General features: G+C 38.8%; 52 protein-coding genes, 3 pseudogenes, 1 riboswitch and 1 other annotated feature. Of the genes and pseudogenes, 42 read left to right on the top strand and 13 right to left on the bottom strand.

Annotated features, from left to right (window positions below; translation table 11 throughout):
• From DVW83_RS08620 to DVW83_RS08550, 15 genes are all read left to right on the top strand, one after another.
• On the top strand, positions 1-312 hold a 312-nt coding region (locus DVW83_RS08620), incomplete at its 5' end, for a prealbumin-like fold domain-containing protein (RefSeq protein ID WP_137239298.1).
• Positions 309-1,721: a SpaH/EbpB family LPXTG-anchored major pilin gene (locus DVW83_RS08615; protein WP_104660920.1), complete on the top strand. Its 1,413-nt coding sequence runs from the start codon at positions 309-311 to the stop codon at positions 1,719-1,721. The genes DVW83_RS08620 and DVW83_RS08615, both read left to right, overlap by 4 nt.
• Positions 1,705-3,549 (top strand): SpaA isopeptide-forming pilin-related protein, encoded by a 1,845-nt coding sequence (locus DVW83_RS08610; RefSeq protein WP_137239296.1) that lies wholly within the window; start codon positions 1,705-1,707, stop codon positions 3,547-3,549. The genes DVW83_RS08615 and DVW83_RS08610 overlap by 17 nt, the downstream gene beginning before the upstream one ends.
• Positions 3,550-3,583: 34 nt before the next feature.
• Complete coding sequence (locus DVW83_RS08605; RefSeq protein WP_137239294.1) at positions 3,584-4,408, top strand: class C sortase; 825 nt, start codon at positions 3,584-3,586, stop codon at positions 4,406-4,408.
• A gap of 99 nt (positions 4,409-4,507) precedes the next feature.
• Positions 4,508-5,146, top strand: a complete 639-nt coding sequence (gene trhA / locus DVW83_RS08600) for a PAQR family membrane homeostasis protein TrhA (RefSeq protein ID WP_104660928.1) — start codon at positions 4,508-4,510, stop codon at positions 5,144-5,146.
• 331 nt (positions 5,147-5,477) lie between these two features.
• The gene (gene lysA / locus DVW83_RS08595; RefSeq protein ID WP_104660917.1) at positions 5,478-6,725 is read left to right on the top strand and encodes a diaminopimelate decarboxylase; all 1,248 of its coding nucleotides are present in this window, start codon (positions 5,478-5,480) and stop codon (positions 6,723-6,725) included.
• Positions 6,722-7,525 carry a diaminopimelate epimerase gene (gene dapF, locus DVW83_RS08590; protein WP_104660916.1) on the top strand — a complete coding sequence of 268 codons (804 nt, stop codon included), beginning with the start codon at positions 6,722-6,724 and terminating at the stop codon, positions 7,523-7,525. Before lysA ends, dapF begins: the two co-directional genes overlap by 4 nt.
• A complete protein-coding gene (gene dapA / locus DVW83_RS08585; RefSeq protein WP_104660915.1) occupies positions 7,526-8,404 on the top strand; it encodes a 4-hydroxy-tetrahydrodipicolinate synthase in 879 nt (292 codons plus the stop codon).
• Complete coding sequence (dapB, locus tag DVW83_RS08580) at positions 8,404-9,108, top strand: 4-hydroxy-tetrahydrodipicolinate reductase (protein WP_104660914.1); 705 nt, start codon at positions 8,404-8,406, stop codon at positions 9,106-9,108. The genes dapA and dapB overlap by 1 nt, the downstream gene beginning before the upstream one ends.
• Positions 9,109-9,124: 16 nt before the next feature.
• A complete protein-coding gene (gene dapD / locus DVW83_RS08575) occupies positions 9,125-9,820 on the top strand; it encodes a 2,3,4,5-tetrahydropyridine-2,6-dicarboxylate N-acetyltransferase (protein ID WP_104660913.1) in 696 nt (231 codons plus the stop codon).
• A gap of 14 nt (positions 9,821-9,834) precedes the next feature.
• Positions 9,835-10,836 carry an aspartate-semialdehyde dehydrogenase gene (locus DVW83_RS08570; RefSeq protein ID WP_104660912.1) on the top strand — a complete coding sequence of 334 codons (1,002 nt, stop codon included), beginning with the start codon at positions 9,835-9,837 and terminating at the stop codon, positions 10,834-10,836.
• Positions 10,833-12,182 (top strand): aspartate kinase, encoded by a 1,350-nt coding sequence (locus DVW83_RS08565; protein ID WP_104660911.1) that lies wholly within the window; start codon positions 10,833-10,835, stop codon positions 12,180-12,182. Before DVW83_RS08570 ends, DVW83_RS08565 begins: the two co-directional genes overlap by 4 nt.
• Positions 12,142-13,242 carry a M20 metallopeptidase family protein gene (locus DVW83_RS08560; RefSeq protein WP_104660910.1) on the top strand — a complete coding sequence of 367 codons (1,101 nt, stop codon included), beginning with the start codon at positions 12,142-12,144 and terminating at the stop codon, positions 13,240-13,242. Before DVW83_RS08565 ends, DVW83_RS08560 begins: the two co-directional genes overlap by 41 nt.
• A 27-nt stretch (positions 13,243-13,269) precedes the next feature.
• On the top strand, positions 13,270-14,433 hold the full coding sequence (locus DVW83_RS08555) for a pyridoxal phosphate-dependent aminotransferase (RefSeq protein WP_005879035.1): 1,164 nt from the start codon (positions 13,270-13,272) through the stop codon (positions 14,431-14,433).
• Between the two features lie 381 nt (positions 14,434-14,814).
• On the top strand, positions 14,815-16,194 hold the full coding sequence (locus tag DVW83_RS08550) for an FAD-dependent oxidoreductase (RefSeq protein WP_104660409.1): 1,380 nt from the start codon (positions 14,815-14,817) through the stop codon (positions 16,192-16,194).
• Between the two features lie 226 nt (positions 16,195-16,420).
• On the opposite strand, the gene DVW83_RS08545 is transcribed toward DVW83_RS08550, so the two are convergent.
• The 3 genes and pseudogenes from DVW83_RS08545 to DVW83_RS08535 form a co-directional block, all read right to left on the bottom strand.
• Positions 16,421-16,675, bottom strand: coding sequence for a hypothetical protein (locus tag DVW83_RS08545; RefSeq protein WP_224785126.1), 255 nt, complete (start codon positions 16,673-16,675; stop codon positions 16,421-16,423).
• 61 nt (positions 16,676-16,736) lie between these two features.
• Positions 16,737-17,236: pseudogene (locus tag DVW83_RS08540) on the bottom strand (hypothetical protein).
• Positions 17,199-18,589: pseudogene (locus tag DVW83_RS08535) on the bottom strand (Y-family DNA polymerase). The pseudogenes DVW83_RS08540 and DVW83_RS08535 overlap by 38 nt, the downstream one beginning before the upstream one ends.
• 395 nt (positions 18,590-18,984) lie before the next feature.
• Between DVW83_RS08535 and DVW83_RS15235 the strand changes: the two are divergent.
• The 9 genes from DVW83_RS15235 (at position 18,985) to DVW83_RS08495 (ending at position 27,331) form a co-directional block, all read left to right on the top strand.
• On the top strand, positions 18,985-19,161 hold the full coding sequence (locus DVW83_RS15235; protein ID WP_167592163.1) for a hypothetical protein: 177 nt from the start codon (positions 18,985-18,987) through the stop codon (positions 19,159-19,161).
• A 529-nt stretch (positions 19,162-19,690) separates the two neighbouring features.
• Positions 19,691-20,710, top strand: a complete 1,020-nt coding sequence (aroF, locus tag DVW83_RS08530; protein WP_104660411.1) for a 3-deoxy-7-phosphoheptulonate synthase — start codon at positions 19,691-19,693, stop codon at positions 20,708-20,710.
• 16 nt (positions 20,711-20,726) lie between these two features.
• Entirely contained in the window at positions 20,727-21,791 is a 1,065-nt protein-coding gene (gene aroB, locus DVW83_RS08525; protein WP_104660412.1) for a 3-dehydroquinate synthase, read from the top strand.
• Positions 21,792-22,958, top strand: a complete 1,167-nt coding sequence (gene aroC / locus DVW83_RS08520) for a chorismate synthase (protein ID WP_104660413.1) — start codon at positions 21,792-21,794, stop codon at positions 22,956-22,958.
• 11 nt (positions 22,959-22,969) lie between these two features.
• Positions 22,970-24,046 carry a prephenate dehydrogenase gene (locus DVW83_RS08515; RefSeq protein WP_104660414.1) on the top strand — a complete coding sequence of 359 codons (1,077 nt, stop codon included), beginning with the start codon at positions 22,970-22,972 and terminating at the stop codon, positions 24,044-24,046.
• A 4-nt stretch (positions 24,047-24,050) separates the two neighbouring features.
• Complete coding sequence (gene aroA / locus DVW83_RS08510; protein ID WP_104660415.1) at positions 24,051-25,337, top strand: 3-phosphoshikimate 1-carboxyvinyltransferase; 1,287 nt, start codon at positions 24,051-24,053, stop codon at positions 25,335-25,337.
• A complete protein-coding gene (locus tag DVW83_RS08505) occupies positions 25,334-25,834 on the top strand; it encodes a shikimate kinase (RefSeq protein ID WP_104660416.1) in 501 nt (166 codons plus the stop codon). The genes aroA and DVW83_RS08505 overlap by 4 nt, the downstream gene beginning before the upstream one ends.
• A 2-nt stretch (positions 25,835-25,836) precedes the next feature.
• Positions 25,837-26,694: a prephenate dehydratase gene (gene pheA, locus DVW83_RS08500; RefSeq protein WP_174784272.1), complete on the top strand. Its 858-nt coding sequence runs from the start codon at positions 25,837-25,839 to the stop codon at positions 26,692-26,694.
• A 124-nt stretch (positions 26,695-26,818) separates the two neighbouring features.
• A complete protein-coding gene (locus DVW83_RS08495) occupies positions 26,819-27,331 on the top strand; it encodes a type 1 glutamine amidotransferase domain-containing protein (RefSeq protein WP_104660418.1) in 513 nt (170 codons plus the stop codon).
• 293 nt (positions 27,332-27,624) lie between these two features.
• On the opposite strand, the gene DVW83_RS08490 is transcribed toward DVW83_RS08495, so the two are convergent.
• Together DVW83_RS08490 and DVW83_RS08485 are read right to left on the bottom strand one after the other, a co-directional pair.
• A complete protein-coding gene (locus DVW83_RS08490) occupies positions 27,625-28,296 on the bottom strand; it encodes a ClpXP adapter SpxH family protein (protein ID WP_104660419.1) in 672 nt (223 codons plus the stop codon).
• 117 nt (positions 28,297-28,413) lie between these two features.
• Positions 28,414-28,989 (bottom strand): CYTH domain-containing protein, encoded by a 576-nt coding sequence (locus DVW83_RS08485; RefSeq protein WP_104660420.1) that lies wholly within the window; start codon positions 28,987-28,989, stop codon positions 28,414-28,416.
• Positions 28,990-29,119: 130 nt separating this feature from the next.
• On the opposite strand from DVW83_RS08485, the gene DVW83_RS08480 reads away from it, so the two are divergent.
• Genes DVW83_RS08480 through mgtE form a run of 4 tightly spaced genes read left to right on the top strand, consistent with a single transcriptional unit; the run spans position 29,120 to position 32,879 of the window.
• A complete protein-coding gene (locus DVW83_RS08480) occupies positions 29,120-29,824 on the top strand; it encodes a GTP pyrophosphokinase (RefSeq protein WP_005879011.1) in 705 nt (234 codons plus the stop codon).
• The gene (locus DVW83_RS08475; protein WP_005879010.1) at positions 29,802-30,599 is read left to right on the top strand and encodes an NAD kinase; all 798 of its coding nucleotides are present in this window, start codon (positions 29,802-29,804) and stop codon (positions 30,597-30,599) included. The genes DVW83_RS08480 and DVW83_RS08475 overlap by 23 nt, the downstream gene beginning before the upstream one ends.
• A gap of 1 nt (position 30,600) precedes the next feature.
• On the top strand, positions 30,601-31,500 hold the full coding sequence (locus DVW83_RS08470; protein ID WP_104660422.1) for an RluA family pseudouridine synthase: 900 nt from the start codon (positions 30,601-30,603) through the stop codon (positions 31,498-31,500).
• A gap of 17 nt (positions 31,501-31,517) precedes the next feature.
• A complete protein-coding gene (mgtE, locus tag DVW83_RS08465; RefSeq protein ID WP_104660423.1) occupies positions 31,518-32,879 on the top strand; it encodes a magnesium transporter in 1,362 nt (453 codons plus the stop codon).
• A gap of 128 nt (positions 32,880-33,007) precedes the next feature.
• On the opposite strand, the gene DVW83_RS08460 is transcribed toward mgtE, so the two are convergent.
• The gene (locus tag DVW83_RS08460; RefSeq protein WP_104660424.1) at positions 33,008-33,646 is read right to left on the bottom strand and encodes a copper homeostasis protein CutC; all 639 of its coding nucleotides are present in this window, start codon (positions 33,644-33,646) and stop codon (positions 33,008-33,010) included.
• Positions 33,647-33,781: 135 nt separating this feature from the next.
• Between DVW83_RS08460 and DVW83_RS08455 the strand changes: the two genes are divergently transcribed.
• The 4 genes from DVW83_RS08455 to recD2 all read left to right on the top strand — a co-directional run bounded on the left by DVW83_RS08455 (position 33,782) and on the right by recD2 (position 38,763).
• The gene (locus DVW83_RS08455) at positions 33,782-34,639 is read left to right on the top strand and encodes a methyltransferase domain-containing protein (protein ID WP_104660425.1); all 858 of its coding nucleotides are present in this window, start codon (positions 33,782-33,784) and stop codon (positions 34,637-34,639) included.
• A gap of 223 nt (positions 34,640-34,862) precedes the next feature.
• Positions 34,863-35,366, top strand: coding sequence for a tRNA (uridine(34)/cytosine(34)/5-carboxymethylaminomethyluridine(34)-2'-O)-methyltransferase TrmL (gene trmL, locus DVW83_RS08450; RefSeq protein WP_104660426.1), 504 nt, complete (start codon positions 34,863-34,865; stop codon positions 35,364-35,366).
• 149 nt (positions 35,367-35,515) lie between these two features.
• Positions 35,516-36,172 carry a histidine phosphatase family protein gene (locus tag DVW83_RS08445; protein ID WP_104660427.1) on the top strand — a complete coding sequence of 219 codons (657 nt, stop codon included), beginning with the start codon at positions 35,516-35,518 and terminating at the stop codon, positions 36,170-36,172.
• Between the two features lie 17 nt (positions 36,173-36,189).
• Entirely contained in the window at positions 36,190-38,763 is a 2,574-nt protein-coding gene (gene recD2 / locus DVW83_RS08440; RefSeq protein WP_104660428.1) for an SF1B family DNA helicase RecD2, read from the top strand.
• A 68-nt stretch (positions 38,764-38,831) separates the two neighbouring features.
• On the opposite strand, the pseudogene DVW83_RS08435 reads toward recD2, so the two are convergent.
• Positions 38,832-39,028: pseudogene (locus tag DVW83_RS08435) on the bottom strand (ISL3 family transposase); the annotation flags it as partial.
• Between the two features lie 197 nt (positions 39,029-39,225).
• Positions 39,226-40,203: a diacylglycerol/lipid kinase family protein gene (locus tag DVW83_RS08430; protein ID WP_104660429.1), complete on the bottom strand. Its 978-nt coding sequence runs from the start codon at positions 40,201-40,203 to the stop codon at positions 39,226-39,228.
• Positions 40,204-40,775: 572 nt separating this feature from the next.
• Positions 40,776-40,822, top strand: a riboswitch (PreQ1 riboswitch).
• Between the two features lie 14 nt (positions 40,823-40,836).
• Between DVW83_RS08430 and DVW83_RS08425 the strand changes: the two genes are divergently transcribed.
• Positions 40,837-41,340 carry a QueT transporter family protein gene (locus tag DVW83_RS08425; RefSeq protein ID WP_104660430.1) on the top strand — a complete coding sequence of 168 codons (504 nt, stop codon included), beginning with the start codon at positions 40,837-40,839 and terminating at the stop codon, positions 41,338-41,340.
• A 104-nt stretch (positions 41,341-41,444) separates the two neighbouring features.
• On the opposite strand, the gene cbpA is transcribed toward DVW83_RS08425, so the two are convergent.
• Positions 41,445-42,086 (bottom strand): cyclic di-AMP binding protein CbpA, encoded by a 642-nt coding sequence (gene cbpA, locus DVW83_RS08420; RefSeq protein ID WP_104660431.1) that lies wholly within the window; start codon positions 42,084-42,086, stop codon positions 41,445-41,447.
• A 159-nt stretch (positions 42,087-42,245) separates the two neighbouring features.
• Between cbpA and rpmG the strand changes: the two genes are divergently transcribed.
• The 5 genes from rpmG to DVW83_RS08395 all read left to right on the top strand — a co-directional run bounded on the left by rpmG (position 42,246) and on the right by DVW83_RS08395 (position 45,772).
• A complete protein-coding gene (gene rpmG, locus DVW83_RS08415) occupies positions 42,246-42,398 on the top strand; it encodes a 50S ribosomal protein L33 (RefSeq protein ID WP_005878997.1) in 153 nt (50 codons plus the stop codon).
• 18 nt (positions 42,399-42,416) lie between these two features.
• Positions 42,417-42,587, top strand: a complete 171-nt coding sequence (secE, locus tag DVW83_RS08410; protein WP_005878996.1) for a preprotein translocase subunit SecE — start codon at positions 42,417-42,419, stop codon at positions 42,585-42,587.
• A 100-nt stretch (positions 42,588-42,687) separates the two neighbouring features.
• A complete protein-coding gene (nusG, locus tag DVW83_RS08405) occupies positions 42,688-43,233 on the top strand; it encodes a transcription termination/antitermination protein NusG (protein WP_005878994.1) in 546 nt (181 codons plus the stop codon).
• 116 nt (positions 43,234-43,349) lie between these two features.
• Positions 43,350-44,231 (top strand): alpha/beta fold hydrolase, encoded by an 882-nt coding sequence (locus DVW83_RS08400; protein ID WP_104660432.1) that lies wholly within the window; start codon positions 43,350-43,352, stop codon positions 44,229-44,231.
• Positions 44,232-44,671: 440 nt separating this feature from the next.
• A complete protein-coding gene (locus DVW83_RS08395; RefSeq protein WP_104660032.1) occupies positions 44,672-45,772 on the top strand; it encodes a lactate oxidase in 1,101 nt (366 codons plus the stop codon).
• Positions 45,773-46,016: 244 nt separating this feature from the next.
• Here the strand turns inward: DVW83_RS08395 and sdaAA are convergent, their stop codons facing one another.
• Positions 46,017-46,880 (bottom strand): L-serine ammonia-lyase, iron-sulfur-dependent, subunit alpha, encoded by an 864-nt coding sequence (gene sdaAA, locus DVW83_RS08390; protein ID WP_104660031.1) that lies wholly within the window; start codon positions 46,878-46,880, stop codon positions 46,017-46,019.
• A gap of 13 nt (positions 46,881-46,893) precedes the next feature.
• Positions 46,894-47,562: an L-serine ammonia-lyase, iron-sulfur-dependent subunit beta gene (gene sdaAB / locus DVW83_RS08385; protein WP_104660030.1), complete on the bottom strand. Its 669-nt coding sequence runs from the start codon at positions 47,560-47,562 to the stop codon at positions 46,894-46,896.
• Positions 47,563-47,876: 314 nt separating this feature from the next.
• Here sdaAB and rplK point away from each other — a divergent pair, with 314 nt between their 5' ends.
• The 4 genes from rplK to rplL all read left to right on the top strand — a co-directional run bounded on the left by rplK (position 47,877) and on the right by rplL (position 50,317).
• The gene (rplK, locus tag DVW83_RS08380; protein ID WP_104660029.1) at positions 47,877-48,299 is read left to right on the top strand and encodes a 50S ribosomal protein L11; all 423 of its coding nucleotides are present in this window, start codon (positions 47,877-47,879) and stop codon (positions 48,297-48,299) included.
• A 103-nt stretch (positions 48,300-48,402) separates the two neighbouring features.
• The gene (gene rplA / locus DVW83_RS08375; protein WP_005878981.1) at positions 48,403-49,092 is read left to right on the top strand and encodes a 50S ribosomal protein L1; all 690 of its coding nucleotides are present in this window, start codon (positions 48,403-48,405) and stop codon (positions 49,090-49,092) included.
• Positions 49,093-49,170: 78 nt separating this feature from the next.
• Positions 49,171-49,297, top strand: a sequence feature (ribosomal protein L10 leader region).
• Between the two features lie 95 nt (positions 49,298-49,392).
• Positions 49,393-49,896 (top strand): 50S ribosomal protein L10, encoded by a 504-nt coding sequence (gene rplJ / locus DVW83_RS08370; RefSeq protein WP_005878979.1) that lies wholly within the window; start codon positions 49,393-49,395, stop codon positions 49,894-49,896.
• Between the two features lie 52 nt (positions 49,897-49,948).
• A complete protein-coding gene (gene rplL / locus DVW83_RS08365) occupies positions 49,949-50,317 on the top strand; it encodes a 50S ribosomal protein L7/L12 (RefSeq protein WP_081134063.1) in 369 nt (122 codons plus the stop codon).
• Between the two features lie 89 nt (positions 50,318-50,406).
• Here the strand turns inward: rplL and DVW83_RS08360 are convergent, their stop codons facing one another.
• Both DVW83_RS08360 and DVW83_RS08355 read right to left on the bottom strand, forming a co-directional pair.
• Entirely contained in the window at positions 50,407-51,552 is a 1,146-nt protein-coding gene (locus tag DVW83_RS08360) for a site-specific integrase (protein WP_137239290.1), read from the bottom strand.
• A gap of 12 nt (positions 51,553-51,564) precedes the next feature.
• Positions 51,565-51,879, bottom strand: coding sequence for a hypothetical protein (locus DVW83_RS08355; protein WP_137239288.1), 315 nt, complete (start codon positions 51,877-51,879; stop codon positions 51,565-51,567).
• Positions 51,880-52,098: the final 219 nt, after the last annotated feature.

Raw genomic sequence — 52,098 nt, 5'->3', positions numbered from 1 at the left:
CTACAGCCAGGTACGTATACCTTGACAGAAACATACACGCCAGAAGGCTATCAAGGACTGAAACAGAGTGTGACAGTGGTGATCCAAGAAGATGGTACAGTCACGATCAATGGTACCGTAGTGGAGGATGTCTTGGTTGATGGTGATGACAATAATCAAATCAGCTTGGATGTCACGAACAAAGCGAAAGTGCCATTACCTGAGACAGGAGGAAGCGGAAGAATCGGTGTTTATCTAGCAGGAGCCATTGCTCTTGGGATTTCAGGTGTTTATCTCTTCATGAGAAATCACGGAAAGGACGTGATGAAATGAAAAAACTAAAATGGCTCATTCTTTGCTTGGTTCCTTTTTGCTTCTTGAGTTTTTCAAAAGAAAGTATTGCACAAAGTGAAGCAGATACAGTGCAGATCATTTTGCATAAATTACTGTTTGAACATGAGAAAATGCCAGATGAGCAATTTAATACAGGTCAAGAACAAACGTTTTTACAAGATTATCGAGGATTAAATGATGTAACTTTTACGGTTTATGATGTGACAGAAAGCTTTTATCAACTCCGTAAAGAAGGAGTCAGTATAGAAGAAGCACAAAATGAAATTGCTAACCAAGGCGCTGCAGCTGGTAGACAGATCGAAGAACAAGTAACGAAAAAAGTGGGTAATGAAGACGGAATCGCTCATTTTTGGCTACCAAAAAAAGATAGCCAGAAACGAGATAGTGTCTATCTATTTACAGAAACAAAAACACCGACAATCGTGCAGGAAAAAGCGGCAAATCTAGTGGTGGTCTTGCCACTCAAAGATAAGGATGACCAGGAATTGTCGACTATCCACTTATATCCTAAAAACGAGCTTCAGGAAAACACTACGTTCTTAGAAAAAAAAGTAGCAGGAAAGAAAAAAAGTTTCTCCATTGGAGAACTTGTCACTTATAGTGTCACAACGCGCATTCCCAATGCTCAGAGTTACCAGTTGAAAGATCGCTCAGATAAAAACTTGATCTTATTGCCACAGACAATAGTGGCTCAGATAGATGGTACGACACTTGTCGAGGGGGCTTCGTTCAAAAAACAAGCTAATGGATTCGATATGACGTTGACTAGTGACCTACTGAAACAATCAGCAGGAAAGCAGTTGACCCTCACTTACCAAATGAGGATCGGTATAGATGCTTCGCCAGACAAGATGTTAGAAAATACACTAACGATGGAGACGGAGAGTCAAAAGCACTATCGTACGGCAGGCGTACGAACGGGTGGAAAACGCTTCTGCAAAGTGGACAGTCAGGATAAGACCCCATTACCCGGAGCAGTTTTTCGAATAAAAAATAGCGAGGGGAAATATCTGCATCAGACGAGCCAAGGAATAGTTTGGCGTACAGATAGAAAAAATGCTTATTTGTTGACGTCGGGACAAGATGGTCATTTTTCTATTCTCGGGCTAAAAGATGGTAGCTATTCGTTAGAAGAAATCAAAGCACCCGCCGGCTATATAAAAAGTAAAAACGAGATTACTTTTATGGTCAAAGAAAATTCTTTCCAAGTTGATGACCAATTAGTGGAACCACTTGAAATTATCAACAAAGAAGAAAATCAATCGTCTATCCTTCCAAAAACCAATGACCAATCTTACATTGGATTAATAATCATTGGGATAGGGCTTGTTGGAATAGGTGTATGGCAATTAAAGAAAAGAGGCGTAAAAAATGAAAAAAACAAGTAAATTGTATTATGCTTATTTGTTGATTTGTTTACTTGTGCCCATTTGCTTTTTAGGAAGTGGAAATCATGCAGTTTCAGCAGATACTGGTTCAGCACAAGTGATCATCCATAAGAAAAAAATGCTTTCAACATCAGGAACATTACAAAATACAGGGAAAGTCATGTCAGAATTTGATCAATACCAAGGGTTATCCATGGTGGAATTCAAGATTTATGATGTAACAAATGAATTCTATCAAAAGAGACAGCAAGGAGCCACTGTCGATGAAGCAAAACAGGCAGTTCAATCTTTGATATCAGGCAATCCAATCGCTCAAGGGACAACAGATAGCGAAGGAAATCTGACATTGAACCTGCCAAAAATGCAAGACGGAAAAGATGCTGTATATGTCATCAAAGAAGAACAAAAAGATGGCATCACGCCAGCTGCTAACATGGTCATAGCTTTTCCGATGTATGAGATGATCAAACAAGAAGATGGTTCGTATGAATACGGAACAGAAGAATTAGACACCATCCATCTTTATCCTAAAAATACGGTCACATCGGAAGGAACGTTGATCGTAAAAAAAATCGGTTCTGCGGAAAAAGAAGCTTTAGATGGTGCAGAATTTATTCTTTCGAAAACAGAAGGAGGAATAGTCAAGTATATCCATAGCGTGAAAGATGGATTATATACGTGGACAACCGATCAGACAGCCGCTAAACATTTTGTGACAGGTCATATGTATGATATCGGCGACAAAGATTTTTCTGAAGAGAAAACTGATAATGGACAGTTAATAGTGAATCATTTAGAAGTGGGCGCTTATGTTTTAGAAGAAGTCAAAGCACCTGATAATGCGACAATCATCGAGGAGCAAAGAAAGACATCATTTGAGATTACCTCAGAAAAGACACAGGTAGAAAAAACAATCACGAATGATACATCGAAAGTGGAAAAAACGACTCCGAAATTAAAAGGTCAAGATGTAACGATCGGCGAGCATGTTCACTATGAGATTTCTGTTAATATCCCACAAGGAATCGCAGATAAAGAAGGAGAAAACAACAAGTATACAAAGTTTCACTTGATTGATACTCATGATCCTGCTTTATCTCTTAGTGAGACACTTGGTTATACGCTTTATGATGGGGACAAAGTAATCGATCCAGTAAACTATACCGTTACATTGCAAGAAAATGGTTTTACTGTTGCTATTGCTCCAGCTTATATTCCGTTATTGACTCCTGGAAATACGTTGAGATTCGTATACTTCATGCATTTGAATGAATTGGCAGACCCAACAAAAGGATACAAGAATCAAGCGAAGGTAGAAAATGGTTACACCGAGGACAAAGCGCCGCCAACTACTGAGATCGTGACAGGCGGAAAACGATTCGTCAAAGTTGATGGAGATGTATCCACAAATCAGCCGTTAGCAGGGGCTCAGTTTGTCGTACGAGATAAAAATGTAGATGCATCAGATTATTTGGTCATCGACTCACAAACAAATGCAGTAAGTTGGACGAGTGAAAAAAATCAAGCAACCGTATTTGTTGCTGGAGAAGATGGAATCATCGATATCACTGGCTTGAAATATGGCACGTATTTTTTAGAAGAAACGCAAGCACCTAAGGATTATGTCTTGTTACATGATCGTATCTCCTTTGGCGTAGACGAATATTCATATCAACGTGCAGGCCAGTTGGTAGAACCTGAAAAAGTACCGAATAAGCACAAAGGGCTTCTTCCTTCTACAGGTGGAAAAGGTATTTACCTTTCCATCACAATCGGTCTAGGATTATCACTTATTGCCGTTGGTTATTTTTTGAAAAAAAAAGCGTAATTCTTGATGAGAATTCTAATTTAGGTGAAAATAAATGAGTAGGATACATCGCTATTTAGATATTTTTATGGTCTTAGTATTTGCCATAGGAATCCTATTTTTGGTCTATCCTTTTATTAGTGATACGATCAATGATTATTTAGATCAACAGATCATTGCAAATTATCAAAAACAAGCTGAACGCAAAAATAAAGAAGTGCTAAAAACGATTCGGGAAAAATATGTAGAAGATAATCAAAAAATTGCAGAAAAAAACAGCTTGTCTGGAGGCGATCCCTTCGATACAGAAGCCACAGAAAAGCAGACAAAAACGTATCTCGAAAAGCATACCGTTGGTGTTTTGACGATTCCCAAAATCCATGTTCGTTTACCGATCTTTGACCAAACAACTTCTTTATTATTAGAAAAAGGAGCCACTTTACTCGAAGGAACTTCTTACCCGGTTGGCGGAGAAAGCACCCATGCGGTGCTTTCTAGCCATCGTGGGTTGCCAAAAGCAAAATTATTTACGGATCTAGATCAGTTAGGGATGAATGATCTATTTTTTATCGATAGTTATGGAAAAAGATTGGTTTATGAGGTGGATAAAATCAAAATCATAGAGCCAACTGAAACCGATGAATTATTGATTGAAGAGGGACAAGATCTGGTCACATTGGTCACCTGTACTCCTTATATGGTCAACAGTCATCGTTTATTGGTACGTGGACATAGAATAGACTATGAAAAAAATAAATCGGAAAAAATAATCAATCAGTTAACGAAACAAAAAAAGCATCAATTTTATCTAGTTATCGTTTTGTTCACATTAGGGATTATTGGAATAGGGAGCGTTCTTATTTTCTACGGTAAACGTTAAGATTTGATATAGTTTTTGAAACTAGGTGTAAAATTTTTGGAAACGGTGTATAATGGAATTACTGAATAGAGGACTGGTTTGATGGGAGGAAATAAAGAAATGGAAATAGAATTTAGTCGTAAGTATCATATCGTGAATGAAGTGCTCAACGCAGTCACTCATGGGATCGCTGCATTGATGAGTCTTGTCTGTTTTGATCTTTTGATGGATCGGGCACATACTACCCTTGATTATGTTGCATTTATCATTTACGGTAGTTCGCTTTTCTTGCTCTTTTTTTCGTCTACACTTTTTCATAGTTTGATTTTTACAAAAGCAAAAAAAGTATTTCAAGTCTTTGATCACTGTTCGATCTACTTATTGATTGCTGGAACCTACACGCCATTTTGCCTGTTGATCGTGCAAGGCCTCTCAGGTGTCTTACTTCTTAGTATCGTCTGGGCAACGGCAGTGATCGGGATCATCTATAAATGTTTGACACTCACAAAAGCTAGTCAAGTATCTAAACTATCCACGATTATTTATAATGTGATGGGATGGGGGATCGTGATCGTTCTCCCTAAATTGTACCAATCGATCAATTTAACTGGATTATTACTTTTAGTAGCTGGTGGATTAGCTTATTCGATCGGTTCCGTTTTTTATAGCATGAAAAGTAAAAAATTCACACATGTCATTTGGCATTTATTCGTTATGTTGGGCGCATCGTTGATGTTTTTAGCGTTATATTTTGGTTAAAAATCTCTTGAATACTCAGTGAAATACCATAAACGGTTGAATGAAAAATGAAGAATAGAATGAAAGAACTCAAAAAAATAATTGAGTTCTTTTTTTTGTATAAAAATGTAAAATCAAATGAGCATATACATTGTTTTCTCTTGATTTTTTCTATAGCTTTGTAAATATACAAAAAAACGAATGATTGATGATTTTTCCTGAAAATATTTCAGAATATACTAGACAATTCAGAAAATTTTGTTTAATATTATTCAAATAAAAATTAAATCTTGATCAAAGTTAATTCCAATTTGATGAGAAAAAAATCATTTTTGAAAAGAGGTAATCTTGCATGTCAGAATTAATGATCGGTGAAATTCCTGTAAGTCAATTAGTGGCAAAATATCAGACCCCCCTTTATGTGTATGATGAGAAAAAATTGGAAGATACAATAAAGGCGTTTAAGCAAGGGTTTCAATCAGATCATTTTAAGACCAAGATATTATATGCGTCAAAGGCATTCCAAACAGTTGAGATGTTAAAACTGATTGAAAAATATGATTTAGGCCTAGATGTAGTCAGCGGCGGTGAAATCTATACGGCATTACGAGCGGAGTTTCCAGTAGAAGAGATTTATTTTCATGGGAATAATAAAACACCAGATGAATTGCGTTTTGCTATAGAAAATGGACTCAATCATTTCATTGCGGATAATGAAATGGAAGTGAAGTTATTAGATACTTTAAGCCAAGAATACAACAAAAAAATCCATGTCATGATCCGGCTAAATGTTGGGATAGAAGCCCACACCCATGAATACATTGTGACTGCCCATATCGATTCAAAATTTGGTATGCTTTATGAAAGTGAAGCTTGCCAAAAGGCATTGAACATCATTCAAGACAGTGAACAGCTTCTCTTGGAAGGGTTCCATGCACATATCGGTTCTCAAATTTTTGAAATGTCTGCATGGTTAGCTGAAATTGATAAACTGGTTAGTTATTTACAGGATTTTGATGACGTCCTTTCATTGAATCTTGGTGGTGGATTTGGCATTCGTTATACAGAAAATGATGCACCATTACCGATCGAAAAATCAGTACAGGAGTTAGTCAGTTATACAGAAGAGGCGCTGAAAAAACAAGGACAAACCATTCAACAACTGATGATCGAGCCAGGAAGAAGTATTGTGGGTGAGGCAGGGACGACGTTATATACTGTTGGATTTATCAAAGAAACACCGCATAAAAAATACTATTTTGTCGATGGCGGGATGACAGACAATATCCGCCCAGCACTTTATCAAGCTGAATATACCTGTGATCTTGCCACAAAGTTGCAATCTGAAAAAAGCGAGAAGGTAACAGTTGCCGGAAAAATGTGTGAATCTGGGGATGTAGTGATCCAAGAAACCTATTTACCTGTGGCAGAACCAGGCGATATTCTAGCTGTTTATGCAACAGGCGCTTATGGTTACTCCATGAGTAGCAATTACAATAGAGCACTTACTCCAGCAGTGGTGTTTGTCAACGACGGTGTATCGAAGATCGTGGTGCGCAGACAATCCTACGCAGATTTGTTAAGGAGTGAAGTGTTATGATGATCTACAAATATAATGGTTGCGGAAATGATTTTATTCTGCTTGATTACGATGGTGTCACTGACTATAGCCAATTAGCTATCCAATTGTGTGGCAAAGAAAATTTCGATACAGATGGATTGATTGCCGTGAAAACTGAACCGCTTGAAATGATTTATTACAATAAAGACGGTAGTCGTGCGCCTATGTGTGGGAATGGTATCCGTTGTTTCTCGCGTTATGTTCGCGACCAAGGAATCATTCAGGCATCACAGTTCGATGTACACACATTAGCGGGGATCATCAAAGTCGAAATTTTAAATCAGGATCCTTTTTATTGTGAAGCAACGATTGGCAGTCCAGATTATTCAACGGATAAATTAGCGGTGGAACAGGAAGAACCAATCATCGATCAAGAATTGATGATTCACCAAAAAGGTATCAAGATCACCAGTTTATTTATGGGGACGATCCATACTATAGTATTTGTTGAAGATGCACTAGCAGAGTTGACACGTGATGTAGGAGAGCAAATTTGTGATCATCCTTTATTCAAAGAGAAAACGAACGTCAACTTTGTCCAAATTTTGAATAACGAGGAACTGATTGTACGTACCTACGAACGGGGCGTTGGCTGGACACTTGCTTGTGGCACAGGTTGTTGTGCAGCTTATGTAGTAGCAAAAGATCATGGTTATCTTTCTGAGCCCAAGGCGACTGTCCACTTGGAACTAGGCGATTTAATTATTTCAGGAGAGAAGCAGATCAAGATGAAGGGGCCAGCTGTTCGGGAATGGTCAAGAGAATGGGAGGAAAATTAAGTGATAGAAGGATCGATCGTGGCGCTGATTACGCCAATGGATGAACATGGTGAAGTTGATTACGATGGGTTGGAAAGACTAATTACATTTCATCTTTCAGAAAAAACGGATGCTTTACTTGTATTAGGGACAACGGGCGAATCCTCGACACTTTCTTCAGAGGAGGAAGAGGAAATTCTACGGTTCACAGTTGAAAAAGTCAATGGCAAAGTTCCTGTGATCGCAGGAGCCGGAACAAATGCAACAAAAAAAACGATTGAACGTGTGAACCGCTTTGCCGAACTAGGGGCGGATCAAGTCTTAGTGATTACTCCTTACTACAATAAAACAAGTGATGCTGGCTTACTTGCTCATTTTACTGCGATTGCAGATCAATCTCCAGTTCCAATCATCTTATACAATGTGCCTTCCAGAACGGGAATGACGATCCCCATCCAAGTTTTAGAAAGGTTAGCAAAATATCCAAAAATCATTGGGATCAAAGAAGCGTCTGGCGATATTTCATATGTAATGGCTGTCGCCCGACTATTGAACGAAGCCTTTGTACTTTATAGCGGAAATGACGATATGATCTTACCTGTGTTAAGTGTAGGGGGAAGTGGAGTCATCAGTGTGTGGGCAAACGTCCAGCCCAAACAAGTCCATGATCTGGTCAGTGCCTTTAACAATGGAAATATTGAAAAAGCTCAAGCAATCCAATTAGAAGCGTTGCCATTGATCCATGCGTTATTTAGTGAAACGAATCCGATACCTGTAAAAGCAGCAATGGAGATACTCGGATTACCAGCAGGTCCTTTACGCTTGCCGCTTGTTTCTTTGGCAGAAGAAAAAAAGGAACAACTTGCACGATTACTAGAAGTGAAAGGAAGTGAGAAATAATGAAAATCGGGGTCATTGGGGATGGCAAAATGGGAAAAAGAATCCAAGAAGTCGTTCAAACTTACGGAGATGAAGCCGTAACACTTACTTCTTCATTAATTGAAACAGAAGCGTTCGTATTTACTGAAGAACCGGAAATCATGATTGACTTCTCTCATCCAGACAACCTAGAGAAGCTGCTTACCTATAGCCTGCAAAAAAAGCTTCCGTTAGTGATTGGTACAACCGGCTATAGCTCGGAACAGTTTCAAAAAATCCAGCAAGCAGGGCAAGACATTCCTATTTTATATAGTTCGAATTTTTCTTTAGGTGTTTTAGTCATGAACCAGCTAGTCCAACAAGCAACAGCGGCGTTAAAGAACTGGCAGATCGAGTTGATCGAAAAACACCATAGTCAAAAAAAAGATGCTCCCTCTGGTACTGCAAAGACACTGATCGAAAGCATCCAAGAAGTGAGAAAGCTTATCCCAGTCTATAGTTGGGAAAAACAGCCAAGAAATGACGATGAAATCGGCGTCCATAGTATCCGCGTGGGCTCATTACCTGGTGAACATGAAGTATTATTTGCTACGACTGATGAAGTATTGAGTATCAAACATGAGGCTTTTTCAAATCGTATTTTTGCCGATGGAGCGGTAAATGCAGCAATTTGGTTGAAGGATCAACCAGCAGGATGGTATCAATTGAAAGATATGTTAGCGTAAGGGAGTGGATCAGAAAATGGATGCTCAGGAGATTATTCGTTTTATTCAAACTGCAGAGAAAAAAACATCCGTGAAGGTATTTTTAAATGTGACAGAACCAATCACATTTGATCAAGCGAAGGTATTCGGACAAGGAAACAGTCAAATCATATTTGGTGATTATGATGAAATTGCTCCAGTCTTAGAAAAAGAGACAGATAAAATCCTCGAAATCGAGATTGAACAAACTGCCCGAAATAGTGCAGTCCCATTGCTAGATAGTAAAACGATCAATGCTCGTATTGAGCCAGGGGCGATCATTAGAGATCAGGTGACCATTGGTGATCATGCGGTGATCATGATGGGAGCTGTCATAAACATCGGGGCAGAGATTGGCGAAAAGACAATGATCGATATGGGAGCAATACTAGGAGGCCGAGCAATCGTTGGAAAAAACTGTCATATCGGTGCTGGAGCTGTTTTAGCCGGGGTGATCGAACCAGCTTCAGCTCAACCAGTCATTGTGGAAGATGGCGTACTTGTAGGAGCAAATGCGGTGGTCGTCGAAGGTGTTCGAATCGGCAAAAATGCGGTGGTAGCTGCCGGAGCAGTTGTATTAGAAGACGTAGAACCAGATACGGTCGTTGGAGGGACACCCGCTCGTGTATTGAAAATCAAAGACGACAAAACTAGAGAAAATACTGCATTGATCGATGCACTACGTGAGTTATAGAAAGGATGAGAAACATGCGCAAAATAGATACCTGTGTAGTTGGAGCGACTGGTCTAGTCGGTCAAACAATGTTGAAAGTTTTAGAAGAATATGATTTTCCGGTAGGACGTCTCAAGCTGTTAGCTTCGAAACGTTCTGCAGGAAAAGTCTGTGTATTTAAGGGGAAAGAATATACAGTCGAAGAACTGACTAAGACTTCATTTGAAGGGTATGGTTTAGCGCTATTTTCAGCTGGAGCAGGAGTTTCTCAAGTTTTTGGTCCCATTGCACGAGAACAAGGGCTGGTCGTAATAGATAATTCTTCAGCTTGGCGAGAAGACCCAGAGATCCCATTGATCGTACCAGAAGTAAACTTAGAAGATCATCGCTTGAACAAGTTGATTGCTAATCCCAATTGTTCAACGCTCCAATCTGTTCTACCTTTAAAAGCACTACAACAAACGTTTGGTATTACGCGAGTGAACTATTCGACTTATCAAGCAGTGTCAGGTTCTGGTCAAAAGGGGATCGAAGATTTACATCGGACACAAAAAGGAGAAGAACCTCTTCTTTATCCTTATGATATTAGTCAAACTGCTCTGCCAGAAATTGATGTGGCATTAGAAAATGGATATACCAAAGAAGAACAGAAAATGATCAATGAAACCCAAAAAATCCTACACCAACCGGATCTTCCAGTTTCAGCTACCTGTGTGCGGGTGCCTATTGAAACAGGACATGGTGTTTCGATTGCGGTTGAACTAGAAAAGGACTTTACACTTGCTGAAGTTCGCCAATGCCTACAGAATTTTTCGGGCATAAAAGTCATTGATGATTTACCCGCTCACCGTTATCCCACAAGTATTTTAGCGAAAGGAACAGATGAGGTCTATGTGGGGAGAATACGTCAGGATATGGCATCAGAAAATGGCCTTCTTCTTTATACCGTAGCCGATAACATCCGAAAAGGTGCAGCTGCGAATGCTGTTCAGATTGCTAAAGCACTGCTAACGGAAATGACGGAGGGGCAGGAATGAAAGTAGCTAAATTTGGTGGTTCGTCGATGTCCAATGAAGAACAATTTAGAAAAGTAAAATCAATCATTCTATCTGATCCAAAAAGAGAAGTAATCGTGGTTTCTGCTTTAGGGAAGCGAGCGAATGAAGATGACAAAGTAACTGATCTATTGTATTTGATCCATGCGTATCTCCAGCATGATGTGGATTGGACGCCACTTTGGAAACGAATCTGTGATCGTTTTATTCAGGTAAGAGATCTATTGGAGTTGACTTTTCCGATTGAAAAAGAGTTGTCTACGATCCAGACAAGGTTGCAGAATGAAAAAGTTTCTCAAGATTATCTGGTTAGTCGTGGAGAGTATCTGACGGCACAGCTAATGGCAGAATATCTTCATTACACATTTGTGGATGCAAAAGAAGTGATCTTCTTTGATTATGAAGGAGAAATCGACTACGAAAAAACGATTCAGGCAGTTCGTTCATTTTATGAACAGCAAACGACCCTAGTGGTTCCAGGTTTTTATGGGGCAAATCCATTTATAAAAGAAAAACTATTGGGGCGTGGCGGAAGTGATATCACAGGAGCTGTGTTGGCTAAAGCATTGGATGCTGAAAGCTATGAGAATTGGACAGACGTCTCGGGAATCATGATGGCTGATCCGCGAATCATCGATTCTCCGAAAGTCATTGAAGAAATTTCTTTTAGAGAATTAAGAGAAATGGCGTATATGGGAGCAAACGTCTTACATGAAGCAGCTGTTTTTCCAGTTCAGGAAGCAGATATTCCGATCCAAATCAAAAACACTAATAAACCAGAAGCCAAAGGAACAAGGATATCCAACCATGAAGTAGAGAAAGAAAATGGGCTGACAGGGATTGCAGGACGTAAAGATTTTCTTTCGATTACTCTATTCAAGAGACATATGTCAGATGAAATCGGCTTTATCTGGAAGGCGATGAGTATCTTTGCCAACTATGGTATCTCGATTGAGCATATCCCATCTGGAATCGATAATATCGGTGTTGTTGTGTCTGCTGAAGCAATCGCCGATAAATTGTTTTTGATCACAAAAGAACTAAAAGAAAAATTAGGGGTAGAAGAAATCGAAATCATTGATGAGTTGGCTTTGATTTCCATTGTCGGAGGACCGCATAAAGAGTTGATCGGATTATCAGGGAAAGTATTATCGATCTTGAATCAACTGGGTATCCGCACATCGATTTTATCGCAAGGGGCACAGGAATTGAACCTGATCATTGGAGTCGCAAACGATCAGTATGAAACAGTGGTAAAAGGAATTTATGAAGGGATGGTGACTGCTCATGTTAGCGAAACATCGGATAGCATTACATCAAATTCCTGAAATCGGTTTCCATGAATTCAAAACAAAAAAATATCTGTACGAACAGGTCAAAAATAGCGGAGGTGTGCTCCATGAAATTGGAGAAACAGGATTGCTGCTTTATTTTGACAATCATCAACCGGAAACGATTGCCTTTCGTACAGATATCGACGCATTACCCATCAAAGAAGAAACGGATCTGCCATTTGCTTCGACGCATGAAGGATTCATGCATGCATGTGGTCATGATGGACATATGGCAATGTTATTGGGGTTAACAGACTATGTATCACAACATGTGGATGAATTATTATACAACGTTGTATTGATTTTCCAACCTTCAGAAGAAATTTCAGGGGGAGCAGAAAGTGTGATCCAAACTGGGTTACTGGATCATTATCAAGTCAAAGCGATCTTTGGCTTTCATTTATGGCCGGGCTTACCGGAAGGAGAAGTGTATTCACGAGCAGGTGCTCTCATGGCTCAAAGCAGTGAAACAGATATTGTCATCAAAGGAAGGTCTGCACATATTGCTTCCAGTGAAAAGGGCATCGATAGTATTGAAAATGCCGTACGTTTCATGAAAGAAGTGTATGATTTTGATCAGAGCTTGCCTGCGGATCTCTATCATTTGCTGAAATTCGGACAAATAACCGGGGGAACCATCCGTAATGTGCTTGCAAATGAAGTGGTCATTTCTGGAAGTATCCGTTCTTACAGTCGAAAGACACAACGCTTTTTAAAAGATCAATTAGCTGATTTAGCCGAAAATGTTCAAAAAAAATCAAATGTGGCAATCCATTTCCGTTATAATGATGGATATCCAACTGTTAACAATGATGCAAAATTGTATGCAGCATTAACTCATTCAGAAAAATTGCATGAGCTTGAGAAACCAGTTTTACAGGCAGAAGATTTTGGTGTATACACCGAAAAATACCCTTGTGTGTTTTTCTTTCTAGGGGTAGGAGATACACCAGCACTTCATGATGCTCAGTTTGATTTCAATATGGTAGTTTTAGAAAAAGGTGTGGCTTGGTATAAAACGATTCTTGAAACAAAGGAACTATTGACCAAGTAGCAACAGCGACAAAGAGGAGAGAACCAAATGAATATGACCAACCGCTTTAATCCGCGACTTAAGACCGTGGAAATTTCAAAAATCAGAAATTTCGATCAACAAATTTCTTCGATCCCTGGTATCATCAAACTAACTTTAGGTGAACCGGATTTTTCTACACCCGAACATGTGAAACAAGCCGGTATAACTGCAATTGAAGAAAATTATTCACACTATACTGGAATGAGAGGACTGCCAGAACTTTGTGAAGCAGCTTGTGCATTTCAGAAAAAACGTTACGGTTTGGACTATGATCCCCAAACAGAAGTATTGACGACTGTGGGAGCTACTGAAGCGATCGCAGCTTCCTTGTTAGCCGTCTTAGAAGAAGGCGATAAGGTGTTGATACCAGCACCGGCTTATCCAGGATATAAACCAATGGTCGATCTAGCAGGAGCGGAATTGATCACCTTAGATACGTCAGAAACAGGTTTTATCTGCCAACCAGAACAGTTAGAGGCAGCATTTGAAACTTATGGTGAGTCGATCAAAGCAATCATTTTGAATTACCCTAGTAATCCAACAGGAACATTATTATCTGCGGAACAAATGATAAAACTAGCTGAAGTAATCAAACAACATCCCGTATTCGTCATTAGTGATGAAGTGTATTCAGAATTGAATTATGTGAGTGACCATGTTTCTATGGCGACATATCTACCAGAACAGACTATCGTCATCAATGGGTTATCTAAATCTCATGCGATGACTGGTTGGCGGATTGGCTTCATCTTCGCCCAAAAATATTTGATCGATGAAATCATCAAAGTCCATCAATACCTTGTTACTTCTGCTACAACAAATTCGCAAAAAGCAGCGGTTGAAGCCTTAACAGCAGGAATGAATGACGGGGCAAAAATGAAAGAACGCTACGTGGAGAGAAGAGATTATCTTTTAAAAGAACTAACTCCTTTAGGGTTTCATATTTCACAACCAGATGGTGCATTTTACTTGTTTTGCAAGTTGCCAGAAACAATTACGCTTAATTCTTGGGATTTTTGTTTGCAATTGGCAGAAAAAGGGAAAGTGGCTTGTATTCCAGGTTCTGCATTTGGTCCAGAAGGAGAAGGCTTTATCCGGATTTCTTACGCTAGCAGTATGGCTCAACTAGAAGAAGCTTGCCGACGTATCCGTACTTTTTTAGGTAAATAATCTACCAAGTAAAGAGCGTGGGCCAAAAGTAAGAAACACTTCTGTCTCATTCTTTAAAAATGAATAAACGGTGGGAGCAGAAGCAACTCCTTCTTAAATAAGCCGAAATTCACAAAAATTTGAAAAGCAATTTTCGTTAATTTTGGCTTATTTCTCGGAGTTAAACACTTCTTTCCCAACCTCCGTTGATCGTGAAATCGTCTTGCTTTCAGGATCAATGGGTTATTTGCGTTTACCGGTACCGACGTGCACACCGAAGGACTAAATGTTTTTTTAATTGAGTTTCATGTGGAATGCATTTCTTTTGATTTATAAAAAACGGAGTGTTATGTTTAAATTGTTTAGAATAATTCTAAATAATTGAACAAGGAGGTTTCATAAATGGAAAAAACTAAAGTTATCATTGTCGGTGCATCACACGGAGGACATCAATCAATCTTAGAATTGTTATCTAGGTATGGGGAAGATGTCGATATTACTTTATTTGAAGCAGGAGATTACGTTTCATTCATGTCATGTGGGATGGAATTATATTTAGAAGATCACGTAACAGATGTCAATGACGTACGAAATTTCAGACCAGAAAACTTTCCACAATCAAATGTTCATATTTTAAACAATCATCAAGTGACAGCGATCAATGCAGATAAAAAAACTGTGTCGGTTGTTCGTTCTTCAGATGACCAAATAAAAGACTATGCATACGATAAATTGATCTTAAGCTCAGGTGTAACACCGAATTCATTGCCTGTTCCAGGAACTGATTTAGACAACGTATACTTAATGCGTGGCTATAATTGGGCAACGAAAATCAAAGCAAAATTAACCGATCCAGATGTGAAAAAAGTCGCGGTAATTGGTGCTGGCTATATCGGGATCGAAGCAGCAGAAGCTTTTTGCAAGGCAGGAAAAGAAGTGACTTTATTAGATGTGATTGATCGCCCATTAGGCACTTATTTAGATAAAGAAATGACAGATATTTTAGAAGCGCATCTAAAAGAAAAAGGAATCAACGTGGTAACGGGAGCAAAAATCAATGCGTTTACTGGTGAAGGGCAAGTAGCAACTATCCAGACAGAAAAAACAGAGATCGCCACAGATCTTGTCATTCAAGCAGCTGGTGTCAAAGCCAATACGGAGTGGTTAAAAGGAGTAGTCGATCTAGACGAGCGTGGTTGGATCATTACGGATGAGTATCTTCAAACAAATGTGCCAGATGTCTATGCAGTTGGCGATGCAACATTAGCTTACTCCGTTCCAGCGCGTACAAAAATGCCAATTGCTTTAGCAACAGTAGCAAGAAGAGAAGCACGTTATGTCGTTCAGCATTTGTTTGAAAAAGTACCAAATAAACCATTTGGTGGTGTTGTTGGCTCCTCTGCGTTAAGTGTATTTGATTATCATTTTGCTGCTAGCGGATTGAATAGTTTCACAGCATCAAAAGCAGGGATCGCTATCCGTTCTTCTTATTATGAAGACACCTTACGGCCAAAATATGTTCCTGAAAAATTTGGCAATACAAAAGTATCTATCCAATTGTTCTTTGATCCTGTTACACATCAAATCCTTGGTGGTGCTGTCTTATCAACTTACGATATCACAGCACAAGGAAACGTTTTAGCTTTAGCCATCCAACAAAAACTAACGATCGAGGATCTAGCAGAAGCAGATTTCTTCTTCCAACCAGGTTTTGATCGTCAATGGAGCATGCTTAATTTAGCAGCCCAACAAGCTTTAGGAGAAGAACCATTTGTTGAGTAGCTTAAAAAGTTAGAATTTTTTCAAAGAAGCGCATTTAACACAAAAGTACAGAAGTTGCTAGACTTCAAAAACTACGAAGAGATTTTTAATTGAAGGAAGAGGGTGAGACAAGAGTGAGATTACTTTTGTTTCATCCTCTTTGACTAAAAAAGACCCGATTAAGTCAAATTTCCTTATAAAGCTAGATGTTATTGAAATGTGTGGTAGCTTCTATCCAATACTCGATTCAGCTGTGCTCGTTTTTCAAATGTAAAATATCTTCCCAAAATTGAAAATATTGATCCGTCAACTGGATCTCTAGGACATCTGTCCAAGAAATAAACTGTTCCTCTAACATGAAGCCTTTTTCTGTGAGAGTAGGCTGGACAAACCCATGATATGTTTGTCCATTTTTGCAGTGGACAAAGATGAGTTGCTTGGCTATAAAAGTAGTAATGACAATAGTTTCAAAATGTTTATCAGCAGTTTTCAATAGAATCACTTCTTTCTAAAAAATGGGAGAAAACGAATAATGATAAGCAATGAAGAGAGAAATAAAAAATTCACTCCTCTTCAGGAAATTGTTGATAAAATTCATCTTTGATCTGTTCCAATTCTTGGATGTTCTGTTTTGAGTGTAAGGATGGTTGCCTGGTAGATACATCGTCAGAAAAAGCGCCTGTGAACCATTTTTCCTCCTCTTTTTTCTCAATATGACGAATATCTGACCAGTAGATCTTCGTATCTTCAAGAACCAAGTAATCATCGTAAGCTTCACCAGTAAATGTTCCTTCAATATTTTCTAGGTATCTGTCAAATTCGTCTTTTGTGTTTCGTTGAAGGGTGATTTTTTTTATGGTAAAGAAAAGGTTCTAATAGTACGGCATCGATTTCCTCACGAGACATCGGAGTTAGTGGCTGGATTTCTTTGATAGCCCATGCTTCGTTTTTTTTTGATCCCACTCATCAGTTCATCTATTGCAAATGCTGTGCCCCATTTCAATCCAAAAGGGCGATCGCGGTATTCATTGTAATCGAGAAATTCCTTTTTCGTTCGACGCATGACCTTCACCTTCTATACCGGCTAATCCACCCGCATGCCCACCTACAAGAGAGCTTCGTGCAATTGCTCGACCACCTTCTAACAAGCTATGGGCATGGACAATCGATCTGAATCCATATTTCTGCCGGATCTTATCTACAACAAAATCGATTTTTGCATTTGCGACTTGCACTTCAGGCTCATCAAATAAATTTAATTGTAAGCTATCTGTGTGGAACAAATGGGAGCAATTCACGCAAATACTTCGAATGTCTTGCCGGCGATAATGTTTGTGAAAGAGGTCCAACAAGACAGCCGCTAATCGTTGACTTGAATTTGTCGCTTCGACGGTGGTTTGTTGATGAAATCCTGTCTTGCCTTGGCTATCCTTATACCCCAAAGAAAATCCTACCCAGAGACTGACGACTTGCGCTTTTACATGTTCGCGACGCAATCGGGTACCTACTTGATCCGCCATTTCTTTGATGACGATTTCGATTTCTTCTTGACGCGTGTAGTCACGATTTAAAATTTGACTGTTGCCGATACTTTTCGATTTAGGCACATATTTTTCTCCTAAAAAGCTTCGATCGATTCCCCAAGCATGTGCAAACAGTTGCGTACCGATGACTCCCATATTTTCTTTTAGCCGATAATAGTCGGTATGTGCCAAGTCGTAGATCGAAGTGATTCCCATACGGTTGAGGCGTTTAGCTGTTCGGTGACCGATCCCCCAAAAATCAGCCAGTGATGGGATGTGCCAAACCTTATTGCCACATCTTCGTAGCGCCATTCAGCGATTCGCTCTGGATTATCTTTGGCTCCGTTATCTAGAGCTAACTTTGCGAGCAATGGATTATCACCGATACCGACAGTCGTGTATATACCAGTTTGCTGATAAACATCCTTACAGATGATTTTTGCTAGATCCCAAGCGTTTTTTACTTTAAAAAGTTTCAGACTATTAGTGACATCAAGAAAACTTTCATCAACGGAGTAGACGTGATGGTTCGATTCATCTGCATAAGTTTTGTAGATGGCATTGATTTGTTGATTTTTTTTCATGTAATAGGCCATTCTCGGTGGTGCAATATATAAATCACGCGGATAGGGGAAAGGGAGATCTCTTGCTCTGCTGATATTTGTGATACCATAGGCTTTTTTTGCAGCCGGACTAGAGGCTAAAATCAATCCGCTTCCTCGCTCTTCTAAGCAATCAGACGGATAAGACATAACAACAAGTTTGGCCGTTAAAGGATCTAAGTTACGCTCTACACATTCAACAGAAGCGTAGAAAGATTTGCAATCAATGCAAAGGATATCCCTAGAAGGTTCTTTTGTATAATCAAATTTAGGGTTTTGATTTTTAAACATAACAGTCACCTCTTATCAGTAATTGGAACACATGTTCGTATTTTATGTCAATGGAAAAATCACATAACTTAGTTCTAAAAACAGTCATTCTTTTGAAGAAATGTTTTGTTTATGATTGCTGATAGAAATGAAAAGCGATATACTAGCGGTAATAAATAGAATAAAAATGATCATTTCATGGAAAAGTGTTAAATGAAAAGTTATTTTTACTTTTGCCTTAGATATTGCCAATGAGCACGAAATTGATTCGATAGGATGCTGAGTGCCTCAAATGTGAATGATTTGTAAAAGAATACATTGAACAGGATAAAGAGATTTAATTTTCATTTTTCGACTTGTTTTACAGAAAAGTTATTGAGAATAGAGTTGGTTACTAAAGAAATGGGGGAAAACAAATGTATATGCTGAATATTGGAACGAAAGATGCGATGTTAGCTGTTGCTATTATTATTATTCTCGGATTGACGATTTTTTATCATTGGTCGGTAGTGGCATTTATTATTACCGAATGTACTGTATGTTTTGCTTTTTGGGCGGGAAGTAGAAAACAAGATAAAAGGTTAGAAAAGTAACTATAAACAAATAATGAAAAGAATCAAAATATACGAAGGTTTGCAGCTGGATTTGTTCGTATATTCTCTAGATTGAAAAATAAAAAAGAAAATTATGAAAAAGATGTTGACATCTTTCAGAAACAAATCTATACTAGGTTCAATCTTAAATCAGTTTGGAGCGGTTTTTTATGAAAATGACCCTATGTACACAACTGAATAATTATTACTTTAGCTATTTTAGATAGGTTTGTATTCATGAGGTTATGGGTACAAACAGCAGCGCTTGTTTGTATCTATGATGGCTAAGGATGTTTGAGATGACTTGCTCGCCGCATAGATGAAAAATCTATAGTGGCTTTTTTCTTTGATTTATTCATGGCCCACTGTAGATTTTCTACGGTGGGCTTTTTTAATACATAAAGGAGGAGCAAAGAGAAGCAAACACGTAGGTCGTTAGAAATCAAACTGAATATCTATCGATTCTATTGAATAAAAAAGCCATGAAGCAATTGTAAACTAAAAAATAAAGAGCAGAGGATGTTATTTTATGATTTTGATTATTAAACCAGGTATCAAAGAAAATGAGTTACTACCCGTTATTTCACGTATTAAAGAAGAGGGGCTAGATGTCCAAATCAATCATGGAAAAGATCGCTTTGTTCTAGGACTTTTAGGCGATCCCAAAGTTATCCATGATGTTCCTTTTGAAAGATACGACATCGTGGAACGAGCAGTACCTATCTCAAACACGTATAAATTAACTTCACGTGAATTTCATCCACAAGATACGATCGTTGATGTAGACGGGGTCAAAATCGGTGACGGTAGTTTTGTGACAATGGCTGGACCTTGTTCCGTTGAAGGAGAAGAACAAATCATGGAAACGGCACGTATGGCAAAAGCTGGTGGTGCAAAAATTTTACGTGGTGGTGCATACAAACCAAGAACTTCACCTTACGCTTTCCAAGGATTGGGTGTAGAAGGATTGAAGATGATGCGTAAAGCAGCGGATCATTACGGTATGAAAGTCATCACCGAAGTAATGGATGAAGCACATATCGACGTTGTTTGCGAATACGCAGACATCATTCAGATTGGTGCCCGCAATATGCAAAACTTCCGTTTGTTAGAGTCTGTTGGTAAAACAGGTAAACCAATTGGCTTGAAACGAGGAATTTCAGGTACAATTGAAGAGTGGTTAAATGCGGCAGAATACATTGCTGTCCAAAATAATTTCAACGTCATCTTCATTGAACGTGGTATCCGTACTTACGAGCGTGCGACGCGAAATACCTTTGACTTGAGTGCTGTCCCAATCATCAAAAAATTAAGCCACTTCCCGATCATTGTTGATCCAAGTCACGGTACAGGGGTTTGGGATCTTGTTTCTCCAATGGCTAGAGCTGGTGTAGCAAGTGGTGCTGATGGAATGATCGTAGAGATCCATCCAGATCCTCTTCATGCTTGGTCAGATGGACAACAATCATTGAATGAAAAGAACTACTTGAAGATGATGAAGGAAGTAGATATTTTAGTGGAAGCAATGAAAGAGATCAACGCTTTATAGAAAAGAGGAGCGGAAAATGTTAGAAGTTGTCTTACCAGAAAAAAACTATGAGATTGTCATTAAGCGAAATTCTCTAGAACAAATCTCCGAATGGATCGGTGGTTTATGGGGAAATAAAAAAATTGCTATCATCAGCGATACAAATGTATTTCCGATTTATGGAGAACAGATTCAAAAACAATTGGAAGCAACCTATGAAGTAGTCCACTATGTGGTACCAGCTGGTGAAAAAAGTAAATCCCTTGAAATAGCAGCTGTGCTTTATGATTTTCTAGCGGAAGAACAATTCACTAGAAGTGATGGGATCATTGCATTAGGGGGAGGCGTAGTCGGCGATCTAGCTGGCTTCGTCGCATCTACTTATATGCGGGGGATCGCCTTTGTCCAAATACCGACTTCTTTGTTGGCACAAGTTGACTCCAGTATCGGTGGAAAAACAGCGGTGAACGGACCAAAAGCGAAGAATATGATCGGGACATTTGCGCAGCCAGATGGGGTGCTGATTGATCCAGAAACATTGCAGACACTTCCTGAAAAACGAATCCAAGAAGGCATTGCAGAAATTATCAAGTGCGGAGCAATCAGTGATAAAAGTTTATGGGATGATTTAGCTGCTTATACAGGTATCGCTGATCTAGTGGCACATAGTGAAGCGGTCATTGAAAAAGCTTTACGTGTAAAGAAAAAAGTAGTTGAAGAAGATCAATATGATAATGGCAGTCGTTTGCTACTAAACTTTGGACATACGATTGGTCATGCCATCGAGAATATCGCGGGATATGGGAAAATCAGCCATGGAGAAGCGGTAGCAATCGGGATGGTCCAAATCAGTCGGAAAGCAGAAGCAAGACGAGAAATGCCAGAAGGAATCACCGCACAAATCATTGCAATGAATCAAAAATATCATTTACCGACTGCTTATACACCTTGGCAAGAAAAAGAATTGTTCCAAGCAATCACACATGATAAAAAAGCACGTGGACAAAATTTGAAAATCATTTTATTAGAGAAGATCGGTCAAGCGAAGGTGCAGACGATACCAATCAAAGAGATGAACGACTATTTAAAAGAAGGTGATTAGATGCGTTACTTAACTGCAGGAGAATCTCATGGATCACAACTAACTGCGATTATCGAAGGTGTGCCAGCTGGTCTGGCGATATCAGTCGATCAAATCAATCAGGAACTTGCAAGACGTCAAGGAGGATACGGCCGAGGCGGGCGAATGAAGATCGAGAAAGATCAAGTACAACTTACGTCAGGTATCCGTCATGGCAAAACATTGGGTTCTCCAATCACGATGATCGTTGAGAATCGTGATTGGAAAAATTGGCAAACGGTGATGTCTGTAGAACCGGTTTCTGAAAAAGATGAACAATTACGCCGTGTGGCAAAACCACGTCCAGGACATGCAGATCTAGTTGGTGGCATGAAATACCAACATCGTGATCTTAGAAATGTATTGGAACGTTCTTCTGCCAGAGAGACAACGATGCGCGTCGCTATTGGGGCTTTGTCGAAGCAGCTTTTAGCCGCACTGGACATCGAGATTGCGAGCCATGTTGCTGTTTTGGGCGGAATCAAGGCAGAAGTACCGATGACACTTTCGGTTGCTGAAATCAAAGAGAAAATAGCAATATCAGAAGTCAACATGGTTGATTTGACCATTGAAGACCAAGTCAAAACACTGATTGATGAAACCAAGAAAGCTGGAGACACTTTAGGTGGTATTGTAGAAGTTCGAGTGGAGAACGTACCAGCTGGGTTAGGCAGCTATGTCCAATGGGATAAAAAACTAGATGGGAAATTAGCACAAGCGATGTTAAGTATCAATGCATTTAAAGGGGTAGAGTTTGGGATCGGTTTCGAGTCGGCTTTTCGTCCAGGATCAAAAGTGATGGATGAAATCACGTGGAATCAAACAAACGGCTATCAAAGAGCAAGCAATCACTTAGGTGGCTTTGAAGGTGGGATGACCAACGGAGAGCAGATCATTGTTCGAGGAGTCATGAAGCCTATCCCAACTTTGTACAAACCATTGATGAGTGTGGATATTGATACAAAAGAACCTTATAAAGCAAGCGTTGAACGTTCGGATAGCACAGCTGTCCCAGCAGCATCCGTGGTTGCAGAACACGTGATTGCTACAACTTTAGCTATGGAAATTCTCGACCATTTTCCGGCAGATAATCTAACTGAGCTGAAAAAGGCAGTTAATGACCACCGACAAATGATCCAAGAATTTTAATGGAGGCGACCATGAAAAAAGTATTGGTAATAGGGTTAGGATTAATCGGTGCATCATTGTGTCGAGCGATCAAAGGACCCAATGTCACTCTTTACGGCTGGGATTATTCAGAGGAAACAAGGGAAATAGCCAAAGAAGTCCACCTAGTGGATCAGGTCGTTTCTGGGATTAAAGTAGCAAGTGAGATGGATATCATCTTGCTGGCTGTACCTGTTCAAGTCAGTATGGAATATCTGAAAATATTGGCAAATCTTCCTCTTAAAAATTCGGTGTTAGTGAGTGATACAGGAAGCACGAAAGCAAAAGTAATGGAATTAGCAAAAGACTTACCATTTACATTTATTGGTGGCCATCCAATGGCGGGGTCGCATAAGTCCGGTGTTCGAGCGGGCAACCCTAATTTGTTTGAAGAAGCATATTATATCTTTACGAATGACCTTGAGAGTGATCGTATTGACGAATTAAAAGAGCTTCTGCAGCCAACGAGAGCGAAGTTTGTCGTCTTGGATGCTTCTAGCCATGATGAAATCGTTGGCGTATTGAGTCATCTGCCACATATCATTGCAGCTGGCTTAGTGCAGGCATGTGAAACGCTAAGTCAAAAATATCCACGTGCTTCGCAACTTGCAGCTGGCGGTTTTAAAGATATTACTCGGATTGCCTCTTCTGATCCTAAGATGTGGACAGATATTTTGATCACGAATCAAGATATTTTATTGAAATTGCTGGAAAATTGGCAAATATCTATGGGAAATCTGAAAAATGAATTAGCAGCTAATAATCAACAAGCTGTTTATGATTTTTTTACACAAGCAAAACAGACCAGGGATCATCTACCACAGAAAAAACAAGGAGCAATCCCTGCCTTTTATGATCTGTACGTCGATATCCCCGATATCGCTGGAGCAGTCGCAAAAGTCACTACTTCTTTGAGTCATGCAAGCATTTCGATCATCAATTTAAAGATCCAGGAAACAAGGGAAGATGTTTTTGGCGTATTAGAATTGTCATTTAAAAATCAAGCCGACTTGCTAAAAGGAAAAGCGTTGATAGAAGCAGAAAATTTTCATTGTCGGGTAAGGAGTTGAGTGAATGAAGTTATTGACCACAAAACATGGCATCAATGGGGAATTAACCATTCCTGCTGACAAATCGATTTCTCACCGCAGTATCATGTTTGGTGCGATTAGTCAGGGGCAAACAATCGTGAACAATTTCTTAAAAGCAGAGGATTGCTTGAGCACGATTGCTGTATTCAGACAATTGGGCGTCACCATCACAGAAAAAAATGAAAAGATCTATATTGATGGCAAAGGATTTAGCGGATTGACAGCCCCTGCTACTCGATTAGATGCAGGAAATTCAGGGACAACGATGCGTCTTGTCTTAGGCATCTTGGCAGGAAGCGACTTTACTTCTGAAATCGCTGGAGACGCTTCGTTAAATCGCCGTCCCATGGAACGTGTGATGAAACCACTTCGAGAGATGGGTGCGGAATTACAGGGAATCGAACATGCCGAGTTTCCGCCACTAAAAGTATCTGGTCATACATTACATGAGATTGAATACCAGATGCCGATTGCGAGTGCGCAAGTAAAATCGGCCATTCTTTTTGCAGCGTTACAAGCAAAAGGGACAACTAAAATCATTGAGAAAGAAAAATCAAGGAATCATACAGAAGAAATGATCAAACAATTTGGTGGTCAAATCGACATAGAGGACCGAGTAATCACTTTGAAAGGTGGACAATCTCTTAGCGGTCAAGAAGTAACAGTTCCAGGAGATATTTCTTCTGCTGCATTTTATCTAGTCGCTGCAAGTATTCTGCCAAATAGTGAAGTTATCCTTAAACAAGTCGGTATCAACCCGACACGTACAGGAATCATTGATGTGTTGAAACAAATGGGGGCAACAATCGAACAAATTCATGAAGATGAAAAAAATCAAGCTGCTGATCTGATTGTTCGTTCGGCTACATTGAATGCCTGTGAGATTAAAGGAGAAATCATTCCAAGACTGATCGATGAATTACCAATCATCGCTTTAGCAGCAACTCAGGCAAATGGCACCACAATTATCAAAGATGCGCAGGAACTTAAAGTCAAAGAAACGAATCGGATCGATGCCACTGCCACTGAACTAACGAAGATGGGTGCTTCGATCGAGGCGACAGATGACGGATTGATTATCCATGGTCCTACGCCTTTGCATGGGGCAAAAGTCGACAGTCATGGGGATCACAGAATCGGTATGATGTTGCAGATTGCAGCTTTATTGACAGAGGAACCTGTGGAGCTGCAAAATCCAGAAGCGGTAAATATTTCTTATCCAGCATTCTTTCAGGATCTTGCACAACTGATCAAGGAGGAGCAAGCATGACGGCCATTGTTTTGATTGGCTTCATGGGTGCTGGCAAAACGACAATCAGTAAAAAATTAGCTGCTTGCTTGGAGCAACCCGTGATCGACATGGATGAAGTGCTGGTGGCTCGTTTGGGGTGTTCCATCAATCATTATTTCACGGAGTTTGGTGAAGCAGCTTTTCGGGAGCAGGAGACCGCTTTATTAAAAGAAGCATTAAGTAATGATGCCATTATCGCAACTGGCGGCGGTGTGATCTTACAAAAAGAGAATCAAAAAGTATTGCAAGATCAGTTCGTGATCTATTTAAAAGGACAAGCAGAAATTCTGATCGATCGTATACGGCAAGACAAAGACAATATTCGTCCTTTGGCTGTAGAAAATAGTGATCAGAAGCTAAAAACGATATTGGCAACACGAGAAAAAATGTATGAAAAATTAGCAAAACTAACGATTGAGACAACTGCAAAAACGCCAGAAGAAATCGTAAAAGAAATCATAAAGCAGGTTGGATGATGATGAAAATCGGTTATTTAGGTCCGAAGGGATCATTTACTTATAGTGCAGTAACTAGCTATTTTAAAAGTGGTGAGTGGATATCGTATGACTCGTTGATTAATCTGATCGATGCACAGCTGAATAAGGAAATAACTTATGCGATGGTGCCCATCGAAAATTCGATCGAAGGCTCTGTCCTACCGACATTAGATCATATCTATGAAACGTTGCCTTCTATTCAAGGGGAAATCATTCTTCCGATTCGTCAGCAATTGATGGCTCACAAAGAGCGACAAAAAGAGTGGAGACAGACAAAAAAAATCTGTAGTCATCCCCAGGCGTTGGCACAGTCACAGCTTTTTCTAAGAACTCATTTTCCAAAAGTCGAGATCGAACAAGTTGGTTCAACCGCTCAAGGCGCGCAACAAGTAGCAAACCATCCTGAGCAAGCATTAGCGGCAATTGGCCCGTTATCTGCAGCAGAAGAGTTTGGACTCGTTGTCGTTCAAAAAGATATCCAGACGATCGTGAATAATGAAACTCGTTTTTGGCTACTTGGTTCAAAACCAAGCGCCTCAAATCTAGAGGCAGTCGATTATAAAGCAACGTTATTTGTTGATCTGCCAGAAAATCGTCCGGGGGCACTGTATCAGGTATTAGCTGTTTTCGCCCAGAAACAATTGAATTTGACAAAAATCGAATCTCGTCCGCAAAAAACGCAGCTAGGGGAATACTTCTTTGTGGTCGACGTAGCAGTCAAAGCACAAGCAAAAGAATTACAAGAAGCGATAAGCTTACTCCAAGAGCAACAATTTCCAGTACATTTGATTGGTCAATACCCAGTGTATAAAATCAATCAAGTGAAACCAGCACAATAAACAAAGGACGATTCGGTCAGAATACTTTATTACACCTTATTACTATATAGTATAAACAGATTAGTTGCACACTTTCTTCAATTCCTTTAGGCTTAAATTAAGCGATAAGAAAGGAAGAGGATAAATGACAAAAAAAGTTGCAGCAATCGTTACTGATTTGGTGGAAGATGTAGAATTATCTTCACCAAAGGAAGCTTTGGAAAAAGCGGGTCATTTGGTTACTTTGATCGGGTTTGAAGCAAATCAAACGGTCAAAGGAAAAAAAGGAACTGAATTTACGATTGAAAAAAGCATCGATGAAGTGTCTCCTGAAGACTTTGATGCGCTATTGATACCTGGGGGATTTTCACCGGATCAACTACGAGCAGATCAACGTTTCGTTGATTTTGTTTCTTATTTCTTAAAAAATGACCAACCATTATTTGCAATCTGTCATGGACCACAATTATTCATCCAAACGGGTTTAACAAAAGGGCGTACTATGACCGCCTATGACACCGTTCGACCAGATATTGGTTATGCTGGAGCCGTAGTGAAAGATGAAGCAGTAGTAGTGGATAAACAGCTAGTGACTAGCCGTAATCCAGATGATCTACCTGAATTTGATCGTACGATCGTGGAAATATTAGCTAAGTAAGTGTAAAAGGGTAGTTCTCAACAAACTGAACCAAAATCTACAATAATGACAATAGTACAGAAATAGTCGACCAAGAATCTTGAATTAGACACTTGGTCGTTTTTTTTTGTTTAAAAGAGTGTATTTGTAGCTAGAAATCAAGTGATGACAACTTGTGGGAATTCCATGATGATGTTCATTGCTTTTTTTCGTGTCATCACCTAAACAAGCGATTGGGAAACAAAATAATCCATTTTTGGACAAAAAATAGACTACCACGAAAGAATTTCGTAATAGTCTATTCAACACAACTTTTAATTAGAAAGTAAATATAAATGGCTATTTCCTGAGTTTAATCGAGAAGCATTTGTATGTAAATGTTCACCATTGAAAACTTGATAAGAGTCATCTTTTGTTTTACAAATTTCTTTGATACGTCGAACGGTATTGGAACCTTCGATTAATACACCAAAGTCGTGTTCACAGGAGTAGTTATATACTACAGCTGAAGGATGCTTAGTGATTCCCATCTCACGAGCGATCTTTTGATCGGAGAAAAAGGCTTCTTTGACAAATTCTGATTGACGATCTTCTTTGAACATTTTTAGATCGCCCCCGATTTCGGCAAAGAGGGATTCAGCAAGCGCTGGAGAATATGGTAACTTTTTACAACCCACTGCTTCTTGTAATTTGATCAAGAACTGCCGTCCCTTTTTCTTTCCTTGGAACTGTGCAGCTTTACAATCTAATGCAGCAGAGTAAGTCATTGAAAATAATTGGTTCCGTTCGGTTAGATTTTTTTGAGAAATTCCGTTACTTTGCATGACATCCCCAATTGTCTGCAAATTAACTAGTGGAAGAAAGCGAAACTGTAACTTGTCTTTAGATTTTTTTCCGTATTCTTCGCCAATAAATTGTAACAATTGTTGTTCTAATTTAAAGCAGTGTTTCCCCAAAGGATCAACAAATAGATAAATTTCGATCATATGAATCTCCCCCAAAATAGATTCTATACAACTAGTGAATTCTTTCATTCACAACCTATAACTTAACAGAAAAAGGATAAAAAATGAACTCAAGTGTCTTGTGAAAATGATAGAATTTTAATTTTTAGATTCAGTCATGCGTTGAATCTTAGTTTTTGCTGGACGGTAAGGTAAAAAATGGGCTTCTAAAAACTGTTCAAAAGCTATTTTTCCAATAGCAGCATCTCCCACTTCTAGTTCTAATTCAAAGTCATGTAGATTTTCTCCAAAGCTTTGGTCAATCGCTAAAAGACCTTCTGCTACTTTGAATTCTGCACGTTTAGTCGTTAATTTTCCAGTTTCGATCAATAGTTCTGGATCGATGTTTAATTCAGAAAGTTTCTGAAAGACAGCCCCTGATGTAGGTAGAACATGTTGATTCAAGTAGGAATCGACCTTTTCAATTGTCAATGTATCGGTTGTTTCAAGACGACCTGCTACTTCAGGAGTTTTTAACGTATATTCTGCATATGTATCTAAAAGGCGGATACGCAGCCCACAATTTTTTTTCGCCAATTGAAAATCAGGTGTATCAAAATAAATATTTGTTTGGACGGTAAAATCTTTTGGTTCTAATTGATAGTGTTGGATCAACTGTTCGTATTCTTTTTCAGTTAACATAGATTTATATTCGATTTCTAACATTTTAGACATATGTAACACTCCTTTTATCCATTTTGCCTAAAATTTCTTTTTTGGTCAATACAAAAAGGCGAGAGGTACAAAAAAACTACATTTATATGGTAAAATGAAAAAGAATGTTAATGAAGTAGAGGGATCAGCTATGGAACGAGACTGGGAAGAATTTTTAGCACCATATGAGCAAACAGTATCAGAATTAAAAGTAAAACTACGTGGAATTCGTAAACAATTCAGAGAACAGAATCGTCATGTTCCGATTGAATTTGTGACAGGAAGAGTGAAGCCGGTTGACAGCATCGTCACAAAATCACAGTTACGACATATCCCCATGGGACGTTTAGAAGAAGAAATGTCGGATATTGCTGGTTTGAGGATCATGTGTCAATTTGTTGAAGATATCCATCAAGTGGTAGAGATCATTCGTAATCGTAAAGACATGAAGGTTATCCAAGAAAGAGACTATATCACGAATAAAAAAGCAAGTGGCTATCGTTCTTATCATTTGGTCATCGAGTATCCAGTCCAATTGATCAGTGGCGAAAAGAAAATACTCGCTGAAATTCAAATTCGGACATTAGCAATGAATTTTTGGGCAACGATCGAACATTCATTAAACTATAAATACCAAGGCGTATTTCCAGAAGAAATGAGTGAACGACTTCAACGGGCGGCGGAAGCAGCCTACCAACTAGATGAAGAGATGTCGAATATACGAGAAGAAATCCAGGAGGCACAACGCCTATTTTCTCATGGCAGAGGAAAATCGGATGATATCTATTATCGGACATTACTCACCAGAGAAAAGCTGAAAGAGGAGGCAAAAGATGAAGGTAGCGATCGTTCATAATCAAGAAAGCAAAACCTTAGAAGTAACTGAGCGATTGAAGCATCTTTTGGAACAAGCGGGGATCCAAACAGATGAACAGCAGCCAGAGTTAGTGATCTCTGTTGGTGGAGATGGCACCTTACTATCGGCTTTTCATCGGTATACGCATCTGTTGAACGATGTTCGTTTTTTAGGTGTGCATACCGGTCACTTAGGTTTTTATACCGATTGGCGAGATTACGAATTAGAAGAACTTGTGGATAGCTTGCAGACCAATCGTGAGCAGAGTGTCAGTTATCCCTTGTTGGATGTCCGTATCAGCTACGTAGATGACAAGCCAGATCAACATTATTTTGCGTTGAATGAGTCGACAATCAAGCGCTCCAATCGAACGATGGTGGCGGATGTCTACATTAAAAACGAACTTTTTGAAAGTTTTCGAGGAGACGGTCTAGCTGTTTCAACGCCTACTGGTTCAACAGCATATAATAAAAGTATTGGTGGCGCTGTGATCCACCCAAGTATCAATGCCTTTCAATTAGCAGAAATTGCTTCATTGAACAACCGAGTGTTTCGAACATTAGGCTCACCGATGGTCATCGCACAGGATGAGTGGGTAGAAATAAAACTAGAAAATACAGAAGACTATCTTGTGACGGTCGATCAACTCGATATTGCAGAATCAAATATCCGTTCCATCTACTATCGAATCGCGAAAGAACGGATTCATTTTGCTTCGTATCGTCATATGCATTTTTGGCATCGTGTAAAAGATGCCTTTATTGGTGAGGGGTAGTATGGAATTTGAATGGAGATATGAAAAAGAGCAGTCGCAACAATTAAAATACTTTTTAAAAGAAAAAGGTATTTCTAAAGGTTTGCTAGCTAAAATAAAATTTCAAGGTGGAACGATCAAAGTAAATGACAAAAGAGAAAATGTCTTGTTTTCTCTTTCAGACAATGATAAGGTAACCATTGTGATTCCTGCTGAAGGTGAGCATGAAACGGTACTCTTAGACGAGACACCGATTGACATTATATATGAAGATGAGCATCTTTTGGTGGTCAATAAACCAGCTGGTATTTCTTCGATTCCAGCACAATACCACCCGAATGGAACTATGGCGAATCGTGTAAAAGCATACTATAAGCGACAAGGTTATGAGGATCAGGTCGTTCATATTGTCACGAGGCTTGACCGCGATACCTCTGGTTTGATGCTGTTTGCAAGACATGGTTTTGCACATGCGAAATTAGATGTTCAGCTTAGGGAAAAAAAGTTTATCAAAAAATATCAAGCACTTATTAGTGGAAGTTTAGATGTTTTAAAGGAACATGGTTGGATCGATTTACCCATTGCACGGGACTATTCATCATTGTTGAAGCGTCAGGTCCATGTCGATGGTCGAAGTGCGCAAACCGAATACTGGTTAGAAAAAAGAGACTCTGAAATTGCATTGGTGGATATTCAGTTGCATACTGGAAGAACCCATCAGATCAGAGTTCATTTTTCTGAGATTGGTTGTGCCCTTTTAGGTGACGAAATGTATGGTGGACGAATGGATCTAGGTATTGAACGGCAAGCATTGCATTGCTATGATCTACGTTTTTATCATCCTTTCACACAAAAATTATTAGAATTTAAGCAGCCTTTGGCACAGGACATGGCAGCTATCGTTCAACGGTTTGAAGATTAAGGTGAGGTGAGATTGGTTTGGATGAAAATCAAGAATTAGAGGAAAGATTTGCCCAGTTATCTCAGGATTTGAGAGAGAATAATATTCAGGAATTTAGAAACAGCTTCTTGGAGATGCATATTTATGAGCAGGGGCAATTTTATCAATCCCTTAACGAAGAAGATCGCCAACTGATCTACGCGTATTTGTCTCCTAAAGAATTAGCGGATATGTTCGATGTGATCGAAGAAGACAATGAGCACATGAAAGAGTATTTAGACGAAATGCGTCCGAGTTATGCAGCAGAAATGTTGTCAGAAATGTATACGGATAATGCCGTCGACTTATTGAATACACTAGATAAAAAACAAATCGCGAAATATTTAAGCTTGATGTCGACAGATGATGCCAGCGAGATCAAAGAATTGCTGCATTACGAAGATGAAACAGCCGGTGCGATCATGACCACTGAGTTTGTTTCGATCGTTGCTAATCAAACCGTACGTTCTGCAATGTACGTGTTGAAAAATGAAGCAGATGTTGCAGAAACGATATACTATATCTATGTAGTCAATCAAGAAGGACAGTTAGTTGGTGTTATTTCTTTGCGTGATTTGATTGTGAATGATGATGACACGATGATTTCTGACCTCATGAGTGAACGGGTATTGTCTGTTCATGTAGGCGATGACCAAGAAGATGTTGCTCAAACTTTCCGTGACTATGACTTTCTGGCATTACCAGTCACAGATTATGATGATCATCTATTAGGGATCGTTACAGTCGATGATATCATTGATGTTATTGATGATGAAGCAGCGAGTGACTATTCTGGTTTAGCAGGGGTCAACGTAGAGGAAATCAATGAGAACCCTGTTAAGGCAGCTTCCAGGCGTTTGCCATGGTTAGTTACGCTTCTTTTTCTAGGAATGTCAACAGCTTCACTTATCAGTCATTATGAAGATTTAGTCAGTGAAGCAAGTATTCTAGCTGTCTTTATTTCACTGATCACTGGTACAGCTGGAAATGCTGGTACACAGTCCTTGGCGGTTGCTGTAAGGCGATTAGCTATCTCAGATGAAAAAGATCATGGGTTTGTTCGTTTGATCTTGGCAGAGGTATTAACTGGACTAGTGACTGGTGCGGTTACCGGATTAACTATTTTCTTGATTGTTGGTTTCTGGAAGCACAATTTCATTCTGGGCTTTGTTATAGGGATTGCGATGCTGTTTGCGATTACGGTTGCCAACTTAGCAGGAAGTCTGATTCCTATGTTGATGGACCGACTTGGCTTTGATCCGGCAGTTGCAAGTGGACCATTCATCACAACATTGAGTGATTTGACAAGTGTATTGATTTATTTCAATATTGCTTCATTATTTATGGGATATTTTATGTAGAAATGATTCTGTTCAAAGTATTTTGATGAATGCCCGAAGTGAAATGACTAGAATGCTATTTATATAAACAGACAATCATGGAATAAATCAAAAAACGTAAAGGACTATACTTAGTCCTTTACGTTTTTTTAGTCTAATGGTACGATTTTTGTGCCGTGGACTTCAGTAACACCTAGCGCCGTTGCTACAGAATCGGCGTTTTTATAATTGACTTTTCCGCCAGGAAGAATGATCAAGCGCCCATTAGCGTGAGCAATCAATTGTTTGAGATGATCAAAATGAGCTTCAATTGGGTCACTTGCATCGCCACCATGAGTCAGAATACGATCAACGCCATGTTCTGCTAACCAGTCGATTGCTGCAAACTGGCGGTCTTTAGGGATACTATCAAATGCCATATGGAAAGTGGTTTGTAATCCTTCCGCTGTTTCAAGCAATAATTCCATTGCTTCTTCGTCGATCCAGCCAGAAGGAGTTAAACAGCCCAAAACGACACCATCAGTTCCTAATTTTTTTGCTTCAATCAAATCTGTATGCATGATTTTTAATTCGATATCGTTATAGACGAAGTCGCCTCCACGCGGACGGATGATCGTCATAACCGGTATTTCCTTTTCACCTGCGTAACTTAACGCTTCCTCAATGACACCTGTGCTGGGAGTTGTTCCTCCAACAGCTAAGTTGTCACATAGTTCAATACGGTTTGCTCCTCTTGAGATTGCTAAAGGGATCGCTGTATAGTTCTCTGCGCAAAATTCTCTGATCATTTTCTTGCTCCTTTATATTCGCCTTAGTCATGGAGATTGTAACATATTTTTTGTAGTTGCTAAAGTTTTGTTCTAACGGTAAGATGAAAGTGTAAAATCAACGTTTACTATTTGAAACGAGAAATGAGCGGGAAAATGTTAAAAAAAATCGACAAAGGACGCCAGTTTTTGCTGGAGAATAAAGGACTATTTCGTTGTCCACTGTGTCACACAAAGATTGAAACAACGAATAATGGTTTGGTGTGTCAGCAGAACCATCATTTCGATCTCTCCAAAAAAGGCACGCTATATTTCTTATCCCATGCTGTGAAGACAGAATATGATCAAGAAATGTTCGAACCTAGGCGCAGAATGATCCAATCTGGAATGTATCAGCCGGTTCTCGAATTATTAGCACAAGAATTGCCTCAAGAGGCAGATGTGTTAGATGTTGGATGTGGAGAGGGAAGTTTCTTATTCGCTCTCGACCAGCTGCATCCGTTAAACCGCGCTGTGGGTTTTGATATTTCAAAAGAAGGGGTGTACGCAGCGACAGAGCATCCTATCTCTGCATTTTGGTGTGTGGCGGATTTGACGAATCTTCCTTTTGAAGATCAGCAATTCAATACGGTCTTGAATATCTTTTCACCTTCTCATTACCAAGAATTCCAACGGGTACTGGCCGATGATGGAGAAATCTTAAAAATCGTCCCTCAAGAAAATTATCTAAAAGAACTACGACAAGCTTTTTATCCGGATCAACCAGAAAAACAACAGTATTCAAATGAGCGAGTAGTAGCCAAATTCGCTGATTCTCTGGAGTTAGTTGGACGTCAACGTGTGACATATGAATTTGAGATACCTGAAAAAAATCAGCAAGATCTCTTAGCGATGTCACCTTTAGAATGGCAGGTCAGCCCAGCGATAAAAGAGCAATTAGCCCAGGATCCTTTGAAAAAAATTACAATTGATGTAGAATTATTAAAAGGAAATAAGAGAAAACGATTCCAATAGAAATATTGTTTTTGAAAGGTTGCAAAAAGAGTTTATAGGTGGTATAGTAGCCACAAGTTGTTTTTTCATTGGTTTTTATCAGGTTCCTGTTCTGATAAAAGTTAGTGAGAAGAGCTTCACTAACGTAACGACTCGCAGTGACTGACACCGAGTTGATACGTTTTTTTTTATGCCAAAATAAAGAGAGTAATGAACTAACATATAGATGAGAGGATTGATCCTTATGAACCATATTGTTTTATTTGAACCATTGATCCCTGCCAATACTGGAAATATTGCAAGGACTTGTGCTGCAACGAATACACCACTCCATTTGATTGAACCTCTAGGATTTTCAACAGATGATAAACATTTGAAACGTGCTGGATTAGATTACTGGAATGACGTGAACATCACACACCATCCTAATTTGGACGCTTTTTTGTCTTATCTAGGTGATCGAAAACTTCATTTGATTTCAAAATTTGCTCATAAGGTATACAGTGATGAAAATTTTGCAGATGGAGAAGAACACTTCTTCTTATTTGGGAAAGAAACAACGGGCTTGCCAGAAGAATTCATGCGTGAAAATGAAGAAAAATGTTTAAGAATCCCGATGAATGATGAACATGTCCGTTCATTGAATCTGTCAAATACTGCGGCAATGATCGTCTACGAAGCATTGCGACAACAAGGATTTCCAAATTTAGAGTTAACACATCACTATGAAAATGATAAGCTAGACTAGAGGCCATTTAGCAAATATTCTGGCTCAAGCATTAAGCAAGGGAAAAGGGGAATGCCCTTTACTAGCAATTTTATTTATTCAGCAGAGCCATTATTCTATTAATTAGCAGACACTACTTTTAAAAAGTGACAGCAAGGAGTCCGATGCAAATGGAACTATATTTTACAAGACATGGAAAAACAGAATGGAATCTTGAACGCCGTTTTCAAGGCAGCAACGGAGACTCCCCCCTTTTAGCAGAAAGCTATGAAGAAATCAAAGCTTTTGGTAAAAAAGTGAGATATGTGCCGTTCAAGGCAATTTATTCCAGTACAGCGAAACGCGCACGTGATACAGCAGAAGGGATAAATAAAGAGCTAGTCCATCCAGTTGAAATCATTTATACAGATAAGTTGAGAGAACTAGGATTAGGAGATTTAGAAGGCCAGCCAATTGATGAAATGTATCAAAAATATCCTGAAACACTGCCTAATCTACGGCAACATCTCGATAAATATGATCCTACCCTTTTTAGAGGAGAAGCGATCGAGTCTGCGATTACGCGGATCGAAACAGTAGTAGCGGATGCTGTCGCACAACATGAGGGACCGATTCTTTTTGTCGGCCATGGTGCATCATTGACTGCCGCTATTCAATGGATGGTGGGAAAAGAATTGAGCCAATTGCGAGAAATGGGCGGACTCTTCAATAGTAGTCTTACGATTTTAGAGACGGGAGAACCGTATAATTTACTCCCTTATGAATTAAAAGTATGGAACGAAATTGATTTCTTAGGGAAAGATACGAAACCAGAACCACTATTATAATTGAAGGAGGCGGCAAAATGCAGCCAGAAGAAATGCCTTACTTTGTTGGCACAGTTGCCGCAATTTTTTTCCAAAATCCTAGTAATTTTTATAAAGTCTTACTGGTTCGGGTCACTGAAACAACTGCTGATTATCGTGAAAAAGAAATCGTTGTGACAGGAAGCTTTGGAGATGTCCAAGAAAATGAGTTATATCGGTTCTACGGCGAATTAGTAGACCATCCTAAATATGGCAGACAGCTAAAAGTTGAGCGGTATGAGCAAGAAAAGCCTACTACAGCCAACGGTATTGTTGGTTATTTGTCTAGTGAGAAATTTCCGGGTATCGGAAAGAAAACAGCAGAAAAAATCGTTGAGTTATTGGGTGAAGACGCGATTGAAAAAATCATTGCTGATCCTTCAGTGCTAAAACAGATTTCTGGTTTGACTAAGCCAAAAAGAGAAATGATCGCGGAAACGATTCGCTTGAATCATGGAATGGATCAAGTGATCATGGGGCTGAACAGCTATGGTTTTGGTAGTCAGCTTGCGTTTAGTATTTACCAAACTTATAAAAATGAAGCACTAGATATCATTCAAGAAAATCCGTATCAACTGGTTGAAGATATTGAAGGAATCGGCTTTAAACGTGCAGATAACTTGGCAGAGCAACTAGGGATCGCCGCCGATTCTCCAAGACGTGTCCGGGCAGCAATCTTACACCAAATTTTTCAGCATGCGGTACAAACTGGCGATACATATGTTCCTGCTGAGATGCTTCTTAGCCAAACCATCAGGATTTTGGAAACAAGCCGACCGATTGAAATTCAACCAGATCAAGTGGCAACGGTGATCATCCAACTTGTCGAAGAGGGAAAGATCCAACAAGAAGGGACCAATCTCTATGATAACAGTTTGTTTTTCTCTGAATGGGGGATCGGTAATTCGATTCAACGGTTGCTTAGTCGAAAAAAGGAAATCAAGTATCCAGAAAAAGAAGTGAAAAAAAATATTCGTCGTATCGAAAAAGTTTTTGGTATCCAATATGGAGAGTCCCAAGAGAAGGCCATTTCAGAAGCAGTCCGTTCGCCATTATTCATTTTAACTGGAGGACCTGGCACAGGGAAAACGACAGTTATCAATGGAATCGTCAATTTGTTTGCGGAATTGAATGGGTTGGAATTAGATCCTAAGAAATATACACAGGAAATTTTTCCGATATTGTTGGCAGCGCCAACTGGTCGGGCAGCAAAGCGAATGAATGAAACGACAGGACTTCCGGCAAGCACGATCCACCGATTGCTTGGATTGAATGGACGTGAAAAATCACCAACAGTCAGCACGAAAGAGCTGGAAGGTGGTTTATTGATCATCGATGAAATGTCGATGGTCGATACATGGTTAGCGAACACTTTATTTAAATCTATTCCTACAAATATGCAAGTTATTTTAGTTGGGGATAAAGATCAATTACCCTCTGTAGGTCCTGGTCAGGTTCTGCATGATTTGTTGGAAATCGATCAGATTCCTAAAATGGAACTGAATCAGATCTATCGTCAAGGAGATGGTTCAAGTATTATTCCACTTGCTCATGAAATCAAAGAAGGACAATTGCCAGCTGATTTTACAAAGAATCAGAGGGATCGATCCTTTTTCAGAAGTGATGCATATACGATTGAACCGTTGATTGCGAAGATCGTGGAAAAAGCGAAGAACAAAGGATTTACTGCACAAGATATCCAAGTATTAGCTCCAATGTATCGTGGTCCAGCAGGAATCGATGCGCTGAATAAGATGATGCAAAATATCTTTAATCCGGGAAGGGATGGACGCAAAGAAGTTCATTGGAACGATACAGTCTATCGGATCGGAGATAAAGTACTCCAGTTAGTAAATACGCCAGAATTAAATGTGTTTAATGGCGATATGGGAGAAATCACGGGAATTGTGTTGGCAAAAGATTCTGAAGATAAGATTGATGAATTGGTGATTCAATTTGATGCCAATGAAGTCACGTATAAACGGAATGAGTGGAATAAGATCACGCTCTCTTATTGTTGCTCGATCCATAAATCACAAGGTAGTGAATTCAAAATGGTCATTTTGCCAATGGTTCACCAATATCAGCGTATGCTCCAACGAAACCTACTTTATACTGCAGTCACTCGAAGTAAAGAATTGCTGATACTTTTAGGGGAAGAAAACGCTTATGCTACATGTGTGAAGAATGAATCAGCGAGCCGAAAGACAACCTTGAAAAAAAGAATCGAAGAAAACGAGCAGATGACAATCGCTACACGAACGAAGCTAGTAGCTTATGAGGACTCATTGAGTGGAAGTGATCCGTTTGAGGATGGTTCATACACTAGCGTGGGTGAAACACCAGAGACACCAACTGAAAAAAATGAGCACAACGAACAAAAAGAGTCTGTTCAGGAAAAGGAACGTAATGTTAATCTATTCTCATTGGTTGAAGAAACAAAAGAGCAGATGAAAGATGAAGAAAAGGAAACAGAAGCGACTCAATTACCTCAGACGTATATTCTGACAACAGAAGCAATTGAAAAACAACTGATTGATCCAATGATTGGTATGAAAAACGTAAAACCTTAAAAATAGAGGCTCTTTGTCAAATGATGTTGGTGGAGACAAGGATAAAACTTAGTCCGATATACGGCGTGTTCTGTGCGTGTCGTATACGAATCGTTACGGATAATGAAAGCCAATCCGCAGTGTTTGCAATGGAAGGTGAGTCATCCAATCTTCCACTAATAAAATGTGCTTGAACGCCTTTATATTGTTTTTTAGTCAGCCATTCTTCATCAAAAAATAAATGTTTATCTGTTGATCCGAGTAATTTTCTAGTATGATTATCCATAGAGCGACTCCTTTGGTAGGGTAATGTTTTTGTCGACTAAATTTTACCAAATGTGAGTCTCTTTTTGGATTGAAACAAAGAAAAAAGTGTTGGTAGAAAATCGATTTTGATTTCCATCAACACAAAATATTATAGAACCTTTTCTTTTTAAGAAGGACTATTATCCCACGCTCTTTGCCATTATAATTATATACTTATCAAAGCGCTAAATTACACCAAAATAGTTGTTTTTTTGTGGACAACTGTAGATCGAATGGTTGCTTTTCAGTATCTTCACCATCTTCTTGACCATATTGTGATGTAGTCGAAACAATACGCAATTTACTAGTGGTAAAGTGGTGGAAATTTTTAGAATTGAGTTGCTTTTTTTGTGTCAGTAGAAGAGTAATCCACAGGATCTTGAATAGATTGATCCGCTCCACGACAACAAAATCAATTGTTGGTTTGGCAATATCAGCGGTGGGAGCGATGGCTACACCGCCTCCAAAGTATGGGTGATTCGTTGCTGTACATAAAAAAGCTTTTTCAAAACTGACCTGTTTTCCACTAGTTTCTACTAAAATAGGGAATCCTCTTTGAACAAAGAAAACACGCAAAATCGAAAAAATATAAGAAAGCGATCCTAATTTATACTTATTCAATTGTGTTTTCGCATTCGAATGATTTGTCGCATGTACAATTGCCGCATCCAAACCAATCCCAAAATTATTTACGACAACTCCTTGTCTATCGCTGATTTTTTCTTCATAGCTTAATAGATTGATTTCCTGAGGTTCAGTTGTAGCAAGCACATTTTCTAATGCTTTTACAGCATTCCTTGATAATCCGATACCTCTAGCAAAATCATTACCAGAACCGGCAGGGATATATGCAACAGGAAAATTAACTTTCAGTTGATGAAAAGTATTCAATACTTGGTGCAGTGTTCCATCACCGCCGACAATTACAAGTAGAGGAAAAGGAGCTGCTTGCTCACGGGTTTCTTCAGTCCATTCTTTCAGCGTATCTTCTGCTAACTCCTCAGCGATTTGAGCATCATGGCCTTTCCACTTACTATAATAAACAGAATAGGTCAAATTCTTTTCAGCAAATAGCGGGATGATCTTGTCCGCTACCTTTTTACCAGAGCCGCTTCCAGCGGCTTGGTTGATTAATAAATAATAATGAAACTTCATTTTTGCCTCCTGCGAAACATTTCAGAAGTTGAGCTGGCTATTGACTCAATCATAAAATCAGAGAACTTCTCAATTTTTCGCTTAACGCTCCAATGGTTAGCGACTGAAATATTCATTGTTGAATATCAAAATTTATTTTAAAAAGAGAAAAAACAAATCATATGTTTTTATTCTTGGTTATTATAGCAGAGGAGTGCAGAAATGAAAAAGAACAGATTTCAAAAAAATAAAAAAATCTAGCAAGCGCTCGATCCGTTCGTTTGAAACGAAGAAGAAATCTAAGGTTCGATATGTCCACTTAGTTCTTCAGCTGCTTGCTAGATCTTGTTCAGGTAAGAGGTTATTCAAACTCCCACTTCCTTTTTTCTTTTTTAGATACACAACAATTCTTTTCTTGCAGAACCTGCTTCGTCTGCGCTACTGGGAATCCTTATGCCTCTTACACCTATTTTGTAGCATAATTTCTTTGTTTTGGCAAACGTTTACATTTGCTCTTTAGATACTGTTTCAATTCAAAGAATTCTATGGTTTTAAATCTATAGATTGTCTGTTATAATGATTCTTTGTTTAAGATAACCGCGGTTCATCAACCATCCCGCGTTAAAAAAACTAGGAGAAATGAGGACTTATATTATGCAAAAGACACAAGAACAAAAACGACTAATGGTCGTCGTAGTGAATGGGATCATCATGGCTTTATATTTAGCGTTAACGATTTTAGTTGCACCAGTATCATCTGGACCGATCCAATTTCGAATTTCTGAAAGTTTGAATCATTTAGTGGTTTTTAATCGTAAATTACTCTGGGGTGTACTAGGAGGAGTCATCATTTATAACGCATTCTTTGGCTTTGGAATATTAGATGTTATTTTTGGTGGCGGACAAACATTGATTTCTTTAGGCTTAACAGCTATCTTACAAAATAAAATCAAAAATGTAAAAGTACGGTTAGCGCTAAATACGCTCTTCTTTACGATCAGCATGGGATTGATTGCGTACATGTTAGTACCAACAGGCGGAAAGGCCTTTTGGACGACTTATGGCACATTAGCAGCAAGCGAGTGTATCATCATGGCTGTGTCAGCACCATTGATGTATTATTTAGACCGAGCATTAGATTTTAAAAATCGCGTATAGGAAGTGCGAGTTGAAAATAATTTATATAAAGATAGAGGCTAGAATCAATTTTTGATTGATTCTAGCCTCTAGTTTTGTTGGGCTAATTATTTGTTTATGAAAGCTTATTCTGCGTGTTGTAGATTTTCGATCTCAATTACTTTATAGTTTTTCTTTTCAAGCTGGTTAACAATCGTTTCACATACTTTTTCGTCTGTGTCAGCGGGCAAGGTGATCAGTGTACGACGGATGAATTCATCCTTTTCGATATCGAGTGTAATACAGCTGGCAATACTGCTGTATTTAGAGATGATTTTTGAAATCGTTGCTAAATCGCCTTGTTTACCAGTAGACGCAATCGTTAACACGTAGCTACCTTGTTCGACACTCCATGATTGTGAGAGCATAGTCAACAAAGTACTATGTGTCAAAATTCCATAGAAGTGATTTTCATTGTCAAGTACGGCGATGTAAGGTAGCTCTTTGATCGTGAAAAATACTTTAAAGAAAGATGTGTCTAAATAGATGAATTTTGTGGCATTCTTCAATAGATGTGTAACTGGTAGTGTCATATCCCCGCCGTTAGCTTTATGACGATAGATGTGCATCTTATAAATATTTCCACGGAAAATATTTCCAGAAGCATCTAAGATCGGCACACAACGATAGCCAGAACTTTCTAAAATCTCTAATGCTTCTTCTAAAGTGTTGGTCTCAGTAACAGTTGTTAAATCTTTTTTCTTATATACAAGTGTTTTTAATAGCATAATTTTACCTCCATATATCTCATTTTTACTTCATTTCAAATTAATCATATCATAATTAATTACAAAACAATAGACCGTTTAAATACGAATTGACAGAAAAACTTTTCCGTGATACTGTAAAAGTGTATAATTTTGATTTTCAGTAAGGGGGGACAACGAATGGCAAAGAAAAAAGCAGCATTAGCTTGTTCCGTTTGCGGTTCTAGAAACTACACAAAATCAATCAGTGAAGGAAAAAGCGGCGAACGTTTGGAAATCAATAAATTTTGTAAATATTGTAATCAATACACATTACATAAAGAAACAAAATAGAACACAGGAGGATAAAGGATGAAGTTTCTAAAAAGTGTCAAAGCAGAAATGAAACAAGTAACATGGCCATCTCGTAAGCAATTACGTAAAGATACATTGGTAGTTATCGAAACGTCGATTATTTTTGGTGTGATGTTTTTCGTTATGGATACAGCAATCCAAAGTTTATTTGCTTTCTTATTGAAATAAGGCGCTAGTAAAAATCGTAAAATAGTGCTATAATCAGGTTGAAGGAAAAACTTCGGGCAACTGGGGTTTTTTTATTTTACAATGAAATGAGGAGCCCTTAATGGAATCTTTTGAAAAAAATTGGTATGTATTGCATACATACTCAGGATATGAAAACAAAGTAAAAGCAAACATCGAATCTCGTGCGCAAAGTATGAAAATGGCTGACTTTATTTTCCGTGTAGTTGTTCCAGAAGAAACTGAAACAGAAGTAAAGAACGGTAAAGAAAAAGAAATCGTTCATAAAACATTCCCAGGTTATGTATTAGTAGAAATGATCATGTCGGATGCTTCTTGGTATGTCGTTCGTAATACACCGGGTGTAACTGGATTTGTTGGTTCTCATGGTGCAGGAAGCAAACCAGCGCCACTATTGCCAGAAGAAGTGAACCATATCTTGCGTTCAATCGGTATGAGCTTACGCCAAAATGATTTAGAAATCGAAGTAGGCGAAGTAGTCAAAATCATCGAAGGTGCTTTTGCTGGACTAGAAGGTCAAGTAACAGAAGTAGATGAAGAAAAAGAAAAATTAAAAGTGAATATCGATATGTTTGGTCGTGAAACAAGTACAGAACTTGATTTTGATCAAGTAGACAAAATCGATTAATACGTTGCTATAAGTGGTTTAAAAAAAGCATATCGCTGGAGCAGCAAGAAAGACGGAAAGATTGTTACTCAACTCTTTTCGTCTTTTTTTGTTATTCATTAGTAGGAGGACAGATCATGACAAAATGGCGTAAATTTATAATGACCAGTTTTTTGATTGGATTAGGGATAGTTTTGCTGGCTGGCTGTCAATCTAAAGCAACCAATGAGCCAACCACTGGAACAAAGAAGGCAGAAACGATGCAAACAACAGAAGAAAAAATTGAAAAAACGACTACACCTACGCTGTTTCTCCATGGCTATGGTGGAACCGTCAACTCCTTTAAAGGAATGATCCAGCGATTAGAAGATAGCGCACAAAAAGAGTTGACATTGACGGTTGATGTCAATGGTCAAGTACAGGCTGATGGAGAATTAACAAAGAAAGCGGACAATCCAATCGTCCAAGTATTATTTGCAGATAATAAAAACAATGAATGGAATCAAACTGAATGGATCAAAGCGTGTCTAACATATCTACAATCTACCTATGGCATCGATAAAGTGAATATCGTTGGCCACTCGATGGGAGGAGTCAGCGGGCTGCGTTATCTTGCTACTTATGGTCAAGACCAATCGTTACCACAAGTCCAAAAGTTTGTTGCATTAGGGGCGCCATTTAATGAATTTGAAGAAAACAGTACCCAAAGCTTAAATGATATGCTGAAAAATGGCCCAGCTGTGACAACTAGTCGGTACCAAGATTACCAACAACTGATAGGCAACGTTCCTACAACTATCCAATTCTTGCTAGTTGGTGGACAATTGAGTGAAACGGATGCTAGTGATGGCACTGTTCCATTGAGTAGTGCCTTGGCAGTGTATGCTTTACTCAAGCAAAATGAAAATCCAGTTGAGGAAAAGGTCGTCGAAGGAGAAAATGCTGCACACAGCATGCTTCATGAAAACCAGGAAGTGGATCGACTGGTCCAACAATTTGTTTGGAACCCGAATGAATAGAATCGACTAGCATTCGAAAAAGTACTGCTACTTGCTATTTAACTGGATTCTTTTGTTTAAAAGAGTGTAACTCAAGTGAAACGAGCACAACATTTATTTTTGCTTATTTCTTGCATGTGGGACAAAAGTAAGAAACACTTTTGTCTCATTCTTTAAAAACGGATAAACAGTGGGAACAGAAGCAACTCCTTCTTAAATAAGCTGAAATTCCAAAAAAATTTAAAAGCAATTTTCGTTAACTTCTTCTTATTTCTCGGAGTTGAACACTTCTGTCCTAGCTTCTTTTTTTCTCCAATTTCTCAAACCTAAACGACTTTTGTCTCGACCTCCTTGTGAGTGACACTTTTTTATTTTAAACTCAGATCGAGTATAAATGTTTGCTTACTTTTAGTAAGAGATGTATGATGAGTTTGTACTAAAAAAGAAAGAGGGATTTAGTTATGGCTTATCAGGCAAGTACAGAAGAACATTCAATTGATATCGTAAATATTGCTTCACTTGAAGGAAAAGTAAAAGAGCGCATGGAAGCTGGCGCATTTGGGTATATCCGTGGCGGTTCAGAAGATGAATGGACGATGAAAGAAAATACGACAGCGTTCAATACGAAAAAAATCATGCCTCGAGTGTTGAGAGGAATCGATTCGGCTGATTTAAGTACATCGATTTTTGGTATTGATTTGAAGACGCCGATCATTCAAGCGCCATCTGCTGCGCAAGGCTTAGCACACGAAAAAGGAGAGGCGAATACAGCGAAAGGTGTTGCTGCGGCTGGTTCGATCTTTTCTATCAGTACGTACGCCAATACAACTATTCAAGATGCAGCAGCGGCAGCGCCTGGTGCGCCACAATTTTTCCAATTATATATGAGTAAAGATGACGGCTTTAATGAATTCATCTTGAACAAAGCAGTTGAAGCTGGTGCAAAGGCAATTATCTTAACCGCTGATTCGACATTAGGTGGGTATCGAGAAGAAGATATCATCAATCATTTCCAATTCCCATTACCAATGCCTAACCTTGCAGCATATAGTGAACAGAGTGCAAGTGGAAACGGTGAAGGAAAAGGAATCTCTGAAATCTATGCAGCGGCTAAGCAAGGATTGACACCAGAAGATATCAAAAAAATCAAAGATTTAACGAATCTACCTGTGATCGTAAAGGGTATCCAATCACCAGAAGATGCTGAAGTAGCAATTTCTGCCGGCGCAGATGGCATTTGGGTTTCGAATCATGGAGGACGTCAACTTGATGGTGGACCCGCTTCTTTTGAAGTTCTGCCTAAAGTAGCAGAAGTTGTCAATAAACGTGTACCTGTTATCTTTGATTCAGGCGTACGCCGTGGAGAACATGTCTTCAAAGCTCTAGCGAGTGGGGCGGATTTAGTTGCCATCGGTCGTCCAGTCATCTATGGTTTGAACCTAGGTGGCGCACAAGGTGTTACTTCTGTATTTGATCATTTGAATAAAGAGTTATCGATCACTATGCAATTGGCTGGTACTAGAACAGTGAACGAAATTAAAAACACTAAGTTGCTAGATTAAAAGAAGTCAAGAAAAATAGCGCGTATCGACAAAACCGTCGATACGCGCTATTTTTTTTTTGAGGGAACATCTCTCCTCGATAGAGTACACCACTAACGACAAAACAGGTAAAACTAGTCGTTTTTTTGAAGTTTCCGAAAACCTGACTTTTGGGCGACGGTTATTCGAGAGTCTGTAGCAAACCTGATTTTTAGATTTGTCCCACATTCGTTTTTCGCCTCTAATAAAAGAACATTTCCACGTTTTATTTTAAAATCTCTTTTGTTAGTCGTTTAGCAGTTGGAGTTGCTGCTAGACCACCTTCTGCTGTTTCTTTGAAGATAGAGGGCATTTGTCTTCCTACTTGATACATCGCAGCAACAACTTCGTCAGGCGGAATGACACTTTCGATACCGGCTAACGCCATGTCGGCAGAAATGAAAGCTTGAGAAGAACCAAGCGCATTTCTTTTGACACATGGAACTTCAACGAGCCCTGCGACAGGGTCACAGATCAGCCCCATCATATTTTTTAAAGTAATTGCAACGGCTTGAGCGGCTTGATGCGGCGTACCATTTTTTGCACATACTAATGCAGCAGCTGCCATGGCACTGGCTGAACCAACTTCTGCTTGGCAACCACCTTCTGCACCACTGATCGAAGCATTATTTGCCATGACTAGGCCGAATGCCCCAGCAGTAAAGAGAAATTCTAACTGTTGTTCATGACTTAATTCCAAGCGCTTACGGACGGACATCAATACACCAGGTACGACTCCAGCACTGCCGGCAGTAGGAGTTGCGCAGATCAAGCCCATTTTGGCATTGACCTCGTTCACAGCAATCGCGTTACGGACGGCAGTCAGGATCGTTTCACCACTAAGAAAATCAGCTTCCTTTAAATAATCGTCTAGTTTTTTTGCATCGCCACCTGTAATGCCAGTTACAGATGTTACACCTGCTTTTCCTTCAGCAATGGATTGTTCCATCACACTTAGATTTTTTTCCATGATCGCGATAATCTGTTCGCGTGAACGTCCGCTCAGTTCCATTTCGACAGCAATCATTAATTCAGCGACACTGGAATAGTCGTTTGCTTGCTGTACGAGTTCTTCAATAGAGAAAAACATTTTTCTTCCTCCTTTAATCGAAATAATTGACACTATCGATGTTTGGCAATTGATTTAATTTTTTAACAGTATCATCTACTTGTGGGTCATCGACTTCGATGATCATGATCGCATTTTCGCCTTTAGATTCACGAGTAACCGTCATAGTCCCGATATTTGTATTCATTTCAGAAAGGATGTTTGTGACTTTGGCGATCATTCCCGGCACATCTCGATGGACGATGATCAGGGTAGGGGTGCCCATGCTTAATGAGATCTTGAACCCATTCAATTCAGATATCTGAATATTTCCGCCACCGATCGAGATCCCAGTTACGGAAAGTTTGCGAGTCCCTTTTCTTAACAACATTTTTACAGAGTTGGGATGTTCCGCTTTTTCCGCTTTTGGAACGAATAATACTTCCATGCCTGCTTCATAAGCCAATTTCAGTGAATCTGCTAAATGTTCATCATCTGGTTCCATGCCTAATAAGCCACCGACTAAAGCAATATCGGTACCATGTCCTCGATAAGTCTTAGCAAAAGATTCATAAAGATAAATATCGACAGAATCTGGTTGTTCGCCAAAAATACTACGGACGATTTTACCGATTCGAGCAGCACCAGCGGTATGAGAACTACTAGGACCAATCATGACAGGACCGATAATATCGAAAACACTGCGGTATTTTAATTCTTTCATTTCTTCACCTCGTTAAAATTTACAGATATATAGCTGGCACATGTCAGCATTTCTTCTTGGCGCTAGTTTAGCACAAATGGTAAACAAATAGGGAAGGTTCTTCACGTTTTAAGGAGAAAATTATCGATTTCTTCCATAGAATGTAAATTTATAGGAAAAAAATCTTGAAAAAAAGAATATATTTGCTATACTGTATCAGTGTGCATTGTCGTGCGCACTATTTGTCTGATAATCAGATGATTATGAGAGAAAACGTGGGAGGAGAAATATGCATCTCCAATTAACCACATCACGGACTTAAGGAGGTATGTCTCGTGGCAAAGAAAGTAGAAAAAATCGTTAAATTGCAAATTCCTGCAGGTAAAGCAACTCCAGCTCCACCAGTAGGTCCTGCACTAGGTCAAGCGGGTATCAATATCATGGGATTCACAAAAGAATTCAATGCTCGTACAGCTGATCAAGCAGGTTTGATTATTCCGGTTGTTATTTCTGTATACGAAGACCGTTCATTTACATTCGTTACAAAAACACCACCAGCTGCAGTATTGTTGAAAAAAGCAGCGAATATTGAAAAAGGTTCAGGCGAACCAAACAAAAACAAAGTTGCTAAAGTTTCTAGCGATCAAATCAAAGAAATCGCTGAATTAAAAATGGAAGACCTAAACGCAGCGAATGTTGAAGCAGCAATGCGCATGGTTGAAGGAACTGCACGAAGCATGGGGATCACTGTAGAATAATCTCTACACCCTAAGAAAGTAGCTTCTCAGTTGGCTCTGTATTGAAAGATATAGAACACGTGGGAGGTACAACCGTTATAACCACAATCAAGGAGGAACCAAAATGGCTAAAAAGAGCAAAAAAATGCAAGATGCATTAAAAAAAGTTGATTCAAGTAAAGTTTATCCTGTTGCTGAAGCAGTAGCATTAGCAAAAGAAACAAACATTGCAAAATTCGACGCTACAGTTGAAGTTGCATACCGTTTGAACGTAGACCCTAAAAAAGCAGACCAACAAATTCGTGGTGCAGTAGTATTACCTAACGGAACTGGTAAAACACAAACTGTTTTAGTATTTGCTAAAGGCGACAAAGCAAAAGAAGCTGAAGCAGCTGGTGCAGACTTCGTAGGTGACGACGACATGGTCCAAAAAATCCAAAATGGATGGTTTGACTTTGACGTAGTTGTTGCTACACCTGACATGATGGCTACTGTTGGTCGTTTAGGACGTGTTTTAGGACCTAAAGGCTTAATGCCAAACCCTAAAACTGGTACTGTAACTATGGATGTTACAAAAGCAGTGAACGAAGTAAAAGCAGGTAAAGTAACTTACCGTGTGGACAAAGCTGGAAATGTGCATGTTCCAATCGGTAAAGTATCATTTGATAACGAAAAACTTGTTGAAAACTTTACAACAATCCATGATGTATTAGTGAAAGCTAAACCATCAGCAGCTAAAGGTCAATACATGAAAAATATCACTGTTACAACAACATTTGGACCTGGTATCCATGTAGACCAAGCTTCTTTCTAATTTAAATTAGAACGTTGATTGATCCAACTGAAAAAATAATTCTTGACTCAACTAGTTTAGCATGCTAAGCTAGTTGAGGTTAATAATTAACTTGTACCGAAGACAGTAGGTGGCATTCGCCTTAATCTCCTACCGAGGACGTTTATTGAATACTTTCAATAGTCCCTCTATGTCTGCGGTGGCATAGAGTTTTTTATTGTGAATCACTAAGAACGAAGTGAATAGATGATGAACAATACTTGGTGAATAACTAAGTGTAAAGAACTCTTCCATCAAAAATTCAGGAGGTGAAACTCAAAAATGAGTGAAGCAATTATCGCAAAAAAAGCAGCAATCGTTGATGAAGTAAGTGAAAAATTTACAGCAGCAGCATCTGTAGTCGTTGTTGACTACCGTGGTCTAACTGTTGATGAAGTAACTCGTTTACGTAAACAACTTCGTGATGCAAACGTAGAAATGAAAGTTATCAAAAACTCAATTCTTTCTCGTGCTGCAAAAAAAGCTGGATTAGAAGGCTTGGACGAAGTATTCACTGGCCCTACAGCCGTTGCATTTAGTAACGAAGATGTAGTTGCACCAGCGAAAATCATGGACGAATTTGCTAAAGAAGCAAAAGCATTAGAAATCAAAGGCGGTATCATCGAAGGTAAAGTATCTTCATTGGAAGAAATCACAGCATTGGCAAAATTGCCAAATCGCGAAGGACTTCTATCTATGTTGCTATCTGTACTACAAGCGCCAGTCCGCAACGTGGCTTACGCTGTCAAAGCAGTGGCAGAAAAAGAAGATGGAGATGCAGCTTAATTGCCGCATAGCATAAATAAAAATATAAACATCTAAAACGGAGGAAATTATAATGGCATTGAATATTGAAAACATCGTTGCTGAGTTAAAAGAAGCAACTATCCTAGAACTTAACGACCTAGTTAAAGCTATTGAAGAAGAATTTGGCGTATCTGCTGCTGCTCCTGTAGCTGCAGTTGCTGCTGGTGGCGCTGCTGCTGCTGAAGAACAAACAGAATTCACTGTTGAATTAACAGCAACTGGCGACCAAAAAGTTAAAGTTATCAAAGCAGTTCGTGAAGCAACTGGCTTAGGCTTGAAAGAAGCTAAAGCTGTAGTTGACGGAGCACCTGCACCAGTTAAAGAAGGCGTGTCAAAAGACGAAGCTGAAGAATTAAAAGCTAAACTTGAAGAAGTTGGCGCAACTGTAACAGTAAAATAATTTTTTGAAATTAATAGGCATTGGAATCCTTGATATCATAGGATTTCAGTGCTTTTTTATTTTTTTGACCATACTTTTGACCATACTTTTCAAGAGTTAATATACGATGCAAATTTGTTAGCAGATTGATCTTTTTGTTTTTTGGTTACATGAGCATAAACATTCATCGTGGTATGGATGTCCGAATGACCTAATCGTTCCTGAACTTCTTTTATAGATAATCCCGCCTCGAATAATAAGCTGCAATGAGTATGGCGAAATCCATGGACGCTGATATCATTGAAGTTATTCTTTTTACATATTCTTGAAAGCACGTTATTAGGGCGACTCGAATCCAGATAGTTATTATTTTTGGAAGCGAAGACTATTTGATTCTTTTTTTTCACTACTTGACCATGTGCGAGAAGATATTCTTTTTGTTTCTTTTGCCAATTGATTAGAACATTTAAAGTTTCATCATCGAGTGAAATAGTTCGGTTAGAAGCGGCTGTTTTTGGTTCATTAGTAACGATCTGATTGCTGCCGTTTTTAACTGTTGTTTTAGTGATACTTACAGTTTTACTAAAGAAGTCTATATCATCCCAAGTTAGGGCTAGAGCTTCACCTTTTCGCATCCCAGTAAATGCAAGCAACCTAAAAAGTGGATAGGTGATGGGGAAACTATCTTTCTCGCAGAAATTTAAGAAGGTTTTTAGTTCGTCCTTTTCATAGAATTTGATTTTTTCTACTTTCTTTTTTTGTTCTCCTTTTGAAAAGCTAACTTCTTTCATAGGATTGTCAGTGATTAAATTCATCTTTTTTGCATAATCGAATACAGCTGTTGTATAAGATTTTAAAGCTTTATAAGTAGAATATTCTTTCTTCCATTTGTTGACTACTTCTTGGCAATACGCAACTTTATAACTTTGTATTTTCTTGTTGCCGAAGTCCGCAGAAATATTTTTATCGAATAAGAATTTTACTCTTGTATAAGTGCTTTCCCTCACTGTGGGCTTGTATTGTTCTAGCCACATATCTTTTATTTTTGAAAAAGTGTAAGTCTTCTCAGTAACTAGTTTTTTATCTGTAGCTAAAACTTCTAGTCTAGCTAGTGCGATTTTCGCTTCTTTTTGTGTTTTGAATCCTCTTTTAGTTGTATATCTCTTTTTTCCAGTTAATGGATCGATACCAAGATATGTTTTGAAGTACCAGGCTTTTTCACCATTTTTCTTTTGGTATTGTTTAATCATTGCCATAAAATTCAACTCCTATTCTAATTCTATTTCTAAAATACTATTATCAAATGATTCTAGAATTTCATTTATTTCGATGAAATCAGTCCATTCTTGATATCCATTGTATTTTGGAATTCCTAAATGAGATTTAAGCTTTTGATAGGTATTCATTACGATTTTTTTCCATTCTTCTTCACCAGTGCGAATGATTTTATCATTGTCCCATTTTTTTGTTTTTCCAGTTCGTTTACTATTTTTTGATATTTGATAGTCTTTCCATTTTGTTAAAAAGATATGTTTTGAATTAGAATTGTTTTCTAACCATTCTTTGAATTCTTGATATTGCATATTTTTCTCCTTTCGAATGTATGTTCTTATCTGTTGTAAAATAAAAGCCCGAAGGCTTTTATTAGTTTAATAAAATATCTACAGTTTCATCGTTCCAAAATGATGTTTCATATTGAAGTTTCAATTTTGCATTAGAAAGCATGGCTTTTTTTATTTACAAAAAACCACCTAATCAAATGACTAGGTGGTTCGTTTTTTATAAAACCACTTTGCCAATAA

Origin of the sequence: Enterococcus sp. VV15 (assembly GCF_005236045.1) — a bacterium.
Lineage (GTDB): Bacteria > Bacillota > Bacilli > Lactobacillales > Enterococcaceae > Enterococcus_B > Enterococcus_B durans.
The sequence above is the reverse complement of the archived record's forward strand: the minus strand, read 5'-3'. Positions and strand labels throughout refer to the sequence as shown.

Coding starts and splice junctions, on each gene's coding strand:
- DVW83_RS08615 (WP_104660920.1), top strand. CDS start 309: ATGAAAAAACTAAAATGGCTCATTCTTTGCTTGGTTCCTTTTTGCTTC.
- DVW83_RS08610 (WP_137239296.1), top strand. CDS start 1,705: ATGAAAAAAACAAGTAAATTGTATTATGCTTATTTGTTGATTTGTTTA.
- DVW83_RS08605 (WP_137239294.1), top strand. CDS start 3,584: ATGAGTAGGATACATCGCTATTTAGATATTTTTATGGTCTTAGTATTT.
- trhA (WP_104660928.1), top strand. CDS start 4,508: ATGGAAATAGAATTTAGTCGTAAGTATCATATCGTGAATGAAGTGCTC.
- lysA (WP_104660917.1), top strand. CDS start 5,478: ATGTCAGAATTAATGATCGGTGAAATTCCTGTAAGTCAATTAGTGGCA.
- dapF (WP_104660916.1), top strand. CDS start 6,722: ATGATGATCTACAAATATAATGGTTGCGGAAATGATTTTATTCTGCTT.
- dapB (WP_104660914.1), top strand. CDS start 8,404: ATGAAAATCGGGGTCATTGGGGATGGCAAAATGGGAAAAAGAATCCAA.
- dapD (WP_104660913.1), top strand. CDS start 9,125: ATGGATGCTCAGGAGATTATTCGTTTTATTCAAACTGCAGAGAAAAAA.
- DVW83_RS08570 (WP_104660912.1), top strand. CDS start 9,835: ATGCGCAAAATAGATACCTGTGTAGTTGGAGCGACTGGTCTAGTCGGT.
- DVW83_RS08565 (WP_104660911.1), top strand. CDS start 10,833: ATGAAAGTAGCTAAATTTGGTGGTTCGTCGATGTCCAATGAAGAACAA.
- DVW83_RS08560 (WP_104660910.1), top strand. CDS start 12,142: ATGTTAGCGAAACATCGGATAGCATTACATCAAATTCCTGAAATCGGT.
- DVW83_RS08555 (WP_005879035.1), top strand. CDS start 13,270: ATGAATATGACCAACCGCTTTAATCCGCGACTTAAGACCGTGGAAATT.
- DVW83_RS08550 (WP_104660409.1), top strand. CDS start 14,815: ATGGAAAAAACTAAAGTTATCATTGTCGGTGCATCACACGGAGGACAT.
- DVW83_RS15235 (WP_167592163.1), top strand. CDS start 18,985: ATGTATATGCTGAATATTGGAACGAAAGATGCGATGTTAGCTGTTGCT.
- aroF (WP_104660411.1), top strand. CDS start 19,691: ATGATTTTGATTATTAAACCAGGTATCAAAGAAAATGAGTTACTACCC.
- aroB (WP_104660412.1), top strand. CDS start 20,727: ATGTTAGAAGTTGTCTTACCAGAAAAAAACTATGAGATTGTCATTAAG.
- aroC (WP_104660413.1), top strand. CDS start 21,792: ATGCGTTACTTAACTGCAGGAGAATCTCATGGATCACAACTAACTGCG.
- DVW83_RS08515 (WP_104660414.1), top strand. CDS start 22,970: ATGAAAAAAGTATTGGTAATAGGGTTAGGATTAATCGGTGCATCATTG.
- aroA (WP_104660415.1), top strand. CDS start 24,051: ATGAAGTTATTGACCACAAAACATGGCATCAATGGGGAATTAACCATT.
- DVW83_RS08505 (WP_104660416.1), top strand. CDS start 25,334: ATGACGGCCATTGTTTTGATTGGCTTCATGGGTGCTGGCAAAACGACA.
- pheA (WP_174784272.1), top strand. CDS start 25,837: ATGAAAATCGGTTATTTAGGTCCGAAGGGATCATTTACTTATAGTGCA.
- DVW83_RS08495 (WP_104660418.1), top strand. CDS start 26,819: ATGACAAAAAAAGTTGCAGCAATCGTTACTGATTTGGTGGAAGATGTA.
- DVW83_RS08490 (WP_104660419.1), bottom strand. CDS start 28,296: ATGATCGAAATTTATCTATTTGTTGATCCTTTGGGGAAACACTGCTTT.
- DVW83_RS08485 (WP_104660420.1), bottom strand. CDS start 28,989: ATGTCTAAAATGTTAGAAATCGAATATAAATCTATGTTAACTGAAAAA.
- DVW83_RS08480 (WP_005879011.1), top strand. CDS start 29,120: ATGGAACGAGACTGGGAAGAATTTTTAGCACCATATGAGCAAACAGTA.
- DVW83_RS08475 (WP_005879010.1), top strand. CDS start 29,802: ATGAAGGTAGCGATCGTTCATAATCAAGAAAGCAAAACCTTAGAAGTA.
- DVW83_RS08470 (WP_104660422.1), top strand. CDS start 30,601: ATGGAATTTGAATGGAGATATGAAAAAGAGCAGTCGCAACAATTAAAA.
- DVW83_RS08460 (WP_104660424.1), bottom strand. CDS start 33,646: ATGATCAGAGAATTTTGCGCAGAGAACTATACAGCGATCCCTTTAGCA.
- DVW83_RS08455 (WP_104660425.1), top strand. CDS start 33,782: ATGTTAAAAAAAATCGACAAAGGACGCCAGTTTTTGCTGGAGAATAAA.
- trmL (WP_104660426.1), top strand. CDS start 34,863: ATGAACCATATTGTTTTATTTGAACCATTGATCCCTGCCAATACTGGA.
- DVW83_RS08445 (WP_104660427.1), top strand. CDS start 35,516: ATGGAACTATATTTTACAAGACATGGAAAAACAGAATGGAATCTTGAA.
- recD2 (WP_104660428.1), top strand. CDS start 36,190: ATGCAGCCAGAAGAAATGCCTTACTTTGTTGGCACAGTTGCCGCAATT.
- DVW83_RS08430 (WP_104660429.1), bottom strand. CDS start 40,203: ATGAAGTTTCATTATTATTTATTAATCAACCAAGCCGCTGGAAGCGGC.
- DVW83_RS08425 (WP_104660430.1), top strand. CDS start 40,837: ATGCAAAAGACACAAGAACAAAAACGACTAATGGTCGTCGTAGTGAAT.
- cbpA (WP_104660431.1), bottom strand. CDS start 42,086: ATGCTATTAAAAACACTTGTATATAAGAAAAAAGATTTAACAACTGTT.
- rpmG (WP_005878997.1), top strand. CDS start 42,246: ATGGCAAAGAAAAAAGCAGCATTAGCTTGTTCCGTTTGCGGTTCTAGA.
- secE (WP_005878996.1), top strand. CDS start 42,417: ATGAAGTTTCTAAAAAGTGTCAAAGCAGAAATGAAACAAGTAACATGG.
- nusG (WP_005878994.1), top strand. CDS start 42,688: ATGGAATCTTTTGAAAAAAATTGGTATGTATTGCATACATACTCAGGA.
- DVW83_RS08400 (WP_104660432.1), top strand. CDS start 43,350: ATGACAAAATGGCGTAAATTTATAATGACCAGTTTTTTGATTGGATTA.
- DVW83_RS08395 (WP_104660032.1), top strand. CDS start 44,672: ATGGCTTATCAGGCAAGTACAGAAGAACATTCAATTGATATCGTAAAT.
- sdaAA (WP_104660031.1), bottom strand. CDS start 46,880: ATGTTTTTCTCTATTGAAGAACTCGTACAGCAAGCAAACGACTATTCC.
- sdaAB (WP_104660030.1), bottom strand. CDS start 47,562: ATGAAAGAATTAAAATACCGCAGTGTTTTCGATATTATCGGTCCTGTC.
- rplA (WP_005878981.1), top strand. CDS start 48,403: ATGGCTAAAAAGAGCAAAAAAATGCAAGATGCATTAAAAAAAGTTGAT.
- rplJ (WP_005878979.1), top strand. CDS start 49,393: ATGAGTGAAGCAATTATCGCAAAAAAAGCAGCAATCGTTGATGAAGTA.
- rplL (WP_081134063.1), top strand. CDS start 49,949: ATGGCATTGAATATTGAAAACATCGTTGCTGAGTTAAAAGAAGCAACT.
- DVW83_RS08360 (WP_137239290.1), bottom strand. CDS start 51,552: ATGGCAATGATTAAACAATACCAAAAGAAAAATGGTGAAAAAGCCTGG.
- DVW83_RS08355 (WP_137239288.1), bottom strand. CDS start 51,879: ATGCAATATCAAGAATTCAAAGAATGGTTAGAAAACAATTCTAATTCA.